This window comes from Faecalispora sporosphaeroides DSM 1294, assembly GCA_000383295.1.
Lineage (GTDB): Bacteria > Bacillota > Clostridia > Oscillospirales > Acutalibacteraceae > Faecalispora > Faecalispora sporosphaeroides.
This window is the reverse complement of the sequence record KB911068.1, coordinates 115,343-171,903: the sequence shown is the minus strand read 5'-3', so window position 1 is coordinate 171,903 and position 56,561 is coordinate 115,343. Positions and strand designations below refer to the sequence as shown.

64 protein-coding genes (2 of these 64 running past the window's edge) are annotated in these 56,561 nt (G+C 49.9%); 17 read left to right on the top strand and 47 right to left on the bottom strand.

The window, feature by feature from the left end:
• From G340_RS0107065 to G340_RS0106890, 35 genes are all read right to left on the bottom strand, one after another.
• Positions 1 to 1,631: the 5' portion of a phage tail spike protein gene (locus tag G340_RS0107065; RefSeq protein WP_020072957.1), read on the bottom strand. 895 nt of this gene lie to the left of the window's left edge; 1,631 of the gene's 2,526 nt are visible here — the first part of the coding sequence; it begins with the start codon at positions 1,629 to 1,631; its stop codon lies off the left edge, out of view.
• A gap of 6 nt (positions 1,632 to 1,637) precedes the next feature.
• Positions 1,638 to 2,417, bottom strand: a complete 780-nt coding sequence (locus G340_RS0107060) for a distal tail protein Dit (protein ID WP_020072956.1) — start codon at positions 2,415 to 2,417, stop codon at positions 1,638 to 1,640.
• Positions 2,418 to 2,430: 13 nt separating this feature from the next.
• Positions 2,431 to 5,043, bottom strand: coding sequence for a phage tail protein (locus G340_RS0107055; RefSeq protein ID WP_020072955.1), 2,613 nt, complete (start codon positions 5,041 to 5,043; stop codon positions 2,431 to 2,433).
• Positions 5,044 to 5,251: 208 nt separating this feature from the next.
• Positions 5,252 to 5,632, bottom strand: coding sequence for a hypothetical protein (locus G340_RS0107045; RefSeq protein WP_020072953.1), 381 nt, complete (start codon positions 5,630 to 5,632; stop codon positions 5,252 to 5,254).
• A gap of 14 nt (positions 5,633 to 5,646) precedes the next feature.
• Positions 5,647 to 6,237: a major tail protein gene (locus tag G340_RS0107040; protein ID WP_020072952.1), complete on the bottom strand. Its 591-nt coding sequence runs from the start codon at positions 6,235 to 6,237 to the stop codon at positions 5,647 to 5,649.
• A gap of 5 nt (positions 6,238 to 6,242) precedes the next feature.
• Positions 6,243 to 6,584, bottom strand: a complete 342-nt coding sequence (locus tag G340_RS0107035; protein ID WP_020072951.1) for a hypothetical protein — start codon at positions 6,582 to 6,584, stop codon at positions 6,243 to 6,245.
• Positions 6,581 to 7,012, bottom strand: a complete 432-nt coding sequence (locus tag G340_RS0107030) for an HK97-gp10 family putative phage morphogenesis protein (RefSeq protein ID WP_027103900.1) — start codon at positions 7,010 to 7,012, stop codon at positions 6,581 to 6,583. Before G340_RS0107030 ends, G340_RS0107035 begins: the two co-directional genes overlap by 4 nt.
• On the bottom strand, positions 7,005 to 7,337 hold the full coding sequence (locus G340_RS0107025; protein WP_020072949.1) for a phage head closure protein: 333 nt from the start codon (positions 7,335 to 7,337) through the stop codon (positions 7,005 to 7,007). Before G340_RS0107025 ends, G340_RS0107030 begins: the two co-directional genes overlap by 8 nt.
• Positions 7,338 to 7,339: 2 nt before the next feature.
• On the bottom strand, positions 7,340 to 7,651 hold the full coding sequence (locus tag G340_RS0107020) for a head-tail connector protein (RefSeq protein WP_020072948.1): 312 nt from the start codon (positions 7,649 to 7,651) through the stop codon (positions 7,340 to 7,342).
• Between the two features lie 21 nt (positions 7,652 to 7,672).
• Complete coding sequence (locus G340_RS0107015; RefSeq protein WP_154653124.1) at positions 7,673 to 8,875, bottom strand: phage major capsid protein; 1,203 nt, start codon at positions 8,873 to 8,875, stop codon at positions 7,673 to 7,675.
• 15 nt (positions 8,876 to 8,890) lie between these two features.
• Entirely contained in the window at positions 8,891 to 9,616 is a 726-nt protein-coding gene (locus tag G340_RS0107010; RefSeq protein WP_020072946.1) for a head maturation protease, ClpP-related, read from the bottom strand.
• On the bottom strand, positions 9,546 to 10,874 hold the full coding sequence (locus G340_RS0107005; protein ID WP_020072945.1) for a phage portal protein: 1,329 nt from the start codon (positions 10,872 to 10,874) through the stop codon (positions 9,546 to 9,548). Before G340_RS0107005 ends, G340_RS0107010 begins: the two co-directional genes overlap by 71 nt.
• A gap of 19 nt (positions 10,875 to 10,893) precedes the next feature.
• Entirely contained in the window at positions 10,894 to 12,495 is a 1,602-nt protein-coding gene (locus tag G340_RS0107000; protein WP_020072944.1) for a terminase large subunit, read from the bottom strand.
• A gap of 118 nt (positions 12,496 to 12,613) precedes the next feature.
• A complete protein-coding gene (locus tag G340_RS0106995; protein ID WP_020072943.1) occupies positions 12,614 to 12,889 on the bottom strand; it encodes an Nmad4 family putative nucleotide modification protein in 276 nt (91 codons plus the stop codon).
• Positions 12,890 to 13,014: 125 nt separating this feature from the next.
• Complete coding sequence (locus G340_RS0106990) at positions 13,015 to 13,215, bottom strand: hypothetical protein (protein ID WP_020072942.1); 201 nt, start codon at positions 13,213 to 13,215, stop codon at positions 13,015 to 13,017.
• Positions 13,205 to 13,678, bottom strand: a complete 474-nt coding sequence (locus tag G340_RS0106985) for a gamma-glutamylcyclotransferase family protein (protein ID WP_020072941.1) — start codon at positions 13,676 to 13,678, stop codon at positions 13,205 to 13,207. Before G340_RS0106985 ends, G340_RS0106990 begins: the two co-directional genes overlap by 11 nt.
• 88 nt (positions 13,679 to 13,766) lie before the next feature.
• Positions 13,767 to 14,717, bottom strand: coding sequence for an amidoligase family protein (locus G340_RS0106980; RefSeq protein ID WP_020072940.1), 951 nt, complete (start codon positions 14,715 to 14,717; stop codon positions 13,767 to 13,769).
• A gap of 151 nt (positions 14,718 to 14,868) precedes the next feature.
• The gene (locus G340_RS0106975) at positions 14,869 to 15,093 is read right to left on the bottom strand and encodes a DUF4314 domain-containing protein (protein WP_020072939.1); all 225 of its coding nucleotides are present in this window, start codon (positions 15,091 to 15,093) and stop codon (positions 14,869 to 14,871) included.
• Positions 15,077 to 15,793 (bottom strand): hypothetical protein, encoded by a 717-nt coding sequence (locus tag G340_RS0106970; RefSeq protein WP_020072938.1) that lies wholly within the window; start codon positions 15,791 to 15,793, stop codon positions 15,077 to 15,079. Before G340_RS0106970 ends, G340_RS0106975 begins: the two co-directional genes overlap by 17 nt.
• 116 nt (positions 15,794 to 15,909) lie before the next feature.
• Complete coding sequence (locus tag G340_RS0106965; protein ID WP_020072937.1) at positions 15,910 to 17,721, bottom strand: DNA cytosine methyltransferase; 1,812 nt, start codon at positions 17,719 to 17,721, stop codon at positions 15,910 to 15,912.
• The gene (locus G340_RS0106960; protein ID WP_020072936.1) at positions 17,714 to 18,952 is read right to left on the bottom strand and encodes a site-specific DNA-methyltransferase; all 1,239 of its coding nucleotides are present in this window, start codon (positions 18,950 to 18,952) and stop codon (positions 17,714 to 17,716) included. Before G340_RS0106960 ends, G340_RS0106965 begins: the two co-directional genes overlap by 8 nt.
• On the bottom strand, positions 18,936 to 20,111 hold the full coding sequence (metK, locus tag G340_RS0106955; RefSeq protein WP_020072935.1) for a methionine adenosyltransferase: 1,176 nt from the start codon (positions 20,109 to 20,111) through the stop codon (positions 18,936 to 18,938). Before metK ends, G340_RS0106960 begins: the two co-directional genes overlap by 17 nt.
• A 13-nt stretch (positions 20,112 to 20,124) precedes the next feature.
• Positions 20,125 to 20,676: a P27 family phage terminase small subunit gene (locus tag G340_RS0106950; protein ID WP_027103898.1), complete on the bottom strand. Its 552-nt coding sequence runs from the start codon at positions 20,674 to 20,676 to the stop codon at positions 20,125 to 20,127.
• Between the two features lie 122 nt (positions 20,677 to 20,798).
• Positions 20,799 to 21,164, bottom strand: coding sequence for an HNH endonuclease (locus tag G340_RS0106945; RefSeq protein WP_020072933.1), 366 nt, complete (start codon positions 21,162 to 21,164; stop codon positions 20,799 to 20,801).
• A 144-nt stretch (positions 21,165 to 21,308) separates the two neighbouring features.
• On the bottom strand, positions 21,309 to 21,722 hold the full coding sequence (locus G340_RS0106940) for a DUF1492 domain-containing protein (RefSeq protein WP_020072932.1): 414 nt from the start codon (positions 21,720 to 21,722) through the stop codon (positions 21,309 to 21,311).
• Positions 21,719 to 21,946: a hypothetical protein gene (locus G340_RS0106935; RefSeq protein WP_020072931.1), complete on the bottom strand. Its 228-nt coding sequence runs from the start codon at positions 21,944 to 21,946 to the stop codon at positions 21,719 to 21,721. The genes G340_RS0106940 and G340_RS0106935 overlap by 4 nt, the downstream gene beginning before the upstream one ends.
• Positions 21,947 to 22,006: 60 nt before the next feature.
• Positions 22,007 to 22,291, bottom strand: coding sequence for a VRR-NUC domain-containing protein (locus G340_RS0106930; RefSeq protein ID WP_020072930.1), 285 nt, complete (start codon positions 22,289 to 22,291; stop codon positions 22,007 to 22,009).
• A 192-nt stretch (positions 22,292 to 22,483) separates the two neighbouring features.
• On the bottom strand, positions 22,484 to 24,973 hold the full coding sequence (locus tag G340_RS0106925; protein ID WP_020072929.1) for a phage/plasmid primase, P4 family: 2,490 nt from the start codon (positions 24,971 to 24,973) through the stop codon (positions 22,484 to 22,486).
• Positions 24,970 to 25,389, bottom strand: a complete 420-nt coding sequence (locus G340_RS0106920) for a DUF7768 domain-containing protein (protein ID WP_020072928.1) — start codon at positions 25,387 to 25,389, stop codon at positions 24,970 to 24,972. Before G340_RS0106920 ends, G340_RS0106925 begins: the two co-directional genes overlap by 4 nt.
• 3 nt (positions 25,390 to 25,392) lie before the next feature.
• A complete protein-coding gene (locus G340_RS0106915; RefSeq protein ID WP_020072927.1) occupies positions 25,393 to 27,318 on the bottom strand; it encodes a bifunctional 3'-5' exonuclease/DNA polymerase in 1,926 nt (641 codons plus the stop codon).
• 63 nt (positions 27,319 to 27,381) lie between these two features.
• Positions 27,382 to 28,131, bottom strand: a complete 750-nt coding sequence (locus tag G340_RS0106910; protein WP_020072926.1) for a hypothetical protein — start codon at positions 28,129 to 28,131, stop codon at positions 27,382 to 27,384.
• A 66-nt stretch (positions 28,132 to 28,197) separates the two neighbouring features.
• The gene (locus tag G340_RS0106905; RefSeq protein WP_020072925.1) at positions 28,198 to 28,608 is read right to left on the bottom strand and encodes a gp33 family protein; all 411 of its coding nucleotides are present in this window, start codon (positions 28,606 to 28,608) and stop codon (positions 28,198 to 28,200) included.
• Positions 28,609 to 28,663: 55 nt separating this feature from the next.
• A complete protein-coding gene (locus G340_RS0106900) occupies positions 28,664 to 30,103 on the bottom strand; it encodes a DEAD/DEAH box helicase (RefSeq protein ID WP_020072924.1) in 1,440 nt (479 codons plus the stop codon).
• A complete protein-coding gene (locus tag G340_RS18425) occupies positions 30,096 to 30,437 on the bottom strand; it encodes a hypothetical protein (RefSeq protein WP_326522345.1) in 342 nt (113 codons plus the stop codon). Before G340_RS18425 ends, G340_RS0106900 begins: the two co-directional genes overlap by 8 nt.
• 3 nt (positions 30,438 to 30,440) lie before the next feature.
• Positions 30,441 to 31,217: a hypothetical protein gene (locus tag G340_RS0106890; protein ID WP_154653122.1), complete on the bottom strand. Its 777-nt coding sequence runs from the start codon at positions 31,215 to 31,217 to the stop codon at positions 30,441 to 30,443.
• Between the two features lie 279 nt (positions 31,218 to 31,496).
• On the opposite strand from G340_RS0106890, the gene G340_RS0106885 reads away from it, so the two are divergent.
• Entirely contained in the window at positions 31,497 to 32,669 is a 1,173-nt protein-coding gene (locus tag G340_RS0106885) for a hypothetical protein (RefSeq protein WP_020072921.1), read from the top strand.
• Positions 32,670 to 32,726: 57 nt separating this feature from the next.
• Here G340_RS0106885 and G340_RS0106880 read toward each other — a convergent pair whose 3' ends face one another.
• From G340_RS0106880 to G340_RS0106835, 10 genes are all read right to left on the bottom strand, one after another.
• On the bottom strand, positions 32,727 to 34,013 hold the full coding sequence (locus G340_RS0106880) for an LlaJI family restriction endonuclease (RefSeq protein WP_020072920.1): 1,287 nt from the start codon (positions 34,011 to 34,013) through the stop codon (positions 32,727 to 32,729).
• A gap of 36 nt (positions 34,014 to 34,049) precedes the next feature.
• Positions 34,050 to 35,555, bottom strand: a complete 1,506-nt coding sequence (locus G340_RS16510) for an AAA family ATPase (RefSeq protein ID WP_020072919.1) — start codon at positions 35,553 to 35,555, stop codon at positions 34,050 to 34,052.
• Positions 35,552 to 36,232, bottom strand: coding sequence for a hypothetical protein (locus G340_RS0106870; RefSeq protein WP_020072918.1), 681 nt, complete (start codon positions 36,230 to 36,232; stop codon positions 35,552 to 35,554). The genes G340_RS16510 and G340_RS0106870 overlap by 4 nt, the downstream gene beginning before the upstream one ends.
• A complete protein-coding gene (locus tag G340_RS16505; protein ID WP_020072917.1) occupies positions 36,222 to 37,760 on the bottom strand; it encodes a DNA cytosine methyltransferase in 1,539 nt (512 codons plus the stop codon). Before G340_RS16505 ends, G340_RS0106870 begins: the two co-directional genes overlap by 11 nt.
• 4 nt (positions 37,761 to 37,764) lie before the next feature.
• The gene (locus G340_RS0106860) at positions 37,765 to 39,021 is read right to left on the bottom strand and encodes a DNA cytosine methyltransferase (RefSeq protein WP_020072916.1); all 1,257 of its coding nucleotides are present in this window, start codon (positions 39,019 to 39,021) and stop codon (positions 37,765 to 37,767) included.
• A 60-nt stretch (positions 39,022 to 39,081) separates the two neighbouring features.
• Entirely contained in the window at positions 39,082 to 39,276 is a 195-nt protein-coding gene (locus tag G340_RS0106855) for a helix-turn-helix domain-containing protein (protein WP_020072915.1), read from the bottom strand.
• A gap of 355 nt (positions 39,277 to 39,631) precedes the next feature.
• A complete protein-coding gene (locus G340_RS0106850) occupies positions 39,632 to 40,210 on the bottom strand; it encodes a type I restriction-modification system subunit M N-terminal domain-containing protein (protein WP_020072914.1) in 579 nt (192 codons plus the stop codon).
• Between the two features lie 17 nt (positions 40,211 to 40,227).
• Entirely contained in the window at positions 40,228 to 42,591 is a 2,364-nt protein-coding gene (gene hsdR / locus G340_RS0106845; protein ID WP_020072913.1) for an EcoAI/FtnUII family type I restriction enzme subunit R, read from the bottom strand.
• Between the two features lie 205 nt (positions 42,592 to 42,796).
• Positions 42,797 to 43,552, bottom strand: coding sequence for a metallophosphoesterase family protein (locus G340_RS0106840; RefSeq protein ID WP_020072912.1), 756 nt, complete (start codon positions 43,550 to 43,552; stop codon positions 42,797 to 42,799).
• A 22-nt stretch (positions 43,553 to 43,574) separates the two neighbouring features.
• Entirely contained in the window at positions 43,575 to 44,675 is a 1,101-nt protein-coding gene (locus G340_RS0106835; RefSeq protein ID WP_020072911.1) for a DUF6076 domain-containing protein, read from the bottom strand.
• Positions 44,676 to 44,808: 133 nt separating this feature from the next.
• Between G340_RS0106835 and G340_RS16500 the strand changes: the two genes are divergently transcribed.
• The 3 genes from G340_RS16500 (at position 44,809) to G340_RS0106820 (ending at position 47,099) form a co-directional block, all read left to right on the top strand.
• Positions 44,809 to 45,333: an AAA family ATPase gene (locus G340_RS16500; RefSeq protein WP_020072910.1), complete on the top strand. Its 525-nt coding sequence runs from the start codon at positions 44,809 to 44,811 to the stop codon at positions 45,331 to 45,333.
• The gene (locus G340_RS0106825) at positions 45,330 to 45,977 is read left to right on the top strand and encodes a site-specific integrase (protein WP_020072909.1); all 648 of its coding nucleotides are present in this window, start codon (positions 45,330 to 45,332) and stop codon (positions 45,975 to 45,977) included. The genes G340_RS16500 and G340_RS0106825 overlap by 4 nt, the downstream gene beginning before the upstream one ends.
• A gap of 561 nt (positions 45,978 to 46,538) precedes the next feature.
• Positions 46,539 to 47,099 carry a helix-turn-helix domain-containing protein gene (locus tag G340_RS0106820; RefSeq protein WP_020072908.1) on the top strand — a complete coding sequence of 187 codons (561 nt, stop codon included), beginning with the start codon at positions 46,539 to 46,541 and terminating at the stop codon, positions 47,097 to 47,099.
• A gap of 71 nt (positions 47,100 to 47,170) precedes the next feature.
• On the opposite strand, the gene G340_RS0106815 is transcribed toward G340_RS0106820, so the two are convergent.
• Positions 47,171 to 47,485 carry a type II toxin-antitoxin system RelE/ParE family toxin gene (locus G340_RS0106815; protein ID WP_020072907.1) on the bottom strand — a complete coding sequence of 105 codons (315 nt, stop codon included), beginning with the start codon at positions 47,483 to 47,485 and terminating at the stop codon, positions 47,171 to 47,173.
• The gene (locus G340_RS0106810) at positions 47,472 to 47,744 is read right to left on the bottom strand and encodes a type II toxin-antitoxin system Phd/YefM family antitoxin (RefSeq protein WP_020072906.1); all 273 of its coding nucleotides are present in this window, start codon (positions 47,742 to 47,744) and stop codon (positions 47,472 to 47,474) included. Before G340_RS0106810 ends, G340_RS0106815 begins: the two co-directional genes overlap by 14 nt.
• Positions 47,745 to 48,167: 423 nt before the next feature.
• Between G340_RS0106810 and G340_RS0106805 the strand changes: the two genes are divergently transcribed.
• From G340_RS0106805 to G340_RS0106750, 13 genes are all read left to right on the top strand, one after another.
• Positions 48,168 to 48,521: a helix-turn-helix domain-containing protein gene (locus G340_RS0106805; RefSeq protein WP_020072905.1), complete on the top strand. Its 354-nt coding sequence runs from the start codon at positions 48,168 to 48,170 to the stop codon at positions 48,519 to 48,521.
• The gene (locus G340_RS0106800) at positions 48,514 to 49,266 is read left to right on the top strand and encodes an ImmA/IrrE family metallo-endopeptidase (protein WP_020072904.1); all 753 of its coding nucleotides are present in this window, start codon (positions 48,514 to 48,516) and stop codon (positions 49,264 to 49,266) included. The genes G340_RS0106805 and G340_RS0106800 overlap by 8 nt, the downstream gene beginning before the upstream one ends.
• Positions 49,259 to 49,795: a hypothetical protein gene (locus G340_RS0106795; protein WP_020072903.1), complete on the top strand. Its 537-nt coding sequence runs from the start codon at positions 49,259 to 49,261 to the stop codon at positions 49,793 to 49,795. The genes G340_RS0106800 and G340_RS0106795 overlap by 8 nt, the downstream gene beginning before the upstream one ends.
• 153 nt (positions 49,796 to 49,948) lie before the next feature.
• Positions 49,949 to 50,179 (top strand): hypothetical protein, encoded by a 231-nt coding sequence (locus G340_RS17470; protein WP_066644873.1) that lies wholly within the window; start codon positions 49,949 to 49,951, stop codon positions 50,177 to 50,179.
• Between the two features lie 13 nt (positions 50,180 to 50,192).
• The gene (locus tag G340_RS0106790; RefSeq protein WP_020072902.1) at positions 50,193 to 50,918 is read left to right on the top strand and encodes a DUF4314 domain-containing protein; all 726 of its coding nucleotides are present in this window, start codon (positions 50,193 to 50,195) and stop codon (positions 50,916 to 50,918) included.
• 109 nt (positions 50,919 to 51,027) lie between these two features.
• Positions 51,028 to 51,315, top strand: a complete 288-nt coding sequence (locus tag G340_RS0106785; RefSeq protein WP_020072901.1) for a hypothetical protein — start codon at positions 51,028 to 51,030, stop codon at positions 51,313 to 51,315.
• A 133-nt stretch (positions 51,316 to 51,448) separates the two neighbouring features.
• Positions 51,449 to 51,781 carry a hypothetical protein gene (locus G340_RS0106780; RefSeq protein WP_020072900.1) on the top strand — a complete coding sequence of 111 codons (333 nt, stop codon included), beginning with the start codon at positions 51,449 to 51,451 and terminating at the stop codon, positions 51,779 to 51,781.
• An 8-nt stretch (positions 51,782 to 51,789) separates the two neighbouring features.
• Positions 51,790 to 52,620 (top strand): DNA adenine methylase, encoded by an 831-nt coding sequence (locus G340_RS0106775; protein WP_020072899.1) that lies wholly within the window; start codon positions 51,790 to 51,792, stop codon positions 52,618 to 52,620.
• A gap of 62 nt (positions 52,621 to 52,682) precedes the next feature.
• Positions 52,683 to 53,255 carry a hypothetical protein gene (locus tag G340_RS0106770; RefSeq protein WP_020072898.1) on the top strand — a complete coding sequence of 191 codons (573 nt, stop codon included), beginning with the start codon at positions 52,683 to 52,685 and terminating at the stop codon, positions 53,253 to 53,255.
• Positions 53,256 to 53,296: 41 nt separating this feature from the next.
• Positions 53,297 to 53,848 carry a YodL domain-containing protein gene (locus tag G340_RS0106765; RefSeq protein WP_020072897.1) on the top strand — a complete coding sequence of 184 codons (552 nt, stop codon included), beginning with the start codon at positions 53,297 to 53,299 and terminating at the stop codon, positions 53,846 to 53,848.
• A 56-nt stretch (positions 53,849 to 53,904) separates the two neighbouring features.
• Positions 53,905 to 54,168, top strand: coding sequence for a DUF6133 family protein (locus G340_RS0106760; protein ID WP_020072896.1), 264 nt, complete (start codon positions 53,905 to 53,907; stop codon positions 54,166 to 54,168).
• Between the two features lie 33 nt (positions 54,169 to 54,201).
• Positions 54,202 to 54,561 (top strand): SpoVG family protein, encoded by a 360-nt coding sequence (locus G340_RS0106755; RefSeq protein WP_020072895.1) that lies wholly within the window; start codon positions 54,202 to 54,204, stop codon positions 54,559 to 54,561.
• A gap of 10 nt (positions 54,562 to 54,571) precedes the next feature.
• Positions 54,572 to 56,561, top strand: the 5' portion of a protein-coding gene (locus G340_RS0106750) for an S-layer homology domain-containing protein (RefSeq protein ID WP_020072894.1). 1,949 nt of this gene lie beyond the right edge of the window; the window shows 1,990 of its 3,939 coding nt (coding positions 1-1,990); it begins with the start codon at positions 54,572 to 54,574; the stop codon falls past the right edge of the window.

The following is a 56,561-nucleotide window of genomic DNA, read 5'->3' as shown; positions in this document are numbered from 1 at the left end:
CAGTCAAAGACCAGATCGCCGCCGTGCAGGTCTGCCACATTTCGGAGGATGGACAGAGCGTTTTTCTCGCTGCTTGTCCATGTCCTCTTGGTGCGCACGTTGACCGTGCCGACCGCCCATTCCGTGCCGGCAAGGGCATAAGCCATAGGCACTTCAGCAGTTTCAGCTTCAAAGCTGCGTTCCTCTTTTCTGACAGAGAAGGTAAGATCGTAAAACTCCGCCTCGGCATACACCTCTGTGATGGCGTTGCCTTCGGTATCTTTTGTATCCTTGACTGTGCGCACCTTGTAGATATCGTCCACGATCTGTATCTTTTTCTCGCTGTCGATATATGACCGCTTGCTATCCCGGTAAGGAATCTTGAAGGAAAGCGTATCCTCGCCGTTGATCTCGCCCGTTACGATGATGTCATAGGCATTTTCAAGCACCGCCTCCCACGCTCCGTTGCTGTCAAGAACAACGGGACGGGCATAGCCGATTTTCTCATAGGGAGAGCGAGGGATATCGTAAAGCCGTATATCCACGACCTTCGGTGTCAGGTTCGTCTCGGTCGTTGTGAGCGTCACCCGGAATCGGATGTACTCCCTGTTGGGAGACGCCAGTTTGCCGTCCGAAGGGACCGCCACCCAATCGCTCCATGTGATAAGATCATCACTTGTGGAAGTCTCCACCAGGGAAACAGCGGTCGTGCTTGAGACATACTCGCTCGTCACAGACACACGACCCGTGCCGGACAGGTTGCACTCTGCAGCCGCCGTGGTAAGGATACCTTCTGTGGGATAGACGCCACTCGAAGCACGGAGCGTGACCGTTCCAGGCTCGGTGATTCCGTCAACAGTTCCCGTGGTATCTCCTGCATTCGCCATAACAGCAGAGCGGAAATAATCCATAAGGTCATCAGCGGTAAGTTCCGAATCGCAGTCCAAAAACCAGTCGTCAAAGCCGCCTGCATACCAGTAGGAACTGTTCAGCATTCCCCAGATTAGGTCTGCCGTGCAGGAGCGGTTCAGTTCACCCGTGAAGGTCAGTGCGGAGGATTTCCACACCGTACCGCTGTCCTTATCGCCGACCACGTACCAGGCTTTTTTATTGTCCGGCTCGATCACCGCCGCGATGAAGTACCACTTGGCATTTTCAAGATTGAAGGACGGCGTGACCGAGGTATCCAATATCAGGGAGCCGGAGGAATTGTAGAGCATCAATCTCGGCTTTCCGCGGATGAGGGACAGATAAAAAATCGGCTGTCCCGTACCACCTCGGGTAGAGAGAATCGGCGTGTATGTGTTTCCCACGGAATAGGTGGTCGGTCGCATCCAGCCGCCCACGATGATCCGTTCCCCAAGATCGGAGAATATCGTGCCGTCATTCGTGACCTTCAGATAGGTCTGCTCCGAGGATGGATTGTTGATGTTCATGCGAAAATAGGAGCCGAACACACCGTCAGTCAGAGACGCGGTCGTTCCACTCCATTTGTTGATATATGCCTTCCTGCCGTTCCCGGAGGAATCAGTAAGGCAGGTGTCGGCATCGGGAGCATCCTCGTTGAAACGCCACAGACCGCCCTTTGCGTACTCCGCCGGGAACTCACCCGTGAAGTCCGTCTGTTTATTCAGTATCGTTTTTAAGGACATCCGCCGTCACCTCCATCTGCTCTTGGCTTCAATTTCAAGCCTTGTAAATGTGGCGTTGTTCGCCGCCACAGCGATTGTATTATTCCCGACAGAAAGCGTTGGGAAGTTCAGTTCTGAAAGATACGGCAGTCCGTTCCGCAGGACATTCCCGTTTGCGTCCTCCACCCAGGCGGTCATCATATCCGTATCGACCACCAGCGTTTCCGCTGCCGCAAGAGCAGCGTTCACCACTTTAAGCTGTGAACCGTTCGTGATAATGGTGATGTAGTTACTTACGCCGGAGGAGATCACGCCCTTGATGCGGTACACGGGATTGGACGCCACATTGCCTTTCGTCCTTCTGACCGTATGCGTTCCGGTGGAAGTAATGGAAAACTCCTCATCCTCCACAGCGTAGGCAAAGGGATCGGGACAGAAAAACTTCAAATCGAAGCTACCCGCCGAGCGAACGAGTAGCCTTTCGCAGTCCACCTTTTCGTAAAGCCGTGCCATGAAGTACCTGTCCGGCACATCATCGAAAACAAGCTGTTTCAGTCCGTCCGTGGGATCGAGCCAGAGCGATATATCGTCCAGTACCGAAACAAGAGATGCAAAGTTTCTCTTCGGAGCAATACTGCAGGAGACATTGATCTCTCTGTAGTCGAAATCCGCTCCGAAATCCGCCACACCGCTCTTGCCGGGAATGGACGCCGTATAGTTTCGCAGCCCTCCGCACACCTGCCAGGAGGTGAGCCGTGCCTTAAGCCCCATATCGGCAGATGCCGTATCGTTGTATGTAAAACCCATTCAGCGCACCTCCTTAAGCCGTTGAAAAGCGCCCCTGCGCACGGGAGCCAGTCTGTATCAGGTTATAAAGTTCCTGCGAAATCCTGCGGATATCGTCCTCGCTGCGGACGATCATCTGTCCGACCGAAACCAGCGCACCATAGGAATTGCCGCTACCCACGCCGGACATACCGCTTGCCACGGAGCGCACCGTAGCATCCGCGTCAAGGTTGAAATTGCTCGGAACGGCAGACTGCATATCATCCGCCAGTCCGTCCATTACATCCATGATGCCCTTGTTCAAATCCTGCGTGGCATTGATAGCGACCTTTGCCGAGTCATCGATACCTCCAGCAAGCCCCTGGGTAAGCATATCGCCGACCCACGCCATCTCCTTAGACGGTGAGGATATTCCGAAGAAGCCCTTGATCTTACTGAGCAGGTTCGAGCAGAAACCGCTGACCTTGCTCCACAGCCAGGAGGCCGCATCGCCGATGCCGTTCCAGATACCCTTGATAAGGTTCAGACCGATGGTTGCCATCTGGGACGCACCGCTTGCAAAGCCCTTCACGATGGCTGATATGATCTGCGGCACGGCTTTCACGATTGCCACGATGATCTGCGGCAGGTTCTTGATAAGAGCCACGAACAGCTGAACGCCCGCCATGATGATCTTGTCGATGTTTCCGATGAGCGCGTTCACGATGCTCGTGATTATCTGCGGTATCGCATTCACAATCGTGGTGATGATGGTCGGCAGATTCTGTATCAGAGCGACCAGCAGACGGACGCCCGCGTCAATCAGCTGCGGGATACTGCCGAGGATAGCGGTAAGGATACCGTCAATGATCTGCGGTATCGCCGCCACGATTGCCTGGATAATCTGTGGTAAAGCCGTAATCAGCGAAGTAAGAAGCTGAATCCCGGCATCGATGATCTGTGGAATAGCGCCCGCGATAAATTCCACGATGCTTGTAATGATTGCGGGCAGAGCTTCAATCAGCACAGGGATAGCGTCAAGGATGCCCTGTGCCAGTCCCATAATCAACTGAAGCGCCGCATCCAGTATCATTGGGAGGTTGTCAATCAAACCCTGCACGATGGTCACGATTGCCTGTACCGCCGCAGGAATGAGCGTAGGCAGTGCCTCGCCGATACCCTGCACGAGCGTAGCCACAAGTTGGACGGCCGCTTCGATAAGCAGAGGAAGATTCTCTATGATGGCATTCACAATCGTCATGACCGCCTCGACCGCTGCCGGAATCAGGCTCGGCAGGAGGTTTAGAAGTGTGGTCAAAACCTGGGAGAACAGTTCTGTCACCGTCTGAAGGAGCGTAGGGAGAAGCTCTGCCACGGCTTCAAGCAATGCGCCTGTTGCGGTGGGCAGTGCCGCCACGATGTTCTGGATGATAGGCGTGACATTCGCCACCACATCCTTGAACGAATCCACGACATTGTTGCAGAGCTGCTCCATATCCGCATCGGCATTGCCGAATCCGACCACGAGGTTCTGAAGAGCCGCCTGCATGGAATTTATGGAGCCGGAAATGGTGTGTTCCGCTTCCCGTGCGGTCGTGCCTGTGATATCCATACTCGTCTGTATCACATGGATGGCTTCGACCACATCCGCATAGGAGTCAATGTTGTATTCAATGCCGGAGATAGCCTGCGCATCGGCAAGCAGACGCTCCATTTCGGATTTCGTGCCGCCGTAGCCGAGTTTGAGGTTATCGAGCATCGTATAGTTCTGCTTGGCAAAGCCCTGGTAGGCGTTCTCAATGGACGCCATGTCGGTACCCATCTTATTGGCGTTGTCCGACATATCCGTGATGGCCATGTCAGCATATTCCACAGCCTTTTCCGTATCGCCGCCCAGGGAGGATATCAGGCTTGCAGAGAAGCTCGTGACGGTCTCCATGTAGTCGTTTGCCGACATACCCGCTGTCTTATAGGCGTTCGCCGCATACTGCTGGAGCTTCTGCGAGGAATCCTTGAAAAGGGTATCGACACCGCCGACAAGCTGTTCATAGTCCGCATAGGCGGATATGACTTCCTTGCCGAGTTTTATCGCGGCGGCACCTGCAGCAACAACGACTGCGCCCATTGCCGCACCGACAGTCTTTAAGACGGTACCGAGACCCTTGAACTTGCTCTCGGACTTTTCGGCTGCATCCCCAGCTTCATCAATTTCATCGCCCATATCGCCCGCGCTGTCGGTAACATCGTCCATCTCACGATCCATGTCCTCAAGCGCATCCTCGGCTCTGCCGTAGTTGGAGTTTGCTTCTTCCAGAGCGGCGTTGTTGTCGCTAAGTTCCCGCTCCATGTCGTTAAGGGCAGCCTCGGCGTTATTCAGCTGAATCTGCCAGCTCTGCGTCCTGCGGTCTGTCTCCCCGAAGGAATCTGACGCATTCTGGAGAGCGGAACGCAGCGTATCGATTTTCTGCCTCTGTGCTTCAATTTCCTTGTTCAGCACATTGTTCCGTGCGGACAGAGCCTGCACGGACTTGTCGTTCTTATCAAACTGCGAGGATACCAGCTTCATTTCCGAGCCGAGTACCTTGAACGACTGGTTGATGTCGGCGAGAGCCTTCTTAAATTCCTTCTCGCCTTCAACACCGATCTTCAGACCGAAATTATCAGCCATGCGTCTTTACCTCCTTCCCGTCAGATTCCATAGGGGATCACATCGTCAATCGTGAGATTCTGTTTCGGCTTTGAAATGCCGTTATACTGCTTATGGCATTCCCATAAATCCATAAACAGACCGAACGGCATCAGCCAGAACTCATCCTGCGTAAGATGAAGCTGACCGATGCCGTAATATAAAAGCCGGGTAAATAACTCTTCGTCACTTACCCGACCTGTGCGTTTTTTGAGTCTGTCTCGCTTTCGATATTGCGTTTCGTTCCTCTGTACATAGCCTCCATGATAGCGTCCTTGTAATCCGTCAGTTCCATCGGCGAGGTGAGAAGCTCAACCTCCTCCGTGGTCAGTTCCGGCTTTTTCTCATCGGGATGCTTTAAGTTGTGGACGAGGATGGTCTGGTTGCATAGTAGCGTGATGAGCCACACGATCTCATCGAGAGCCATCTCGAAGTTCTCAGACTTCATCAGCTTATCGCCCAGGTTCTCCAGCCCGCCGTAGCGTCCGGCGATTTCCTTCGTTGCCTTGGTGGTGAGGAGCATCTCATATTCCTGACCACCGATTTTTACAATTGCGCTTCTTTCATCCATTCTGCGTTACCTCCTTAACCCTCGCCCTCAAAGGTCGGTTCATAAACATTTGAGTACCAGCCTGTGATCGTTTCGGCGGTCACGCCCGTATCGTCCTCGGACACCTCCGCTTTCCAGGGATGGTTGCCCTTTGCGTCCACCTTGTTCCTGCGGTAAACCGTACCCTCGATGGTAGGCGTGGAGAACTCGATGCTCTCGCCCTTGGTGGTAAGGTTCGTTGCAGGGATGCCGAAAATGACGCGGTAGAGCCAGAAGTATCTGTACTTGCCGTTCGCTTTCTTTGCACGGAAACCAATAGCCACGGGATCGCCGCCGTCCTCGGATGCGGATACAAGCACGCCGTTATCGTCCACGGTCGCACCCGTAAGGTCTGCCGCCACGGAAAGACCGATGTTGTCCACGCCGAGGGAGAGCGTCCCGCTCTGGAACTCTTTCACGACCTCCGCCGCGCCGTCATCGGCGTAAAGAGTAGCCTCGGCAAGTTCCACGGACAGTTCCGCTGTCATTGCCTTGGCAAGGGACACGGGAGTCGCATAGGTCTCGTTGCCGTTTGCGTCCTCCGTGATCTTGGAATAGAAAAGTTTATCAAGACCGATTGTTGCCATAATGTTCAATCCTCCGTTTCATAAAGTTTCGCCACGTCAATGGCGTAGTGGTGGAAACCGGTATCGTCCTCGTGTCCGATGTACCGCCTTTCCGTGATAACAAAATCAGCGGCAAGGAGCGCCTTGCAGAGCCGCTTCTTCCGCTGCATATAATTGCCCCTGGAGAACAGGGAGAGCCTTGCCTCCTGTGTCTCGTATCCGGGAGCATCGTCCGCATGAAGCTCGTAGGTGTCCGCAAGCGGAGTCACCACCACATATTCATCCGGCGGCTCATCCGAGAATACTCCCGTCTCCACAGGAAGACCGCAGCCTGTGACCACGGTCTTTATTTCCGATAACAGGCTCATATGCCGTTCACCTCCGATTCCAGTTTTGCCTTCATCGCTTCAATGGCAGCGCTTTTGGACGAGGATTTCGCAGGCTTCAGGAACGGTTTTGCAGGCTGTCCGCTTTTGCCGTATTCGAGGATGGTAGCAATCTTGGCGTTGCTGTCACCGTCAGACCTCGGTTCGGCAAAGCCGACCTTCGCATTGAAATCGCCGTTCTTATCCTGCAGGGCAGGTGTGGTGCCAAGAGAAGACAAAAGCTCTCCCGTGGAACGGGATGGCAGTTTTGTTCCGCTGCCGATAACAGATGCCAGGTTGGAGCGCACCTTGCTTTCCACGACCTCCGCGCCTGCGTCCAGCACCTTTGGAATGATGGTGTCGGTCTTATCCGCAAGCCGTGATATCTTCATGAGGAACTCCTCCGGCATTTTCCATGTTGCTTTAGCCACTCTGTTTCACCTCCTCGACCAGCACCTCAAGGTACATACCTTTTCCGCGCACATCCTCCACGGAAGTGATCTCAAAGGTATGCCCGTTACAGAGGATTCGCATTTCCGTGGTGACCGTAACGCCTGGGATAACGCGGAAACGGAAAAGGTCGGTGGCAGTCGAGAACTGCGCCATGTTCGCCCATTTCTCGCTGCCGTGCCGACCTTCCCGGTAAGCCCGTACCTCTGCAACAGTCACATCCGATTCCGTCTTAAAGCCCTCATCGTCCGTGGTGTGCTGTTTTGCCACGATAGTGATGATGGTGTTCATTTTTCCGAAACTCATGGTCACACCTTCCAATCCCGGTCGAGCCGAAGGAGAAGGTTGACCGTGTTCCATACCTGCTGTGCGGAACTCACATGGTCGGAGAAGAAACCGCCCGTGGAGCCGTCCCGCGACTCATAGAAGTGGCTTGCCAGCATGATGACAGCCTGCTCCGTGGTCGCGGGCATTGCGTTCTCCGTGTAGTATCCTTCCGCGATATGCTGATAACTCTCCGCATAGGAAACGGCGGCAGTGATGTACTGCGAAAGCAGCTCATCATCCGCCGAATGCTCCAGTATCAGATTGGCTTTTACTTTCTCAAGCAGAGTATCCATCACCGCCGCCTCCTTTCCTTATCAAGAGCCGCTGGTAGCCTTCATCTTGAGGAGCTGGATGCCCTCCGGCAGGATGACCTTGCCGTCCACGCGCTCCGTAGCCACATAGCCGATCTGGCCGTTGGTAGCGTACAGTTCGTTCAGACGCTGAACGGTTCTGCCTGCGCGGTCACCGATCCAGTAGTTTTTGAAATCGCCGAATGCCACGGTCAGCGCCCCAGCCGCCACAGTCGGAACATACGGAGAGGTATAAAGTTCATACCCCAGGAGTCTGTCAGGCTCCCCGGCCTGAAGCGAAGGCTGCCAGAGATACGCATCGTTTTTGTCCTTCAACTTGCGGATAATGGATACCGTAGCATCGTTCATGAGGAACTTTGCGTTCCTGCGGTACGGAGACTTCAGCGCATACACGAGGCTGATAAGCTCATCCGCAGTGATGGCGTTGTTTGCCGCCGCAGTAACGCCGACCGTGCCGCCGTTCGCGGTAAAGATACCCGTAGGCTGATTGGTGCCGGTACCCACGCAGAACGCTTCCTCCTCGGCGATACCGAATGCTCTCGCAAACTCCTTCATGAGGTAGTCCTCGATATCGAAAGCGGAATCCTGGAGAAGCTCCACGCTCACGCGGGCAAGGTCGGTCAGCTTGAAAGCATCGATCTGCTTCTGACCGAAAGTAGGATTGCTCTCGGTATAAGCGGCGTTCTCCGCAGTCCACTGTGCGGTAGAGTGACCCGTGGCAACTGGAATCTTGCGCTCATGCTGCGTAGTGATGACCTTGGCGAGGGAACGGATCACGTTCTCCTCCTCAAGGGCAGTCACGATGTCGCGCTCGAAATCCTCCGGCACGAGGTAGCCGCCGTCAGCATCCACACCCTCGGAGAGGACGTTGTGGACGAGCACCTTGCCGCGAAGGTGGCGATCGAAGTCCTCCTTATAGGCATCGGACGCACGACCGACCTTGTCAGGCTTAAGGGACGCAGCCCTTTCGGGAGCCTCGGTGATCGGCTGGTTCACGGGCTTGTTCAGTTCTGCTTCGATAGCGTCCCTGCGCTCCATGCGCTTGATCTCGTTGGTGAGGCTGTCAAGGTCACGCTCCATCTTGGAGTAAGTGGCGTCATCCTCTGCGGAAAGGACGCCCATGTCGTTCCTGTGGGTATCGAGGAATCCCTCCATCGTGTTCCACAGCTTTGCTCTCTTGTTTCTCATCTCTGTAATAGTCATGATAAAAATCCTCCTTGCTTAAAGCAGTTTTTTGTAAAGAGACGCCCTCAGTTCATCGACCGGGCGTCCTTCGGGTTTCTTTTCCGGCTTGCGAGGTGCCTTGCCGGAAATCTTGTTAATGAGGGAGCGTTCCACCGCAGATGCGGAAAACTCGTAGCCCTCGGTGTCGGCTGCGGACTCACGCTTGCCATCCGTTAAAATGCCGTCAGCAAATCCAAGTTCAATGGCTTTCTTTGCGTTCATCCAGGTGGTATCGTCCATCATGTGGGAAAGCTGCGTGTGCGACAGCCCCGTCTTGATCTCATAGGCGTTGATGATGCTTTCCTTGACCTCGGAAAGCATATCGATTGCCTTTTCCATATCAACATGATCGCCGAACGCCATCGTTGCCGGGTTATGGATCATCATCAGAGCGGTAGGAGCCATCAGCACCTTCGTACCCGCCATAGCGACCACCGATGCCGCAGACGCAGCGATACCGTCAATCTTGACGGTCACATCGCCCTTGTAGTCCATCAGCATGGTGTAAATCTGACTGGCTGCGATGCAGTCCCCGCCGGGCGAGTTGATCCAGATGGTGATGGGACCGCTGCCCGCGAAAAGTTCCTCCTTGAACATTGCCGGCGTGATATCGTCATCGAACCAGCTTTCCTCGGCAATCGTGCCGTACAGTTCAAGAACTCTCTCTGCGGACGGCTCTTCGTCCGTCTGATTTTTCCAATTCCAGAACTTCCTGTCCTTCATCGGATTCGTCCTCCTTTCCGTTGTTGTCTGTATCTGCAAAAGCGCCCGCCTGTGACAGCGGGAGCATATTGCCGTTTATGAGGTAGAGATCGCCGCCGTCCTCTGTAGAAATGCGGTCGAGGTTCTCCAGTTCCCGGATATCATTTGCGCTCATCCATCCGTTCTGCCTTGCCGTAGCATAGCCGTTCATTCGGCTGGCGTAGTCTCCTCGGAGCAGACCTTCTACATTAAATTTCACGAAGTAGGTCTTTTTCTCATCAGGAGCAAGGAGCGTCCTCTGTATCGACTGCTCCCATCTGATTACCCAGGGATCGAGCGTGTACTTCACGAACTCAAGGCTCTGCTGCTCAATGTTGGAGAAGCTGCTCTTTTCCAGATCGCCCACCATGTGCGGAGGCACACGGAATATCCTCGCTATCTCGTTTATCTGGAACTTGCGCGTTTCGAGGAACTGCGCCTGCTCCGGCGATATGGAAATAGGCGTGTATTTCATGCCTTCTTCCAGCACCGCTATCTTGTTGCTGTTCGCCGAGCCGCCGAAGGTCTGTTGCCAGCTTTCTCTCACCTTGCTTGGGTCCTTGATCGTTCCCGGATGCTCCAACACACCGCTCGGAGCAGCGCCGTTTGCGAAGAACTTGCTACCGTATTCCTCGGTTGCTATCGCAAGCCCTATGGCGTTCTTTGCCATCGCAATCGGCGAGTAACCCACAAGCCCGTCAAAACCGAGTCCCGGAATATGCAGCACATCGGACGGTCGAAGGATTACCGAATCGCCCTTCATGGTGTGCGCTTCATCGGACGAACGCTGGTACTGGTAATAAAGCTGTCCGTTCACATCGCGGTTGACGGTCATCTTGTTTGGCATCAGTGGATACAGTGCCACGATCTGTCCTTTACCGTTGCGGATGATCTGCGCATAGGCGTTTCCCCATAACAAAAGATGAGTCATCAGCGTTTCTCTGAACACGAATGAACTCATCTCCGGATTCGGCTCGTCATGGAGCAGAAGGTATAACGGATGGTCGATGGCTTTCTCCTTGCCGCCGTCCTCCTTGTAGCGGTACATATGAAGCGGCAGTCCTGCGATGGCTTCCGATAGGATACGCACACAGGCGTACACCGCTGTCATCTGCATCGCGCTCCGCTCGGTCACCAGTTTGCCGGAGGAAGAACCGCCCAGGTAGAAGGCATAACTGCTGCCCGGCGTCCTGTTCTCAGGCTTGTCCATCGATTTGAACAGTCCCGAAAAAATACTCATTTCTCATCACGCTCCTTCCTCAAAAAACCAGAAGCCCTCTGGTATCGTATACGCTTTCGCCCGTGTCGTTCCCGCAACGGATGGCACGGTCAAGCCCCATGATGGTCGCAATCGCACCATCGATCTTTTCTGTAGATTTCTCCTTGTCCGCCTTGATGTTCCCGGCGGGGTCCGTGCGGATATAGATGTTGTCCATCATCCAGCGCAGGACGGGATGCCCGCCGTGTGCGATTTTCTCCTCCAAGGTCAGTTTCATCAGTTCCTTGGTCGGTGGGGACATATCCTTGAAGCCCTGTCCGAAGGGAACGACCGTAAATCCCATTCCCTCAAGGTTCTGCACCATCTGCACGGCTCCCCAGCGGTCAAAGGCAATCTCACGGATGTTGAACCGCTCTCCGAGCCGTTCGATAAACTTCTCTATATATCCGTAATGAACCACGTTTCCCTCCGTGGTCATGAGCAAACCCTGACGCTCCCACAGGTCATAGGGAACATGATCTCTTTTCACACGAAGATCGAGTGTCTCTTCCGGCACCCAAAAATAAGGAAGGATACTGTATTTGTCCTCCTCGTCCTGCGGCGGGAACACCAGCACGAACGCCGTGATGTCCGTGGTGCTTGAAAGATCAAGCCCACCATAACAGATACGGCCTTCCAGATCGTCCTCGGAAACGGGGAACGCGCAGGCATCCCATTTGTCCATTGGCATCCATCTGACCGACTGTTTCACCCATTGATTCAGACGCAGTTGCCGGAAGGCGTTCTCCTCGCCGGGATTCTGCTGTGCGGAATCACACGCCGCCTTGACCTTGTCAATGCCGACCGTGATACCGAGGGAAGGATTGGCTTTCTTCCAGACCTCCGGGTCCGTCCAGTCCTCATCCTCCGCCGCTCCGTATATAACGGAATAGAATGTCGGGTCAATCTTCCGTCCCGCCTGTATATCCAGTGCTTTCTGATGCACCTCGTAGCAGATGGAATTCGTATCATTGCCCGCCGTGGTGATCAGGAAGTAAAGCGGCTGCATCCTCGCATCGCCGGAGCCTTGTAGCATGACGTCAAACAGCTTTCTATTCGGCTGGGTATGCAGCTCATCGAAGATAACGCCGTGCGTGTTGAAACCGTGCTTGTTCGCTACGTCCGCCGAAAGCACCTGATAGGATGAATTTGTCGGCTTATACACGAGCTTCTTCTGCGATTCCAGTATCTTCACGCGCTTGGCAAGAGCCGGGCAGAAACGCACCATGTCCACGGCAACATCGAACACGATCTTTGCCTGGTTTCGGTCTGCGGCGCATCCATACACCTCGGCGCGTTCTTCGCCGTCACCGCAGAGGAGCAGGAGCGCCACTGCCGCAGCAAGTTCGCTCTTGCCTTGCTTTTTCGGTATCTCGATATACGCCGTGTTGAACTGACGGTAGCCGTTCGGTTTCAGAATCCCGAAAATGTCCCGTATGATCTGCTCCTGCCAATCGATCAGTTCGAAGGGCTTACCAGCCCATGTTCCTTTGGTATGGCAGAGCGACTCGATGAACATGACGGCATAGTCGGCGGCTTCCTTATCGTAGTGAGATGTCTTAGCCATGAACTCGGTGGGCTTGTATTTCTTCAGTTTTCGCACTCTCACCACCTCCCAAATGGCATAAAAAATAGCCGCATCTCTGCGACCTTCCAAAATGTATCTGTACGAGAGACAGAGCCTTTCGGCTCGTCCCTTTGGTTATTCTTTTCGCTGTGTTTTACTGCTGCATTGCCCAGGCGATCGCGTGGCCGTCATCTTCGAACTCGACCTCGCTTGCCGCCCTCAGTCCAATCGTCCCTTCGCAGGTATGGTCATCGTCAAGGAACTCGTAGGTTGCGCCGAAGTAGCAGGGCTTGTTCTGCCCGTTGTAGTAGTATCCCGCGATGACCACCTTGTCTCCGAAGGTCAGCAGCTTGCTCCATCGGCATTCCAAATCCTCCGGCGTGGTGGGATTCGGCAGTCTGTATTTTCTCATTGCATCGTTGATCGTCATTTTCGTGTCCTCCGTTTGCTTTGTTTTCCCTTTCGGTATGTACATATATCACTCTGAACCACATTATTATCAAGTCATTTTCGAGAAATATATGTACCAGATATCCGCTGCAGGAATTGTGTATTTTACTCCTGTGTGTGACGGTGGATCGTCTCGATGATTTTCTCCTGCTCCTCGGCATCCACGCCGATGGACTGGAGTGCCTGCCTCGTTCCGCAGTCCGGGCAGATGAGCGTTTTGTTGTCCGTCCTCGATAGAGCCGGAACACCGTGGTAGGTCTTTCCGCACAGCGGGCAGACCGCCATCCTTATCACGTTATCCTTCATAGCCGCATACCTCCCTGCATTTATCATAAGCATCGAGCAGAATGTTCTTGTCAAAATAAAAGGTATCGTACCCCTCAAGGCAAGTCCTCATATAGAAATTGCTCGGTACTCCAATCGGCCTGTCCTCATGCATGATGTATGCGAATGCCGTCACCGACCTGCGCTTTCCCGTGCGGATGCCCTTGTACTTCAGCTTGATGTCCTTTTTGTAGTAGAAGGTGGGGAATCCCTCGTAGCGGTCAAGAGCCGCCTCATCCGAATCCGTGACTTCCCAGATCACTACGGGAACCGTGCCGCTTTCGCATTCCTCAATCGTGAGGTAGGAGCCTGTCTTGCTTCCTTTAAAAAGCAGCTCCCAGCCCGTGAGGTTCGCCGTTCCGAGGATTGTGGCGCGTGGACAACGCATCCGCATCTGCGGAACATTGAGGTTGCTGCCGTAAGCGATGTAGTATCTCTTTGCCATAGTCTTTACCGTCCTTTCCGAAGGAAATGTCCTTCTACCACCTTAAGCCCGCCGTGGCGGGTTAAGATGTGCCTCTGGGCTGCGTCCTTCAAGCGGCGGCTCTGCCGTGTCTGAATGCCGTATCCCCGGAAAGGTTGCGGGTAAGGAAGTCCCTCGCCGTTGCGAATTCCTCTCCAATGAATCCGAGGCGGAGGAGCCAAGTCCTCATGGCGTATTTCGGATTCTCGTTCTGCTGCGGTTTCGGGCTTGCCGTTCTCACGTCCTTTGCCATCTGGCTGAGTGCGAGGCAAAGCTGAATGTAGCTTTTCAACTGCCCTGCATGGATGCCGCCCTTGCGCTCCGCTGTCGGCTCATCGAACTGGAAAAGCCTGAACTCGATGGTGCCCTTCGTGAAGGTAGCATGGTAGTTAAGCATATGGTAGCGGCTGTCGTTGTAGTGTTGGCTTCTGCCGTAGTCGGCGTTCTGTGAGCCGTACCAAATGTCTGCAAGCGCCGCCATCGTCTTTGGCTTCCGTGCATTGACCTTCTTAAGGAAGTTCGGGTCCACCGTGCGGCAGTATCTGTCCATGCGGTATCGGTCGAGCTTCAAAGCCTCGGCGATCAGGCTCTCATGGCTTGCCATGATGTTGGCGAGGTTGCGGAGCGTCTGCGGCGTGTGGCCGTTCGCTCCGATGTGGATGTGGACTCCGCATCCCCGGCCTGCATCGCTCTTTGCTCCTGCGTGGCGAAGCTGTCTGCAAAGTTCCTGCAAGGTTTCAATATCGCTGTAGGTAAGAATCGGCGTGACCAGTTCACATTTTTCATCGTCCGGTCCGCTGATGGAAACGTCCCTCTGGAATTTCCACTCGCGTCCTTCGCCGTCCCAAGCCGACCAGGTGTAGTACCCGTTGCGGCTTGCCGTGTTCTCGTACCTGCCTGTTCCGAAGAAGTCGGCGGCAATCTTCGCAGCCTTGCTCCTCTTGATGCTGTTCATCTCGACCTCGACCCCGATGGTCTGGTTCTTCATCTCGGTAATCTGTCTCTCTGTCCTTGCGTTCATGGTGTGTGCCTCCTTGAAAATCCTTTGTTTTCCGCGGGGTTCGTTCCCTTCGGTGTGTCTATATATCACTCTGAAGCACACTTATATCAAGTTAATTCTCGCCATAATGTACACGAATATCAGCCTTATATTTCGGCTTGAATTGTGTAGATCAGCCCGTGATTTTTCGGACGATATCCTTGCCATAAACCACGTTCAGACCGCTGCCTGTGTCCCACCGCATGAGGAGTGAGCCGGTATCGTCCACGCCGAGAACGGTTCCTTTCGTTCCGGCAGGCGGAGCCTGCGCATCGTCCATCTGCACAAGCTCTACTCGTGTGCCTGCAGGGTACTCCATACGGATGCGGTCGACCGTTTCCTTATTCGGAAATCTCATGCTCGGCACCTCCGTTTTTGAAAGCCGATGAGCCTGTGAGGTTCTTCAGCAGGATTTTTCGCTCGACCTTGTACTCCGCGCCGATGAAGCCCAGCCGCAGGAGGAAGCAGCGGAATGCATACTTCTCGTTGTCTACTTCCTTTTCCGTGGCGGTCACCCGCTTGGCGTTCCTTGCCATCTCGCAGAGTGCGGAGACAAGGTGCATATAGGCTTTTGCGGAATCACCGTCCATCTGCGTGAACCAGGGGAAGGATACCTTCTCGTCCGTCACCTCAATAGGAAGGCTGTCCGCGCCGAGCGCCTTTTTCATAAGCGCCGCTTTGGAATTCACGATCCTCTGCAGGTTCTCAATGGCTGCATCCGAAAGGCTGTCCCTCGGAACCGCCACCGTAAGCCCGTCTATGGCCTCCTGTGCCGCATTTTCCTCAGTCTCGGATACTTCCTGGACCTCAGAATCCGCGCCGTCCTGCGGCTCACATTCAAAGCCTGCGGCGGCGATGGCTTCAAGCACCTGCTCGACCTCCTCGCTGTCGGCGCGGTCATCGAAGAGGAGCGTCCCGTCCTTGGTGACCGTGAAGTAGTCGATCTCGTAGTTGCAGGTCGGCATGAATTTGTATTCTGCCTTTGCTCCCGTGGTGTCGGCGATGACCTTTACCAGTTCCTTGCGCCTTGCGCCTGTTACGTTGTACTTTACTTGCATTGTGTTTACCTCCGTTTTCGCTTGTTTTCTGTGCCTTCCGGCGTGTATATACATCACTCTAAAGCCCCGAAATAGCAAGCGAATATCGGATTTTTCTCTGTAGAATTACCGCCGGATCATTCGCCTTCAAACTGTGAGTAATACACAATGCCCGAAAGCACGAAAACCACGCACGGCAGAGCCACGCCGTTGCCCCACATCTTATACTCCGCAGAATCGGAATACGGATCGGCAAGCCACTTTTTTATCTGCTTCGATGTCTTGGGCTTGCTGCCGGGAGCGGTTGCCATCCGCCAGGTCTCGAACACCTTGTACCAATAGTACAGTTCCTCATCGGACGGCTTTACCGTGCCGAGATCATCGCACCACCAGTCCGGGAAGCCCTGCAGCCTTGCGCACTCGGTTGGCGTGAGCCTACGGACGATATAATACGGTTCTTCCGATATGGTCGGCGGATCCTTGTAGTCCGTAGCGACCAGCGTGTTCGCCACATCCTCCTCGGCTTCCGTATGATAGGAATTCTTGCTCGTGGTATAGACGGGATGCGCCACCGCACCCGGTCCCTTCGCCACCATCGTAGGCTCGACTTCTTCCTCGACCGCGATCCCGAACTGCGCATTCTGCCCCATGTTATAGGTAGCTCTGTCGATGCCGTAAGCCACGCTGTGCTGCTCCGTTGCGTTCAGCGTAAAGCTGACGTTGTCCTCGGAGTATCCGCTGCCCTTATGGGACGGCCTTGCGCCGTTGCCCTCAAGAGCCACGACAGCCATGCCGCCCTGGTTGCAGGACGGATTGCCGCCGTTCGCATCCAGCGTCCGTGAAGTCTCCGCTTTGTATATCCCGCTGTGGGGATTGGAGGACTTCATGGCGTTGCTGTCCTTGGAGCAGATGCCGAACACGGACGGCACGAAAAGCGTCTGATCGTTGTTGCATCCGAGCGTTGCGGACTTATCGTCCTGGATGAGCGGTCCCTTGCCGCCGCCCTCGCAGCCGGAACGAATCTTCAGCGTTTTCGGCGTCTCCACCACGAAGGGCTGGTTATTGCCGCCCGTGCCGAAGGTGGAAAGGACGGTCTGCGCCACATCGAGCGGTCCCGTGTACCTGGAATCCTGCGAGTGGTTCTCAAATACAAGCGGAGGATGATGGCTTTCCGCACGGAGCGTGTTCGTCACATCCTCGGTCAAGTCCATCCGCTGCCCGCCCTGGTCGTTCAGGCAGAAAGTGCCTGTCTCTCCAAAGCCCTCGCCAGCATCAGCGGCAGCTCCTTGCCACGCGCGGAAGCCCTCCGCAGAATACCCAGACACGCCTTCTGACTCAAATAGTATTTTTCCGGCACTCCCGCCTGCAAAATCTGCGACAAGGTAGATGCGCTTTCTTCTCTGGGGAACTCCCCAATACTGAGCGTCAAGCACTCTCCAGGCAACGGAGTAACCGTCTCCCACGATGCTTCCCGCGCTCTGCCACTTCTTAGGCGAAGGGACAGATACGGTTTCGTCTGCGATGCGGCAGACGCTTTCGAGGACGCATTGGAAGTCCTCTCCTTTGTTTGAGGAGAATGCTCCGGGGACGTTCTCCCACACGATGTATCTTGGATATTTGCCATTGGTGGCGCACCTCATTTCCTTGATGATTCGGACGGCTTCATAAAAAAGGCCGGAGCGGTTGCCGTCCAGCCCTTCGCGCTTGCCCGCGATGCTCATGTCCTGGCAAGGCGAACCGAAAGTGATGATATCCACAGGCTCGATGCTCCCGCCGTCCATCCTGGAAACATCGCCGTAATGTTTCATAAAAGGCAGCCGTTTGGTGGTCACCCGAATAGGAAACGGCTCGATCTCCGATGCCCACACGGGAGCAATGCCGGAAATCAAGCCGCCCAAAGGAAAACCGCCGGAGCCGTCAAACAGGCTGCCGAGCGTCAGTTTATTCATCGGACACCTCCAGATCTGCGAAGGTGTATGTCTTGCCGTCCCTCTCCACGGAAACGCCGTCCGCAGAGCCGGCCTGCTCGATGTACCGCTTCACGATGACATCGCAGTATTTCTCGTCCAGTTCTATGGTGTAGCAGTCCCTGTCAGTCTGCTCACAGGCGATCAGCGTGGAGCCGCTGCCGCCGAACGGATCGAGGACGAGCGTGTTGCTCATAGAAGAATTCTGTATCGGGTACGCCAGGAGCGGTATGGGCTTCATGGTCGGATGATCCGTGTTCTTCTTGGTCTTTTCAAATTCCCATATCGTGGTCTGCTTGCGGTCGGCGTACCATTGGTGCTTGCCGCTTTTCTTCCATCCGTACAGACAAGGCTCATGCTGCCATTGGTACGGGCTTCTCCCAAGCACCAGGCTCGGCTTCTTCCAGATGCAGCAGCCGGAAAGATAGAATCCCGCATCTGCGAACGCCTTTCTGAAGTTCAGCCCCTCGGTATCCGCATGGAACACATAAATGGACGCATCGTCCGCCATGACCTTTTCGATATTGGAAAATGCATCGAAGAGGAACTGATAAAACTTCTCATCCGCAAGGTTGTCGTTCTTGATCTTCCCGGCAGTCCCTTCGTAGTTCACGTTATACGGAGGATCGGTCACCACAAGGTTTGCCTTCCGTCCCTGCATGAGCGTGTCGAAGGTTTCCGCTTTCGTGGAATCGCCGCATACAAGCCTGTGCCTTCCGAGCGTCCATACATCGCCGCTCTTGGAGAATGTGGGCTTTTCCAGTTCCGCATCCACATCAAAATCGTCCTCCTGCACATCCCCGTCTCTCTTGAACAGGTCGGACAGTTCCTTTTCGTCAAAGCCCGTGAGGGACAGGTCGAACGCCTCCGCCTGCAGAGCTTCGATCTCCACGCGCAGAAGTTCCTCGTCCCATCCGGCATCCATCGCCATTCGGTTGTCGGCGATGATATACGCTTTCTTCTGCGCTTCCGTCAGATGGTCGGCAAAGACACACGGTACTTCCGTTATGCCTTCCTCTTTCGCCGCAAGAATACGACCGTGGCCGGCGATAACGCCAAAGTCACGGTCGATGATGACGGGATTGATGAAGCCGAATTCCCGGAGGGAGGATCGCAGCTTGTTTATCTGTTCCGGGGAGTGGGTACGCGCGTTATTCACATACGGTACGAGTTTTCCAATCGGAACGAGTTGCATTTCACTCGTTGTCTTCATAACGCTTCACCGCCTCCCTCAATTCTCTGTATTTGTCGGTATGTTCCCAGGTGGGATAGCCATTTCCGAAATGCCCATATGCGGAGTAGTCCGCAAAGGAGCAGTTCCGCAGGCAGAACTCGTTGATGATCGCCGCCGGACGCATATTGAATACATCGTTCACAGCCTTGGCAATTACCTCATCGCTGACCTTTCCCGTTCCGAACGTATCGATCTGCACAGCCACAGGATCGGCTTTTCCGATGGCGTAGCTGATAGCGACCTGGCACTCCTTTGCCAAATCAGCGGACACGATGTTCTTTGCGATACACCTTGCCATGTACGCGCCGGAGCGGTCGACCTTCGTGGGGTCCTTGCCGGAGAACGCGCCGCCGCCATGAGCGCCGAGTCCGCCGTAGGTATCCACCATCAGTTTCCTGCCCGTCAGTCCCGTGTCAGCCTTGGGACCGCCCTCCACAAATCTGCCGGAGGGATTGACGAGAATTTCTGTATCGGCATCAAACGGGAACTTGGTAAATACGGGATGCAGCACCTCGGCGATGATTTCGCTCTTTAACACATCCAGGTCCTTATCCTTGTCGTGCTGAACGGATACCACGATGGTCTTTATGCGCTTCGGCTTTCCGTCCTCATACTCCACCGTGACCTGCGCCTTGCCGTCCGGCTTAATGCCGTGGATGAGGTTGTCGCGCCTTACCGTGTCCAGTCTTTTACATATTTTGTGTGAAAGAAGGAGCGGCAGGGGAATATACTCATTCGTCTCATTCGTGGCATAGCCGTAAACGGTACCCTGATCGCCCGCGCCCAGGTTGGCATAGCAGGAGGTATCGCCGTTCCTTGCTTCGATACTCATATCCACACCGCCAGCGATATCGCAGCTCTGCTTTCGGATAAACACATAGATGAGAAAGCCGTAAGGATTGTATCCGACCTTCTCCAATGCCCTGCGAACGATGTAACGGATATCCACGGGCTTCGAGCAGGTGATCTCACCCGCAACGATGATACGCCTTCCCGCCGCCATGACCTCGCAGGCTACGCGGGAGGACTTGTCTTTGTAAAGGCAGGTGTCCAGGATGCTGTCGGCGATGAAGTCACACAGCTTGTCGGGATGTCCTGCGCATACGCTTTCTGCTGTCTTATAAGTTTTCATGTCCATATCTCCATTCCTTTTATTTTCTGTTCCTTGCGCGGAGCAGCCGCTCCATCAGATCGTCCTGTGGGCTTGCGCCGTCATATTCCACGGAGCAGTTCTCACGCACGATTTGATAGATTTGGAACCAGTCCGCATTGACCTGTTTCTTGTAGTCGCGGCTCATGGACACATAAGGCGATGCGATGGCGTTCCCCGTGGTGGGATGCTTGGCGAGGTAACCAAACTCGGATATGGCCTCCTCACATTGAATCCACCGCGCCACGCTCATCGCATACTGCTCTATAAGCTGGTTGTTTACTAACATTTCACAGCCGCGGGCTTTGAGCCACAGCCACGTCTCTCTGAAAATCTCCTCGGCACACAGGTCGCTGCCGTTTTTCTGCTTTGCTTTGAGATAGTCCCTGACGGGAGGAACATCCTCGCCCTGGATATCCGCAGGTTCCGGCAGATCATCCGGCATCACCAGCGTTCCCTTTGCCGTGCCGTCCTGTATTTTGTCCACGAGCGGTTTCCTTTTCGGACCCGTTCCCGGTCTGGGACCGCCCCTGTTGGTACCGTCTTTTGCCACATTCTCACCTCCGATCTGCATTCGCCGGGTTAATACCCCGTTTGAATACGAAAATTTGCACACGAAGCCCCAGGCCGCTGTCCGCATAAAGGACCCGTAGAGATTTTGACCGCCCCTCCCGGTCAGCTTCTGATCTGCCTGTCGCCCATCTCAAGATGAATCTTGGTGTGGCAGGACTGACAAAGGCTCATCAGATTGCTTTCCCGATGATCGCCGCCCTGTGAGATTGGAAGGATGTGGTGTACCTCCTCCACGGGAGTCAGCCGTCCTTCCTTAAGGCACATCTCACACAAGGGATGCGCCGCAGCATAGCGGTCGCGGATTCTCTTCCAAGCCCTGCCGTACTTCTTGTTCGTGTCGGGACTGCGCGTGTGTTTGTTGTACTGCTGTGCGGCGAGTCTCTGATGTTCCTCGCAGTATTGACCGCCCTCGACAGCCAGCCGTGGACAGCCGCTTGCTGCGCAACCGCGCTGTGGTCTCCTCGGCATACAAATCACCTCGCTTTCCGGGCATAAGAAAAGCCCCGGAAGGATTACTCCTCCGAGGCTCATCTTGCTCTATTTTGCTATTGTAATCATACCATAGGTCAAGTATGCCAAACACCGGCATTTACTGCCAAAGACTGCCAACTTTCAATCCGGCACAGGAAAATGAGCGAGTGCGTTGCCGTGGATACGGAACGCAGTCCTTTCCGACACGTTCATCATGCTTTCGATCTCTTCCCAGGTGAATCCATCGATGTAACGGTAGCGGAGAAGAACCTGCTCCTCGTGGTTATCCAGCATATCAATCCGTGCGTTTATCTCGTCACGCAGCCTGATAAGGTATGCCACCTTTTCCTCCACGCTCCGCTGAATCTCGTCTATCTTTTCGAGACACCTGACGAAGGGAGCGTCTGTCGGACGGTTGGGACTGTGCGGCATTCCGTCAAATCTCGTGCCTGAGACGCTGCTCGATAAATCTCTCCAGTAGTCAATCTCACGCAGGCGGCAGTTAATGAGTGCGTCCAGGTGCCGCGCCTGGTTCAGATATTCTTTTGCGGTCATGCGTCCACCTCCATTTGCAGGGAGCGGATCAGCATCTCGCCGTCAACACTCGTTAATACGGAGAACCATCCGGAACGGAAAAACCTCTCGATTTCTTCCTTATCCGCAAAAGCCGTTTTATTTCTCGGATTGACCTTAAGGCACTTAAGCGCCACACGGTAATCCTTCACAGCCTGCAGAATGATGGCATTTGCAAGGTTCTCGTAATTTGTGATGTCGCTCATATGCGATACCTCCCTTTGTCGGAATCAGGCATCGATGCAATGGAGCGATGTATCTTTGTATCAGTGCAGGGAGCCGTTTACCACGGTTCGCACCTCATCCACCGAGCGCACCACCAAGGCAGTGCCGCCGGCTGCGAGGATTTTTCGGATTGTCGCTTCCTGGAGCTTCGTAGGCTTGCCGCTATCGGTCTTTACCTCAAATCCGAAGAAGTGTCCTCCAATGCAGGCAATGATATCGGGAATGCCCGCCGTCCCGTACATACCGCCGTGTTCTTTCCAGCAGAAGCACCCCGGCACGGTCTTAAGGTACTTCATGATTGCTTTTACAATGTCCGCTTCTTTCATCTGTTCCTAAAACCTCCGTATTTTCAACGCTTGGAACACATGGAACACGAGAAATCCTATTTTCATATATTTTTTGTGGTGGAAATTAAAGGTATATAAAAATATGTGTATTATATATGGGGAGATAGCATTTTGGTGTTCCTACGTGTTCTCGTGTTCCGAAGATGCTCGTGGAAAGGCTGCCGGGATTCATCATCCCAGCACCTCTCCGAGCCTTATCCCCATTAAAATGCGTCTTTTCGCCATGCGGTCGATGTCCCGTGTCACATCGGGGAACGCCGCCGTGATCTGCTGCACGAAGTTCTTCTGCGAGTACGGTTTCAGGCCGCATTCCTCGCAGTACCCCTTATATGCGTTGAACAGTTCCGTGGACCCGGCGCTATATTCAGCGTCCAGTTCACAGTAGTCCTTCACAAACGACAGCACGGAATCCGACTCCTCGCGGTACTGCTGCAGCTCGTCCGCATTGACCTGCGTTTCGGAGAACACATAGTGATTGTTCATCAGCCTGCGCAGCCCTTCTAAAGCAAACAGGAAAATGCCGTCCGCTTCCATGCGGAACTTCTCCAGCAGTTCAGGATCGCGCTTGTCCTGCGGCACGGTATGATTGAACCGTATGATGATGAGCCTGCGGTAAAAGCCCTCCGACTTATCGCCGTAGTTCTTCGGGATACTGTTGCAGGAGAACAGGAGTCTTGCGCTCGACTGGAACGAGAACGGATTCTTGTTCTTTTTCTCCACGGTCAGATAGTCCTCGCCTACAAGAGCCTTGAATATGCCGTTATCGTCAATGTTCTTCGTAGGCAGGTCGGCGAAGATGTTAGCCAGCTTGCCGAAAAGCTCCGCCGTCTTGAACCGCTCGTTCAGAGCCTGCCAGGATACATTGGACACGTTCTGCTTGCCGAGAAGCACATCGTTCAATACGCGCAGCAGCACCGACTTCCCGGCTGATGCCACTCCCACAATAACAAAGCACTTCTGCGCCGAGTTGACCGGGATGAGGAAATAGCCAAGCATCTCTTGAATCAGACCGACCTGTGCCATATCGCCGCCCATCGACTCCATGAGGAATTTCTTAAACAGCGGGCAGTCCGCTTTTTTGTCGTAGGTCACGTTCAGCTGCACCGTAGAGTAGTAATCCGGCGTGTGTTCCGTCAGCGTATCCTCCAACACGTTATATAAGCCGTTGCGGACGTTGATGATATAGGGATTTGCGTTCAGTTCACGGATGTCCCTCTGCACAAGGAGCCGCCACTGCTTCTCAGCGTCAACGATCTGCGACATCTTAGTCTCACGGATCAGCATCTTCTCCTGCACGAGTCTCTGCGCTTCCATCTCGGACATCTCGACATACACGCCTCCGCGGTAGCTGAAGTGCTGCTCCGCTGCATAGAACACCTGCTGCCCGTCCGACATATCCTTCGCAAGCACACCGGGCAGGAAACGCAGCCCCTTGTCGGTCGGCTCGTACCAGTCAGGGATCGCCGTACCCGCCTTGGCTCTCTTTGCATTCTTGCTTGCCTGGTACGCCTTGCTTGCATCCTTAAACACCTGGTTCAGTGATTTTAAGAACGATGCCTTCAGCTTGAAATGGTCGCGGATTTCGGAATTGATGATAACGTCAGCGGTCACCACGTCCTGGTTATACAGATAATCCGACACGAACTGCTTTGCGGCCTGCAGGTCTTTTATCGCCTCGCCCGTCACGGGGATGCCGTGCAGGATGTCGAGAAGATCGTCAGCGGACAACGGCTGATAGCACCACGCCGCAGGGGATTTCACCGGGCATTCGCCGGCCGCGAACTTCGGACACTTGAAGCCCTTTTCGCAGATGGTCTTGCAGGTGATGGGATTCGTCCCGCTCTCAAGGAAATGGTTAATCTTTTTCTGCGTATTGCCCTCGCTATATCCGGGATACGGAGCGGACAGGTCATGGATCATCTTCGTGCCGCCCTCAAAGGGAGCAAGATTCGTTATCATGGCATACCAGTCATGCTCCGAAAGGGACGCGGCGTCATCGCGGCAATGCTGCATGAAAACACACGATCGCATGACCTGATCGATGCCCTTTTCCGTGCCACTCTTTCGCTCCACGGGTACAAGGTCGACCTCCGGCAGTACGTCCGACAGCTGATCCTGCGTGTATTTGCGTTCGGGATGGAAACTGACGCAGGTCACCTCCACGGGAGTGTCCTTCTTGCAGTGCATGAAACCGGGAAGGCGCATGACCCTCGACTCATTCACGCACATCGGATCACCGTCAAAATGCTTTACAAGCTGCGTCTGTATCATGCGGAAACGCTCCACCTTGGCGGTCGAATCCATGAACCAGTACACATGGTAGGATTTCTGTGTTTTCATAATCATGGACGGAGGGAGCGGGAACGCATCGATCTTTTTTTGCTGCTCGTCAAAGCTGTCGTTGTCCATTTCCACGAACTGCGCATTGATCCTCGTAATGGAATCATCGTCCTGCCCGCCGTAGTTGACCACAAAGAAGATGCCGCGGTTCATGGCATTGTGGTTCTTGAGCGTTTCTTCTATGCTTTTGTACTTCCCGCATTCGCAGGAAAGCTTCGAACCCTGGAACACGCCGCCCTTCTTATCGTCAAAGACGCGGAAGCAGACGGTATCGGTCGGATTAAAGAGAGAACCGAGTACATCGGTCACCGTTACGTTCATGCGCCCACCTCCTCAAAATATCTGATCTGCTTCTTCAGCCGTTTTGCCTCCTCGATCTCCTGTGCGACACCCGGCGATATAGCGCCGAACACCCACACCTCATCGCACATCCGAAGGAGCGCAAGTCCGAACAGAAGGCCAAGATCCCGTTCATTGGGATCGTTATCGTTAAGTATCTGCGGATACAGAAGATGGCTCGCCACCGGCATATAGCCCTCGTCTATCACACGGCGGCAGTATGTGATCGCCGCCGCGACATTCGTATCCACATCGCCCGCGTATCTGGAAGCCACATATATCTTCCTGCGGTTCTTGTCGGCATAGCGTTTTTTCTGCTTTTGCCGGTATTCCTTCATTATCTGGCTCATCGCCGACCCTGCGGTCGGATCGGCGTAGCCTTCGCTGTTTTTATACATACATCAGTCCTCCAGTTCTTCCATCATTCCAAAGGTCGGTCCCGCGGACGCTTCCGCAATCAGCGGAAGGTCAAACTCCGGGAAGGGCTTTTCTTCCATGCAGGCACGGATAAAAGCCACCGCTTCCGACAGCCTGTCCTCCGGGATAATGAAAGTCAGTTCATCGTGTATCTGAAGGATGGGCTTGAGCCATTCCCGCTCCGGCAGTCCGGCAAGTATCCTCGTGATGGCAAGCTTCAGAATATCCGCAGCCGTCCCCTGAATAGGCGTGTTTAGAGCGCACCGCTCCGCAAACGACTTCTGTCCCCAATTATCCGAGGTGATGCCGGGGAGGTACCTGCGCCGTCCGAGCCAGGTTTCGGAATACATACGCCTTGCGGCTTCTGCCTTCGTCTCTTCCTGCCACGCGGTCAGGCCCTTGTATCCGTGCTTGAGGTTGAAAAGTATCTCCTCACACTCACTCACGGATTTTTCAACCCCCGCCTTGAACTTCAGCGTCTTTTGCAGCCCTCGCGGGAACAGCCCGTAGAATGTGCCGAAGTTCACGTTCTTGGCAATCGTCCTATGTTCCTTATAATTTTCCGAATGCTTGTCCTGGGCGTCCTCGTAGCTCACGCCGAAAATGACACTGGTCGTGGCGGCGTGGATATCGCCGTTTTTGCGGTAGGTGTCCATCATCACCTCATCACGGCAGTAGAACGCGCCCACGCGCAGTTCGATCTGCGAAAAGTCAAGCGAGAGGATAAGGCATCCCTCCGGCGCTTTTATAAAATTGCGGACGCCGATAGGATCGTTAGTCTTCCTGGGCATATTCTGTGCGTTCGGATTGCGGCAGTTCATCCTGCCCGTATCCGTTGAAAGAGCGAACAGTTCCGGATGGATGCAGCCTGTCACGGGATTTAAGTATTTCAAGTACCCGTCGATATAGGTTGACTTGATCTTGCCCCACTTGCGGTACTCCTGCACCAGCGTGAATAGCCCCGACAGTTCCGGACGGTTCTCATCGCACCACTCCTTGAGGAGCGTCATCGTCATATCGTCAGCCGCCTCGCGGTTGGTTTCCGTGGTCTTCAAAATGGGCAGCCCCAGGTCTTTATACAGATAGTTCTTGAACGCCTGCGTGGAGCAGTTCGCGCCGATGTTCACATCGCCGATGATGAACTCAATCTCCCTGCGGATGCGTTCCATCTCGTTTTCAGCCTCTGCCTTGCGCTCCCGCATGAGCGGGAGGTTGACCGGGATGCCGTTTGTTTTCATGATGCCGAGGTACACGGCGGTCGGGCTTTCGATCTCCTCCACGATGTACCTGTGTTTCGGAAGGAAGCGGTCGAACCAGTCGTTGAACTTGTGATAGAGCCGAAGAGCAAAATCGGAGTCAGCGGAACCGTAGCGGACGGTCTCCTCGTCCTGCGCGTCCAGTTCATCAAAGTGCTTTCCGTCCGTGACGCTCGAAAACGAAGGGAGCGGTTCTCCAAACAGTTCCTCCGCCAGCCGTTTCAGACCGCTCTCGTTCAGCTTGCGGAACTCGTATATGCTTTTAAGGCTCATCTGTGACGCGCATATCGTGTCATACACGGGAGCCTGGATCACAATGCCTCTCGCATACGCCATCGAAGATTCAAAGGCGATGTTGTGGGCAATCTTTATGGTTGTCGTATTCATGAGGAACGCCGTAAGAAATGCGAAAAAGGCATCCCTGTCTATATTGGTGCCGACACGATGGGCAATCGGAACATAGATGCCCGTACCTTCCTTGACGGAGAAGGAACATCCGACAATATGCGCCCTTGCGGGATCGAGAGCCGCCTTGTCCTCCTCGCGGTACGGATCATCGGGAGCAGTCTCGAAGTCGAAAGCGACAATACGGCTGCCTCCGATGTAATCCTCTATCCCGTCCACCGTGGTCACACATTTATATTCTGTATTCATGCGTAATCACTCCTATGGGAAATACCCGGAGGAGCGTTACACCCCTCCGGGCTTTCGTGTGTTTTACTTCAAAGGTTCGATGATTTCTCCCGTTTCGGGATCGACAAGTGGCTCATCGTCAATGAGGGACGCCGGAGTAAGGTTCGCGGCATACGCCTTGACCGTTTCCGATACGCCCGCGACAGCCGTACGCTCCTCGGCGGTCAGCATACGCTCGAAAGCAAATACCGCCTGTGAGAACGCGATACCAGATGCGTTGGTGGCCTTCTTCAGCGTGATCTTCGTTACCACCTGGTTCAGCTTGCGCCCGCGGGAAAGCTGGCTCTTCACATAGTTCGTGAAGGACTTGAGCGACCCGGTCGGCAGGGAAAGCGTGATGGGGAACAGTTCTCCCTCACGCAGAATGTAGAGCATACGCTTGTTCTTGCACAGCTTGCTCTGACCCTCGCCGCTGCCGAACTTGTTATACGGACAGTTCTGGCAGTTCCCGCCGGGAGTGCCGATGCCTGTTACGCCGTCAAAAGAGCCGCAATCGGGAGGATTGTTCCCGCCTGTGTACTTGTCGTGGTAGTAGGCGTAAGCCGGATGGTTGTAAACGATGACGCCGGTGATGTCTTTCGCCATCTCGGACTCATCGCTCTCAGCGGATGGAATCTCAAATGCCGTGCCGCCGCCAGCAGGCAGCTTCACACGGTCAAAGGAAAACTCAAGCCCCTGGCAATCGTCTGCCATAGCCTCGTTCAGTACGTCTCTGTTCGCAAGTGCAGCGAAACCCTCGTTCACTGCGATTTCAGTGTTCTTCTTATCTGACATGATCTATGTCCTCCTATGAAATGAAATAAGTTGTGGTTTTTGCATTGGTGCAGTGAATCGGTGTTCCTACGACTTGCGGATGCCGACCGACACTTTTTCGTAAGTACTGACGGTATCGCCGAGCCATGCCGGGACGTCCTCGCCCGTGGCTTCCCGCTGCTCCTTGATGAAGGATGCGAGTGTGTTTGCGTTGACCGTCTCCACGACCAGGCTGCCGTATCCGTTTTCTTTCAGAGCCTGCATCATCTCGTCCTTGCGGCCGGATGCCGGGGACGCGAACAATCTGCTCTTCAGATAGAACGTGCTGCCGTTACGGGAGAAGCGGTCAAGTTCGGCTTCTGTCATTGCATCGGAGAGCTGCTCGTCCAACTCGGCGATCTCCGCAGCCAGAGCCTTGGTCTGTGCTTCGAGGTCCTTCTTCTGTTCCTGCAGAGTCTTGAGCCTGTCAGCCATTTCAAAGATTTGTGTGTTCTCCATCGGTGACTACCTCCTTTCACTTACTACCGAGGAATTCAACCCCCTGTGTGAAAGGTCAGTTCTTAAAGGGATTCCTGCCCTTGCGGTAATCGTCCACGAGCATTTTTGCGAGGTTCATTTTCTGCCGGAGCGCGTATAAGACCTTGCGGTCGACCGTACCCCTGCACACGAGGTAGATGTAGTGGCAGTTCTCTTTCTGACCCGCCCTGTGGATGCGCGCCTTCGCCTGTTCAAAATTGCTCATACTGTAATCGAGGGAATAAAAGACCATTGTGGATGCCGCCGTGAGCGTGATGCCGAGTCCGGCAGCCGCAATCTGTCCCACAAATACACGGCACCTATCGTCATACTGAAAACGGTGGATTTCATTGTCTCGGTCCTTCACGCCGCCGCGAACCACGGCATAGCCGATTTTTTTCTTTTCAAGAAGCTCCTGGATATCGTCCAGTTCGGGCACGAAACGAGCCATGATGACGAGCTTCTTATCCTCTGCCATAGCGGAATCGATAATATCGGAAAGAGCGTCCAGCTTAGCTCGGCTCACGGTATTGACCACGCCATCGTCATCGGTAAGGTGTCCGCCCGTGATCTGCGACAGGCGCAGAAGCCTTGTGAGAATGTTCGCCGTGGTCACCTCCGACTCGTCCAGTTCGGCATAGCTTTCATCCTCGATGCTGTCGTACAGTTTTATGGCGTCCTTCTCCAAGTCCACGGTGCGGACTTCCTCGGTGATCGCCGGAAGGTCGAGGCACTCCGCTTTCGTCACGCGGTACGCAACGGAATGGAGCCGTTTCAAAAAATCGTCCGTCATCCATTTGCGGAAGATCGGCGTGTGGTTGCCGTAGCCGCCCATGTCAAAATACTGGTTGCGGAATGCGTAAAACGATGTGCCGAATATCTGCGGATTAAGGAAACGGTACTGCGAGAACACGTCCAGTTCGCGGTTCGTGATGACCGTACCCGTGAGGAGCAGCTTGAACCTTGCCTTGTCTCCAAGGGTATGGAGTCCCTTGCTCTGCTTGCTGCGGTTCTCTTTTAGTTTGTGTGCCTCGTCCGCTATGATCAGGTCGGCGTTATATGCCAGCAGTTCCTTTTCGAGACGCCATGCCGATTCGTAATTTACGACCACGACCTGCAAGCCCTCGTCCGGCAGCTTTGTCAGCTGCTCCTTCTTCTTTGCGACAGTTCCCTTGAGAATCGTCAGCGAATACGGGAAATCAGCGAACTTATCAAATTCCTCCTCCCATACGCCGAGGATGGAAAGCGGCGCTACCACCAGCACACGGTTGACCTTCCCGTACTGGTACATACATCCCGCCACGGCGATGCTCACTATCGTCTTGCCGGTACCCATCTCCATCAAAAGCGCCGTGCCTCGGCTTTTAAGACGCTCGTCAAATACACCGAACTTATCGCAGGCGAATGCAAACGCCTTTTTCTGATGGTCATACGGAGCCGCCTTGATCGGCATCATCAGTTCGATGTTCTCATTCATTGCCGTCACCTCGCATTTCCTTGATCTCGATGCCTTGCACGGTTTCACCTGGCGTCAGCACGAGAACCTCGCAAAATTCTCCGAAGAGAAAGGTGAGCAGCCTTTTCGGAATGCTCCTGTGTTCGCTCTGCAGGACTTCCTGCTTTTTGCCGCTTTTGTCAGCGATATTGATTCGTACTTTGTGTTTTAATCTCATAGGTTCGTCCTCCTGTTCCTGATCTGCATTGCTGCGGAGGATGGATGTATTTCCTTCCTCACTCACTACCGGGAAATTCAACCCTCCGAAGAGGTGCGGCCGGGGAGGACTCCGACCGCCATATCTGCCGCCGCTCATGGCTCAGTCCTTCTTCGGGTACTTGTGGCGTTTCACGCGCTCGACCCCGAAGGACTTAGCGACCTTATCGATGATCTTGTTCTTGCGGTTCGTCATCGCCGCGGAGGACGGCAGCTTTCCCGTCTGCTCGGCTTCAGCCTGGCGCATCTCCTCAAGCGGAGTACCCTTGCCGAAATGCTCGAAGAAGAAGTCCTGCTGCGACTCCGTGCATTCCTCATCAATGACGCGGCGCGCCTGCTCCGCCTGGGGATTCTCTGGCTCCGGCTCGGCAAACAAAGTGTCTTCCGGACTGCCGCTCTTGTCGGCAAGCGTGTCCCAGGGATCGACCGCATCCTCGTTGTCGGGATCGGCCTTGTAACTGTTGACCTTGGCATCAAACAGGGGATCGCGCAGTTCGCCCTCGTAGCGATCCTGCAAATCCATGTCGTGGTCGGACTCATCAAGCATGATGGTCAGTTCGAGCGACAGGTCTTTGCCGACCTCAAGTCTCTGCGTAACCACACACTTTGCGTCATCGTCCCAGCGTTCGTAGCAGTAATACTTGCCGTCTGCCGTCAGATAACAGGTACGGTTGGGATTGAACCCACTCTTGCGTTTCTTTGTTTCGTTGCTCTTCATTGCAGTGTCCTTTCCGTCCGAGCGGTACGGAGGGACACAAAAGAGCCTGTGGTTGAAGATGACCACAGGCTCCGATAGCCGAAAAAAGGCGCACGAAACTACGGTGGGAGCATCTTCGTTCCAAACACAGCCGTCATCGCTGTGTTCCGAACTCTTATGCATCCCTCCGTCCTTATAGCGCTATTCGGACTAAGAGATTGATTTTGCCGCCACCATCGGCAGCATCTTTATTGTACTCTGCAAGAAAGAGTAAGAAAATTTCACAAGAAAGCCCATTATTTTTTACATCTAATGTAATGAGTACATCTTGTTTTTCCCATTATTTTTGTGTATAATAAGAGAAAAGGGCTCCCAAACGGGAACCCTAACGCTGTCAAAAATAATGGTTTCTGTAAATACTGAGTCTGTTTTAGATAGCCCCACGGAAAGGAAAATGTCGTTATGGACGAAAAAATATCTGGAATTTCAATAAAAACAATGTTTCAGCACGAGGGATACGGCTGTCTATGTGCAAAAGATACGGTAAATACTTCTCCCGATGAGGCTCCGACTGTTACCCTCAAGGTTTGCCCCGATACAAGTACACAGCTATTGTTCTCCTATGCGCCGAAAGACGGTTTGAATATGACAGGTGTTGCCGGCGGCATTCATGAGAAAAACATTCTGGGTAAGCTGCTCGCCCTTCCAAAGGGAGACATAGACAAGCATATCGAGTTTATTGAAAAATATGGTTTCTTATATCCATTGCCGGAAAATGAGTACACGGCCATTGAAGCAAGCGACCTCATGGAGATAATCAACAGAATTAAATCCACCATAAGGCTATACAGTTACATCAACAAAAAAGACTACCGTGGAGTCCTCATTCATGTGGTTTATCTGCTTTACGCTCCCGTGACTGAACTACGCATAGGTGATGATGTTTTTTCAACTTGTACCCATCGTTTCAAAAGTCTGCTTGACTCCTATAACCTTTTCCCGGATTTGAGTAGGGAGCCGGAGGTGGCAGCAAACGGAACGTACTCTGTAGACGATGCATTTCTCGGAAAGAAAAATGCTGTCGACATCAGTTTTTATAACGCTGTGAGAAGTAGCTCAGATACGAATCTGCAAGGCAGCAAAGACCCATGGTTTAAGAACTTAATGGCAATGTACATAGGATGTAAGGACGTGGACGAAGAGACCCGCTTCCTTATAGATTTCTTTTATCATCTCCAAACGGAAGTATCTGTTATAAAAGAAGTCCATTTCGGTGGTTTCAAGTCATATACGACATTCAGCGAGGACGCGCTTGACGATTCTTTCAAGAATGCTCTGCTGAAGATTGCAAGAATTGTCGTGGCAGAGGAGATCAACCACAACATTCGCGGCATTCATCCGAAGTATAACGGTGGGAAGCTGACCGCTACATGGCAGGTCGATACGCTTATCGAAGCTCTTTATTTTTCAATTTTCTATATGAGAAATGGAGAAATGTATAAAGAATGCGAAAATCCGAATTGTAAGAGAGATAGGTTTTTCCTGGTAGAAGCGACCAGAACGAATAAACACTACTGTTGCGAACAGTGCAGAAATGCAGCCGGTGCGCAACGATACCGAAATCGCCAGTTATAAACGGGCAAAAAAATAAGGCTCTACCTCTCATTAGTTGAAAGGTAGAGCCTTCATCTCTTATGTTGCAGGTCTCGGGACAGGAGCCCTGGTTTCCACTTTTTCTATTGCTTCCGCAAGCTGCCGTTTCTGCTGATCCGGCATACCGATGTAGTTGTACATAAGAAATCGAGTATCAATCACGATGCCCTGGACACGTTCGTAGTTCTTCGGATCGGGCTTCCAGTCGCCGACCGCTTCACCAATGTTTCCAATATTGTCCGTTACACGAGATATCGGATTACCATCCGCCCCCATCTCAAAGAACGTATTGTCCTCCCGATTGAACGGCATAATGAATGCGTTATAAAGATTTTCACTTGGCACACCCTTGGCGCGCTCAATGTACTCTCCGTATGTAATCTGCTTGTTGATGTCGGGCCCATTTGGCAGATGATCGGGATTGCCGCTATATCCGTATCGGTATAGTTTTGCATCAAGCACATACACCTTACCGTTATAAATCATTATGGTATCCGGCTGGAGCGGAGTCTTAGACCTGTTGGGACCGTAATCAAGCAACCACCTGGTGCGCGGGAAATATCGATCCTTGTCCTCAATCCCGAACGCCTTGTCTATCATCTTCTCCCAAATACGCTCAAAGAAATCCGTACCGAAGAAGTATTGCTTTTCGGAAGACTTCTCGTCCATGTATTTGAGCATAGATACCATTGCCGAAAACAGTTCTTGCTCCACATCGTTGTGAGTAGATGCCAGCTTCTTTTCCAAGATGTAAATGGCTTCTCTGTTGTCAGGATGCGGACCAGGCTTTTCCGGCATATAGGGTACATAGAGCCAGCCCATTTTATCGAATGCCTCGTACACGCAGTACCGATGAATCTGTGTGATTTTCTTATCGGCATTCGGCGTTACGGAACGCACGGTCATGTTCGTAAAGATAAGGGAGCCGTTCTTCTGTACCAATGCCCGCTGCTCTCGAACAGTGCGCGGCCACGATGCATTCCCCTTGGTATCCGTCTTGAACCGAGGGTCCGTTTCAATGTAGTAACGACCTGTCCTCAGAAAATCCCGAATCACCTTAAGGTAGGCGTGCATAGGAAAGTCGACTGTTCTCGGCGCAGCAAACTTTGACTCCTCTATCAGCTTGTCCTCTTTCATGAATGCAGCAAGCACATAGAACAGATTATTTATGTCCGCACGGAGATCATCGTCATTCGGTGGAAGCTGATAGCCTATCGGGAAATAGATAACGGCATCATCCGTATCCGCTTTTACTCCGACAAAGCTGTCTCCTTCGTCATTCTTGTTGACGTGGCAGCGTTCTCTAATATTCTTTTGTAAATCCATAGCCACTGACCACCTCGCTTTCCATTCGGCACGTTATCATGCCTGCGTATCAGGATAGAGAGATGCTCGAACAGTCGGCTTGAAAATCTTAAATCTCTCACGTCCCTGTGAATACACAAAGGTACGGATGACTTGCTCCAGACTCTCCATATTGTCAGTATCAAAAAGTGCCTCTGGATTAAACTTAAATGCATCATCCCACAAATACTTGATAACCTTCTCAGGGAACATACGGTTGTGCATAAGAGCTTCTCTGATGATAGCCAGCCTTTGCTTTTTATCTTCTGGCATATCACCGGTTGCTTCAGTACGCAGAAGGTCATTGTATTCTGTAAGAAGTGAAGGATATCCTTCCGAAGGCACTGCACGCTGATCAAAGGTCACATCACTTTCATGCACGAAATAAACGCCCAGCCTCTTGTCCTCGGCAGATGCCATTTTCGCCTTATTGCCTACGATGATGGCATTGATCTTTTCGCAGAATGTCTTCCAAGTGACCTCTGTATCAAGAATCTGTGCGTTGGCAAGGGATGCACGAACATTGTCAAAATTGTTCTCAATCAGGCGCATTCTCCATCTGCGCTGGAACGCCGTATCGAGTGTGAACACATTCTGATCGGAAGTATTCATCGTACCTACGATAGACAAATTTGAAGGAATACGCACCTTGTGAGTAGGATCGCCGTATATCTTCTCTGCCATATATTTGTGTGTGATGCCATATTCACTTGTACCTGTTGGATAGGTGATTCCATCCACTGTTTTCGGTTCAACCGTTCTATCCAGCAACTGGAACACTTCACCAAAAATTGCCGGAGCGTTTCCGCGATTCACTTCTTCGATAATGAGGATATACTCCTGCATAGGATGCCTATACGCATCTCTTAAGATAGTCGTGAAAGGTCCAGCCGTGAACTCATATGTAACCTGTTTTTCAGCATCAACTACCGGAAGAATCTGTCCGATAAAGTCCGCGTTGGTATAGTCCGGATGGAATACCAAGCGTTCTACAACACTATCTTTGTGGCAATATTCGTGTTCTATTGTCCAGCTCTTACCAGAACCAGGCACACCATATAGTAGTATATTAGTGCCGCCATCTATGCGTTTCTCTTCATCAATCTCACGTTCCTCACTTTTTTCAATGGCTGCATTTCCCCAGGAAGAAACCATATTCATCATCAAGGACATAATCTGCCTATATTGTTCTCCAGTTATGTTTATGAATGATTCTGTTTGTTCCCTTGCATTGATGATTTCTTGAAGATCAGTAGGAACAGCCGTAAGTTTTGCTCCCATTTTTGTTTCAAAGATCTTTTCAAAGTACAACTGCTGATTACTCTGATCAAATCCCACATCGAAAAGGTAGCAAAATGTCTTTGTTGCCCCGGCAACATACCCAACGACTTTATCTCCCTCCGCAAGGGTTTCTAAAGGATTAGCGTATCCTTTGAGCATAAGCGAAACAGCACACTTTTCACCATGTCCAACCAGCGAAAAGGATTTCACTTTTTCTTCAAGAATCAGAATATAGTAATTCATTTTTTGTCTCCTCCTGCATTCATTGTGTCTATCAGCGAAAGCATATATGTTTTCATTCTTGCGAGTCTTCTATCTGCATCCCCATTACTAATTTCTATATAATCCAAATATTCGTAATTGGGCAAAATGCTTTTACTATCGATCAGCAAGTCATACGCTGCCGTATCTGCAGGAGATGTCTTTTTCTTCATTTTTTGACCGAGATACTTTACATACAACTTCACTCGCTCATTCTGATAAATTACATCCATTGAATAGTCGTTACCCGTCTTATAAGGTTCCATGCGTTGAGGTGTTAATATCTCAACCCAATCCTTGTTCTTTTGAAACACTATTACATCCCTATGGTTAAAATCCAAGTACAAGATGCAATTATCGCCATCCTCGACTTTTTCGATGAGTATTTCATCGCCAACGTTAGCACTCACACGGCGAAAATACTGTCCCAAACCAGATATTCTCTCCTGATTATTCTGCCCCGTTTGAACATACTTGATATTTGAGTTTTCAGGGGTATAAAGGACGCCTTCGACTCGATCAAATATAGTCATTGCCTGCTGATTCTCTAACATCTGTGACAAATCAACATCTCTTGGGATAGCTATGTAAGTATCATTTGTAACACCTTCGCCAAGTTCTGTTGCATTAAGCCTTTTAATAAAGCTCTCAATTTTCATTCTCATCACCGCCTAACAGTTTTATCAATTCATGTGCTATTCCTTTTGCCATAAGCGGAGGTACCGCATTTCCTATTTGAATATATGTTTTTAGGTAAGGACCAAGGAAGAGATAGTCATCTGGAAAAGACTGTACCCTGGCGGCTTCCCTTGGCGTTAAAGTTCTCGCCTCTGTTGGATGTATATGCGAATGACAATCCGAACGTAAATGAGCCGTTATAGTTCGACAAGGTCTATCAGCATGAAGTTTAAAGTATTTATCCTTAAACTTATCGTTTCTGTGTGCGTAGGGCATTATATCGGCAATTTTAGGATCAGTAGCATCATCCCCAGGATTTAGTCTACGATATATCTCATGATTAATTGGACTGCAGTATCGTGCCTTGTGATTAAACACAAGCGGAACAGCCCTGTCATCATTTATCAGACGGAGATATGCGTTTTCTCGACCATCAAATGGATTCACATCAATTTTTCTTCCTGCCTCTTCGGTATCTACTTCTCCCACACCCATAACCTCTGGCGGTTCCAACGGGCGTACACCTTCCAATGCAGCCGAAAGATTAAACACTGTAGCATTTTTTCCGTTAGTCTCAATAGCTTGGAAAACGCTATCAGGATTTGTGCCTGTCCTTTCTACAATGTCATCTCGGATAGCAATGTATATTAGGCGTTCTCTGCTTTGCGCCACCGAGAAATCAGCAGAGTTAAGAAGTCTATACGAGATTTTGTAGTGATATTCTTGACCGCCTTTTTTCGCACAGATAGATTCATAGTCTTCTACTACTTGGTCTGCAACTTTCAACATTCCGCGGACATTCTCCATGACCACAATCTTCGGCGCAAGTTTCTCAATAGCTTTGATGTAATACTTATACAGTTCATTTCGAGGATCATTGATTACCCTATGATGCTTATTGGCAGAACTGAAGCCTTGGCACGGCGGTCCCCCTATGACAATGTCTATATCTTCGTCAATATAGTCTTCGATCCTGTCCACTATTTTTCTTATGTCACCACAAATAACATCATCCTCCAAAATTTCGGGATGGTTATACTTATATGTTTCGATACAAAGGTCGTCTATATCGTTTGCAAAAACCACACGACAGCCTTCTCTAATGAATCCTAAACTCAATCCGCCTGCTCCACAAAACAGATCAACCAGGCGAAACTTAGTGGATTCCGCTTCTTTACGCTGCAATTCCTTACGAGTCGATTCATTCAGTTTGAGAAGATAAGGATCATAGATTTTACGGTTTCCAGCCACAACTGTACCGCATTTTATGAACTCCTTATAAGTTCCTCCTTTAATAAGCGCTTTTACAGATTCAAGATCATCTGCCTGCTTAATAAAGCCCATTTCTATAAAAAGGTCAACAGCACCCTCGTCATCAGTTACATCCAAAGAAACATTCTCTTTCATGGATACAGCCATCACGGTTTTTATAAAGATTTCGATTTTCTCTTTATAATAACGTTTGGTCGCATTGTCCCATTTATCTATATCCGCAATTGGCTGATACATACATTTATTGCTCCTGTTCTATTTTTTCAAATTGTAACCGAACGGCTTTAGCAATTGCCTCTGCCAACATCGGTGGCACAGCATTCCCGATTTGCTTGAACTGTTCTGATCGTGAACCCTCAAAGACAAAATCGTCAGGAAATGACTGTAGCCTTGCAGCTTCTCTAACTGTTATGCTTCGTCCTTGGTCGGGATCGGGATGGATAAACTGATTTCCATCTTTATGCAGATGGGCGATTATTGTTCTTGCCGGCATATCCCACCACTGCACCTTGTAGCTGTTGAAGAATACACGCTTTTTTTCATGTCCTAAGTCAGGCCTATATTCTAACAGTTCCAAAAAGTTCCAGTGGTTTTCTGCCATCACCCTATATCGTTCAACATCTTTTTCGTTGTTCATGCGGGCAACATGATCCCGGAGTTTCTTGTCACTCCTCTTTCTGATTTTCTTAACATAGGTATTGCATGAATCATACTCATTAGGATAATCCATGATTTTTTCACCCTGTCCCTGTTGCAGTTTTGGAAGATCGCCAATCGCATCCTTCACTGTCACATATTTTTTCAACCCTTTTTTCGCATCACTTGGCGCTCCTGGCAAGTAGTGCGTTTTTTCAATCGCTTTATAGACATCCTCCGCAGCAATATCAATATCTTTCCGCACCCCAATCAAGATGACACGTTTCCGTTCCTGTGGGACTCCATAGTTTGTCGCATTAAGTACAATCGTGTCCTCATCGCTTAAAACACGATAATTTCTTCTGAGGCGGCGAAGAATCATTTTGAATATACTTTTTCCTTTAACTTCCGTATCCAACAAACCCGTTACATTCTCGAACACAAAGAACTTAGGTTTGAAATGGTTCAACACCTTAACATAGTTCTCAAACAAGTAGTTTCTCGGATCATCTTGCATATTATTTTCGTCTTTTGCCTTTCCTAAAGGAGAAAAGGACTGACAAGGAGGACCGCCTATGATAATGTCAACTGACTGTTCTCCTACAACCTTCTTTATTTTTGCAAGAATGTCCTTTGAAGTGATGTCTTCCTCTAAAACAGCGGTATCAGCATCATCATAGCCATAATACTTCATTCTTGTTTTAAGGGTTTCACACGCAAAATGATCAATCTCTACATGAGCCAGTGCATTAAACCCTTGTGCATAGAATCCTTCGCTCAACCCGCCACATCCAGCAAACAAATCGATAAAATTATATTTTCTACCCAGCTCAACTGGTTTCTTTTTATTTAATTCGCTCATATCAGATTCCTACCGTTCCTTCCTCGCACGGACGCTAATATCTTATATGTAAGGCTGTACTCACTCCATTGCGCTCTTTCCACTCGCAACCCAGTTATCTAATTCAGAGCATTTGAATTTCCATTGCTTTCCAATTTTATGAGCTGGTACGTCTTTTCCTTTTCTAATCCAGTCACGAATAGTACCCGGCTTTACGCCAAGATACTCTGCGGCCTCATCAATGTTTATCCATTTATCGGTGTTGACTTCTGCCATTTCAATACCTCCGAACTAAACCTCACAGTAAATCATTTTATATTATAACTCATCCAGGCGCGATTTTCAATAGGTTTTCTGTAATTTGTTGTTGTTTTCTATCATTTGTTCTTGCCCATTCTCGTTGCACACCCTCGTAACGATATTTCCTATAAATCGTTACGGGACAAGGCTTTTCGTTATGTGCGTGTGTAATTCCGAACAGTCTGCGCACCCCGCACCGCCGGATGAGAGGTGTCTCCGCTACTGGCAAGCAAAAAATAAGCCTTCTGCACACCCCTCGGTGTGAAAAAGGCGGTAATTCCTATGTATTCTCAAACGCCCTAACGAAAACGGGCAGAAATCCTTGTATCAATCACGCAACTGCTTCATCTAGAACAGTATCTCCCAGCTTTGGGTCAACTTTTTCTACAATAAAATGTGTGACAGGGCGGGGAGTATAAAACTCGCCAGACTTACCCGCACTTTGCAAATCTTTAAGCATACTCTCATAAATACCGTTAAACAAGTGACCGGACGGCATATTATAAAAGTCTATGTCGGCATTGATTTTATTGATGACTTGGCGCAGCAGTGTGCCGGATTTCATAAAATTGTTGACACCTTCCATGATACTGCGAATCAGCCATTTGCGATGCTTGGGATCTTCGGAAATATCCAGCTTACGCAAGCTGGAAAACATTTCGTTTATATGTGAAATTAATCCTTCGCCTGTAACACCCTCTGGGTCCTCTGCCCATGTACGCCAGCGATATTTTTCAGGAACGATCTCATAATAATCATCCTCGGTTGTTTCCCACTCTTGTTCCTTAAAATCAAATGCTTTTAAAAACAGCATCCATGTAATCTGTTCGATATACTGCGCATCGCCATTGATTCCCGCATCAATGCGCATAATGTCTTTGAGTGCCTTTGTTGTACCGGATACTGCCATAGTAAGTTCCTCCTAAATTACGCTGCGTAAAGCTCTTTTTCTAATTCACGCACCGCTTCTTCAAAATTCTTTTTGCCCTTAAAAATACGGTTTATAATATACATTGGGTTGCCAAACTGACAGATGGGGTTAACCTTTAATACATCCATACTCTCTAAGTTTGAAACGCCGGTATCGGTATATTTGTCCAGCAGAGCATTGAGTACTGCTTGTGCTTGTTCCCCGTATTTAGCAAAATAATTCCGCTTTTTAACATTGTTTGCCCGCTCACGACGTGTAAGCGGAGGCATATCAAATGCCACATGGCACAAAAGGTCAAATGGATCAAACTCTTGACCAATTTGCTCTTGCAACTCCTCTATTAAAATGCCTTGCTGTGCAAGTTCATCTAGAATAGCCTGTTTTCGTTCAGAGGTATTCCATGCAGCTAGAAAATCGTCTAGCGTAGCATACTGGTTCAACACATTGCGGCGCGTGTAATCCGTCAAGGATTCAGTAATCAGCTTTCCGTCTTTATCAATGTATTGAACACGCTGTTTGAGAACCGTGACCTCCACATCGTCTACATAATACTTTGTGCGCCTCTCATGCGTTGGAAATTCTCCGTCATTGCCGCCATCATCGCCAGAACCCATTTTGCCAGAATCTTCTGGTGAGTCAATTGGTTGATCGCCGGGCAAGTCAGGGATTTCCCCATTCTCCCCCGGTGTAAAAGAATCATCCTGTTCGCTTGGTCCATCAAAATCGGGGTCTGCAAATAAACGAGTAGCATCCCTAAAGTCAAAGATGGTAAAAAACATTTTACCCAAATCTTCTCTAACACGAGTGCCACGGCCTATGATCTGTTTAAATTCCGTCATGCTATTGATATTGGCATCTAACACAATAAACTTGACCATCTGCACATCAACGCCTGTTGTTAGAAGCTTAGAGGTGGTTACTAAAACAGGATAACGACTGGAAACATCACGAAAGGCATCAATCTGTTTTTTTCCAATATCATCATCACCCGTAATACGCATAACATATCGCTCATCATCATTTACAAGGTCAATATTTTCATTCACGAGAGCTTGACGCATTCTGTCAGCGTGCTCAGTATCAACGCAGAAAAAAATCGCTTTATCGTAGCGAATATTATGCTTTTTTAAATAGTTGGATACGACCCTTGCAACCAATTTGGTTCGCATTTCTAGTACCAATTCTCGGTCGTAATCTCTGGTGTTATACTCTCTGTCTGCTATCTCGTTACCAAAGCGATCAGTTTGTCCTTTGTAAGGACGGTAACCCTCTGCATCCTTATCTAGGAGAACCCTAATCACACGATAAGGAGCAAGGAAACCGTCCTCAATCCCTTGCTTAAGAGAATATGTATATATAGGATCACCAAAATAGTCAATGTTTGAAATGTCTTTGGTTTCTTTTGGAGTAGCTGTCAGACCAATTTGTGTTGCTGCTGTAAAATAGTCCAGTACAGTGCGCCATTCACTATTTTCATTTGCGCTGCCACGGTGACATTCATCAATAATAATAAGGTCAAAGAACCCTGGACTAAACTGTCGAAAAATTTCTTTATCACCTTCGCCAGTAAGACCTTGGTATAGTGCAAGATAAATTTCATAGGAAGGATCAGCTTTTCGATTTCGAATAATGGTCATTTTGTCTTTGAACGGTGAAAAATCGTTGCTGTATGTTTGGTCAATCAGAGCATTACGGTCTGCAAGAAAAAGAATACGTTTTTTAACACCCGATTTCCAGAGCCGCCAGATAATCTGGAACGCAGTGTATGTTTTTCCTGTTCCTGTGGCCATAACCAGAAGCACACGGTTTTGACCTCGCACGACTGCATCAACTGTTAGGTTAATAGCATTCATTTGATAATAACGTGGCGTTCTGTCATCACGTTCGGAATAATATGGCTCTATGATAACTGTTTCCTGCTCGTTGGTAATACCCGTGTTGGTTTTATACATATTCCAGAGCATCGCTGGGGAAGGAAATTGGGTCAGTGTCAGTTGCTGTTCTTTTGCTCCATTGACTACCATTCTATTACGAAAAGTAAATCCATCACCATTTGAAGTAAAGACAAATGGGATAAGTAACCGTTCTGCATAATCGAGCGCTTGCTGCATTCCATCTGAAATAGTATGATTATTGTCCTTTGCTTCTACAATGGCAAGTGGGATATGTGGTTTATAAAACAGCACATAGTCAGCAAATTTTGCTTTATCGCGCTTATATGTTCCACCACGTGCAACAATACGCCCTTTAGTAATAGCGTACTCTTCACGAATTTGGCCGTTTGACCATCCAGCCTTTTGAATGGCGGGAGTAATGAATTGCGTTCGGATTTCCTGCTCGCTTAACTGTTTTTTATTCATATCAGCACTTGCCACCACCAATCTTCAGAGTAGAAAAAAATATAAAGTGTACTTGGTTCCCTTTATATAGCAAAAGATAAAATATTCTTTTAACATGTTGTAACTTACAAAATCAAGGCCTAGCTAACACCTTTGTTTTGACATAACTATACAAAATAAATTATATCATAAAACGCATACAAAACAAATAATTTATTTCATATTTCTATAATTGTGCTGGAAGTTCTATAATCTGCTCATACAGTAGAACATATTTTCTCCCTATATGCCTATTTTCATGGTAATGTCCAAAGAACCAATAATCAAATTTGCACCTTTGACAGATTTCCTCGTGGAAGTCTGTCAAAGCATCAGGCTGGTACATTCCATCACCAAGAAGCTCTATTACGCTGCTAGGAGCACAATGAGTAAAAATGTAATCGACTCGCCAACCGCAAGATTCCAGAGTAGAACGTGCAGTAGCATACTCCGCTTCGCTTGGCAGTTCTTCCCGCCACCAAGAACGATGGTTGATACGATACATAGATTTCCCCTGTTTATCCAGCCGGGCTTTTTTCTTTTTAAAATTAGAATCATCAGGCTCTAATATACCATCGTTGATATCGTGAGAAGAAGCACCACCCATTGTAAAAATGCGTTTCCCTGCAATCTCAAAAAGCTGTCCCCGCATTAAATGAATGATAGAAGGACGAATAAAATGTACATTTCCTCCTTTCCATTTTTCTATTGGGTAATTGTTTAAGATATCATAGTTCTCATGGTTTCCATCAACAAAAAGTGTAGTAAATGATTTCTTCTCCAGCCAGTCAAACCAATATTTGCTGTGGTTAGAAGTATCCCAGATACCGAAATCTCCACAGATTACTACAAAATCAGCTTTTGTCATTTCTTTTTGTTCTGGGAAAATATCGGTTTTAAATCGGGTATAGTCTCCATGTGTATCACCAGTTACAAAAATCATGAAATCCTCCTTCTTTAATTATTTAACAAAGGGCAATGTTTTTAATCCCAGTCAAAAATTCATCTTCCTCAATTATTCCAGCAATAAACCTTTCTCTCAAGGCTATTGCTGGAATAGACCACTTATCAAACTTTGCCTGAGCCTGCCCCATGGTTTCTTCTGTTTCCTTATTTCGGTCACGCTCCAGTTGCTGTTGTTTCATTCGTCGGATACGCTCATACTCCCTGAGAGCAGCATTCTCCGGTTTTTCCAGTTCTGCATTAAATACCAGCTTCGGCCCCACTTGCTTGCAGGTGCGGCCGTTTTCTGTTTTTCGGCTACAATATTCTGCATGATGCTTATTTTTTAACACGAAGTAACGATTGCATAGCTTGCACCGTTTGACCCTTAGTCCAAGGCTGACAAGTTCCATAAAATCGTAAACAATCAAATCTTCAAAAGAAAGAATCCATGTAAACGGCAGTAAACTGACACCGTCCCTATCCCCGTGGATTATATCAAGCTGTTCATCCAAATTCATCTCGCTGTCATTCATTTGACGAATTGAAGCATAATCCAGATTTCCATGCCTGTCTACCGGTGCCATACCGTAACCTGTCTGGAATTTATAGTTACGAAGTCGCTTGGAAGATTGTATAAAACCAGAGAATTTTCTTGGCATAGAAATGTTCGGATATAAGCTGTCATCCAAGCAAAATGCCATGCCGGTAGAAAACTGCCGGTGCATCTGAATAATATACACCAACTCCAAGTAAGCACTTTTCATCTGATCAATGACCCTCAATTTTTCATCTTCAAAGAATTGTGTCATAACACCTACTAAAAAGCGGTGCAGATGCAAATTTCCACTAAGTAAATCAGCAGCATTCAACATCTGGGTTTTGAGTTCTGCGTAACCTAGCTTGATTAGGAGTTCGGGTTCAAAATCCGTCCCGCTGGCGAATTGCCAAACTGCTGCTTCATACTCGGTCAAATCCATCTCCAGAAACTGAATCAGAAAGTCACCTACACATTCCTGCTTAAAATGTCCCATGCTCGATTCATTTTCAAACCAAACAATCCGCAGGGCATGTGCGGACTCTTTATATATTTTGTAGCATGGCAACTGTGGTACATAGAACATAATGGCCTCCCTATGGAATGGATTTTTCAAGAAAAAATTATTTCCGGTTCTTTATTTCAAATCCGTCTTACTCTTGTTACCATTATATCACAGGGAATGACTTTTTGAAAATACAATTCCCGTAGGAGGAAGTATGAGTGAATTACAGCTGATTAATATGTCTGACGTGGAAGCTACCGCTGTGCAGTGGCTGTGGTATCCCTACATACCTTTCGGAAAGCTGACTATTATGCAGGGTGATCCGGGTGAAGGAAAAACGCATCTCATTCTGGCAATTGCTGCACTTCTCACCAAAGGAGAAGCCCTGCCGGGCGCGGAGCCGATACAGCCTGCAAATGTGATTTATCAAACCGCAGAGGATGGCCTTTCCGATACCATTAAGCCACGACTGGAGCTGGTGGGTGCAGACTGTAACCGAATATTAGTAATTGATGAGAGTAAGGAGATGCTGTCTCTCAGCGATGAGCGTATTCGGGAAGCGATTCAGAAGACGGATGCCAAAATGCTTATCCTGGACCCCTTGCAGGCTTATCTGGGCGCTAACGTAGATATGCACCGTGCAAATGAGATACGTCCGGTTTTTCATAAACTGGGACAGGTGGCGGAGGAAAGAAGAATGTATATCAGGCACAGTTTTATTCCGCAGAAGAAATTATGACATTATTTGATGCGGTATCAGACGATCCCTTGGAGATATGCGTAAAGCTGGCGGCTTACTATGGGCTACGGAGAAGTGAAGTTCTTGGTCTGAAATGGGATGCGATTAACCTCGAACAAAAAACGATCTCCATCAGGCACAAGGTAATTGAGGACGAGGTGGATGGCAAGTTTGTACCTGTCGGTGAGGATGTGCTCAAAACCAAATCCAGCTTCCGTACACTCCCACTGCTGCCCTCTGTCGAGAAACTGCTACTTGCAGAGAAAGAGAAACAGGAAATGTACCGCAGGCTATTCAAACGCTCTTATTGCCGGGAATATCTCGATTACATTTGCCTCGATCAAACCGGTAAGCTCATCCGCCCTAATTATGTCACTGAGCATTTCAGCTGGCTGCTTGAAAAATTCGGACTCAAAAAGATTCGCTTCCACGATCTCAGACATAGCTGCGCCAGCCTGCTGCTGGCAAGCGGCATATCCATGAAGCAAATCCAGATACGGCTGGGACACAGCACCTTCTCAACCACAGCGGATATTTACTCGCATCTGGACTTCCATGCGCAGATCGAATCCGGACTTGTCATGGATGGGATGTTTGAAAGAAACCGAGTGGTCGAACCGAGCGGACTTGAACTGAGCGAATGATTTTCTACGGATTGCTTCATGAAAATACTGCAAAGCCTTATATACAAAAGGTTCAGGCGCATCGGGTTTCTACGAAAATAGAAAAAACGCCCTCAAAAGAGAGCGTAGAAAAGATCAAAAAAGGAAGAGCCTGCTGCGGACATTGACCGCAAACAGGCTCATGGCGGAGACGGTGAGATTCGAACTCACGTGCCCTTGCGGACAACCTGATTTCGAGTTATTTGAAGGCAAGTTCTTATGAGTTTACGAGAGTAACTTTAGGAGAAGATAAAATCCCGCAGACCCGCATAAATAAAGGCTTTTCAGGCACAAACGCTGATATTTCCGCGCATGAACACACCGCCCTGATTTAGCGGTTTTCAGGGCAAAGTGTAGAAAAAGTGTAGAAAAACCGTAGAAAAACAACCGGCGAAATAACCTTAAGATACTTTAGTTTCCCGGCAATTTGAAAAATCAAAACCAAGCGTATCCTACCATTGACATTGATTTTTAACAGAACATCCTGCAGCAGACAGAGCATAATTCTCTGTCCTAAGGATCAATGTGATGGGAGGAACGATGATGGCAACCGACTACTCTTACCTTCTGGCTGAATATCCGGAGAAGATAAGTCAAGACCAGCTTTACAGAATTTGCCGCATAAGCAAACGAAAAGCCACATGGCTTTTGGAGAACGGATATATCCCCTGCGAGGATACCGACAAAAAGACCCGCAGGTTTAAAATCCAAATAACCGACGTTATTGCATACCTTACTCGCTTGGAAGAATCTCCTGAAACTCTGCTGACACCACCGGGGATATTTTCAAGCGGAATAAAATATAAACCGAAGCGCCAAACGGCGAAGGCAATCAACTCCGAGAAGTTTATGGCAATGCTTAAGAACAAGTGGCACACCTTTCCGGATGCCCTCACGGTAAATGATGTCACAAAGCTAACGGGATACTGCCAAACCACAGTATCTGAATGGATCAAGGCAGAAAAGATAACGGGGGTATGGTATTATACCAAGTATTTAGTGCCAAAGGACAGCTTGATAAACTATATGGCAACAGAAGCTTGCCGCATCCATCAGAAGTCCAAAAAGCATATAGAGCTGCTGGAGCAGTATCGAAATCCCTAAATGCTCGGCGCATCCATTTACATGAAAACAGGGTGACTACTTTGCATAGTGTCACCCTGTTCTTGTATCGATTATAAAAATCTGATCCAGTCGCGTCTGCCGTACAGAATTCTTTCAACGTCAACCACCTTGTTCTTCTCGTCTATGGAAAAAAACACAACGTAATTTTTTACAATTAGTTTCCTGTATCCCATTTGAGATAGACGATCGTCTGAAACAAGCGGACAGCGCTGCGGCATATCGGACAGACTTAGCATTGTCTCTTCAAAAAGCTCCATCATACGAGTTGCCGATATGGGAGCTGACAGCTGAGAAGCAATATACCGAACAATGTCCCTAAGATCGTTTTCGGCTGGTTCAGATACATCTACCCTATATTTCGCCATCGGCGATGCCTCGCTTAATATCCTTCATGACATCTTGAAACGGACGCTTTTTACCCGCTTTAACGGCCGATCGTCCTTCGTCAAGCAGGTGATACAGTTCAAGCTTGCCGCTGAGTGCCTCATAGGTTTCAATGCTCATAACCGCCAAATCTCCCTGCCCGTTTTTTGTGATAAAAACAGGTTCACGGCTTTCATGACAGAAGGTGGATATCTCATTATAGTTATTCCGCAGGTCAGTGCTGGACTTTATATTTGGCATAGCGTTTACCTCCTTACACAATTCTAAAGATATTATACACGAATTTCTTTAGAATATCAATTGAATTTCGCTGACTGCAACTGGCATCGAAAATAAGACACCGGATGCCGGTTAAAATCTTAATGAGATCGTTTCCTATGAAGGGACGAATATGACTCATATGTAACTCTCGTTTAATCATAAACAAAACACCTCTTTATCTCTTTCCATAACAATACAACATCAAAGATATATCTTATAAAAATTGAACACATTGAACTTGTTGTTTCAAACAAAATCCCATTAAATTCAGTATCAATGTATAGAAGCAGAATAATCAGAGAATAATAAATGCCTAAAGCACTGTCATAAAATAAGTTTTAAATTTGATTGACAATATGACAAATGCGGCATATACTATAAATATAGAAGGGAGGCATTATCATGAATAACTCTCTGGAGATCATCGGAGCAAGGATAAAATCTCTGCGCGAAAATAGCGGCCTTACACAAAGCAATGTGGCTAATTATCTTCATGTCGATCAAAGCCTTGTGTCTATGGTCGAGAAAGGCAAACGGGCACTGACGGCGGATATGCTGGATAAGCTTGCAGCCTTGTTTGGTACGCGGGTATCTGCACTCATGGAGCCGGAAATGAAGGTTAAACCGCTGTCCTTTGCGCTTCGTGCAAGCGAAATCGGAGAAGATGACTTGGACGCAATTAGCGCCATAAACAGGATTGCTTTAAATAGCCACTTTATGACTCAATTGCTTGAGGGTGAGCATGCCAATGGATAGAATAGAGTTATGGAAAAAAGCTCTCAGTTTACGGAAAGAGCTTGGAGAAGATGCGACTTCTCCGATCGATATATTGGCATTGGTTCATACAATCGATAAATTATCCATCGTATACTATCCGATGGGGAATCACATTAGCGGTATTTGTATTAAGGGAACCGGCAGCAATGTCATCGCCATTAATTCAGCCATGACCCTTGGAAGGCAGCGCTTTTCCATGGCTCATGAACTATATCACCTGTATTTTGATGATGACGAACTCACTGCGGTGTGTGCAAAAACAATCGGCGAGGGAAATGAAAAGGAAAAGCAAGCAGATCAGTTTGCATCGTATTTGCTTATGCCCCCGGATGCCCTTTCGGATAAAATTGACCAGCTGAAAAAGTCGAGCTCCGCCAAGCTTTCCATTCATGATGTTGTGCGTTTGGAGCAATACTTTCGTATTAGCCGCAAAGCTATCCTTTACCGGCTGCTCAGCGAAAATGAATTAACCCGTGAAGAAGCTGATTCAATGCGCCAAAACGTAATTTTATCTGCTCTTAATCTTGGCTACGATGATACACTCTATAGACCGACACCCGAAGATAAGCGATACAGGACATACGGCTACTATATTCAGCAGGCGGAAAAAGCTTTGGAACAAGGGCTAATATCCAGCGGCAAATATGATGAATTGCTGCTATCTGCTTTCCGTTCCGACCTCGTCTATGGGGAGGAAATCGAAGGGGGCGAATTGCTTGACTGATTCGCTCTTTTTTGATAGCGACTGTATCTCGGCTTTTTTGTGGGTTGGGAATGAAAATTTATTGGTTAAGTTATATCCCGGTAGGATCGTTATTCCTAAAACTGTTTATGACGAACTGTCCTATCCCGGGATTGCGCACCTAAAGGCAAGAGTAGATGCACTCCTTTCGGTGGGACAAGCACAGGTAATGTCCATTGATGTGGCTACGGAAGCCTATGATATATATTATCAGCTTACCGAAAAACCAAAAGCCGGGCATATGGTTATCGGCAAAGGAGAAGCCGCATCCATCGCATTAGCAAAACAGTATGACGGCATTGTAGCAAGTAATAATTTGAAGGATATTTCTTTATATATCGCTCAAATGGATCTTAAGCATCTAACAACTGGCGATATATTACTTGCGGCACTGGAAAGAGGATACATCACCGAAGCACAGGGAAATACTATTTGGACTAAAATGCTATCTAAACGAAGAAAACTGGGGGCGGCAAACTTTACTGCTTACATACAGGCAAAGCAAAAATAAAAACGCCTATCGCTCATTTCATAATTTATAACGCAAAATTAGAACTAAAGACTCCAATATTGCAAATTGGAGCCTTATTTATTGGCCGGGGAATCGAAGTGCAGAAATGCACTTCGATTCCCCGGCTTTTCTTTTTTGGAAGGGAGGAAAAATATGTTGGTACGCTATAAGAAAAACAAGAAACCTGCCTGTTATGATTCTGATGTCCTTGTAACAACAGGTCCGATACCGGCAGCTGAACAGCCTAAGGGACCATTTAAAAGCTGCGGAAACTGCCCCTACCCCTCTCATGGTTTTATCTGCTACAGTTCCGAGGGAGATTGCCTTAGAACCGATATGCAGAAAATAAACAAAAAACCCAATGCAAAACAAAAGCCCATATGAAGGAGGAACAAATATGAGATATGACAGTGAATTTCTGAGATTGCTCAAGGAGAAGTATCCGCCCGGTACACGAATCCGTCTCACAAAAATGAACGATCCCTATGCCCCCGTACCACCCGGTACAGAAGGTACGGTGGATTTTATTGACGATGCGTGCGGAATTCACATGCAATGGGACAACGGGCGCTCCCTTGCCCTCATTCCTGGGGAGGACTCGTTCTCAAAAATATCTCCTCCGCTCCAGACTCTCAAGCTATATATGCCGCTTACCGTTAAGAAATACGAGCGCAACGAATGGGGCGATTGGGAGGATTATCCCTCGGAGCTGGATCAAGATACTATCCTCTCCTATCACGATTCTATCCTTGCAGCCATTGTGAAAGAGCGAAGGCCGGAAGAAACGGAACGAGGACTCATGAAATACTATCCTAAAAATGACAGCGTCAATCAGAAGGTTCATTCCTTCTTTTTCACAGTGGAACAGATTGGCGCCAAGCTGATGGGTGTGGCCGAATGCCGCATACAAGGGAGCTTGAGTGAGGCAGAGCTTGAGCAGCTTAAGGATTATGTTTCCGGTCAGGCATCGGACGGCTTTGGTGAAGGCTTTGAGCAGCATCCCTTAAAAACAGGCAATGGCGAAATCTATGTCAGCCTATGGAGCAGTGATAAAGACTGGAGCATCATGACGCCGGATGAGTTGGCGCAAAGCCAGCAGATGGGAGGAATGCAGCTTGGATAATATCTTGACCGTTCTGACCGGAGATGAATAGCAGAATTTCTTTTGGTATTTGGTATAGCTTTCCTATGAAAAGTGTGGCATTGTGTTGTAATTGAAGGAGGTGGACAGAATGGAGTTATGGAAAGAGTCCTTACAAACTGCATTGGACGAACGTCTTGACGCAGCGTTTGCGGAATTGGCAGAATCCAACCCTGCTGTCAGGGAGGCTGTCAAACAGCAGCGGGATGCATCGGTGCTGGTAAAGGATCATCCGAAATACGATAACGAATTGAAACAGATAGTGGACTCATATTTTGAAGCTATGCAGCTTTTGCTCGGTGAATACAGCCGACATCTGTACATCCAAGGCGCTAAAGACTGTGTGGCGGTTTTGAGAGAGCTTGGCGTAATCAAGTAGCGCAGGCAATGATGCCTGTGCTTTTTTAGATTCAAAATCAAAACAGGGCCGTTTCCCCAAACAGGAGGCGGCCCTGTTTTTTATTATTTGTCCTGCCTTTCTTTCCGGGGAAGCGGTCGGAAAGGAGGTAAACATGTTGAAAAAACAGCTTGCGGAATATCTGCACCGCTATCATCACGGTGCGGAAAATGCCGTCACCAGCAAAGAACTGGAACACACCTTTTGTGTTTCCGGTAAGGAACTGCGCGATATTGTCAACAGCCTGCGTCGCGAAGGCATCCCTATCGCCAGCGATCAAAGCGGATATTTTTACGCAAGAACCGAAGCGGAAGTCCGGCTGACCATCCGTCATATGAGAAGCCGCGTCAGCGGAATCAGAGCCGCCATCGGAGGGCTCAGGCATTCCCTCACGGCATTTGACGATACGCAGATACGCCTGCCGCTGGAGGGAGGTGATGATTTCTGAACAGCTTTATGTCATGGATCGGCGGCAAGAAATCCCTGCGTGAGCTGATCGTCACACTGTTTCCCCTCTACTACGAAAGATACATTGAAGTGTTCGGCGGAGGCGGCTGGATACTGTTTCACAAGCCGCCCGGTAACGACTTTGAGGTGTATAACGATTTCAACGGACTGCTGGTCAACCTGTACCGCTGTGTGCGGGAAAAGCCGGAGGAACTTATAGACGCACTGCGTTATGTCCTCAATGCCCGCGCAGACTTTGACCTTGTTAAAAATACCCTCGCCCGTGACAGTCCTGCTTCCGATGTACAGAAGGCAGCCTGGTTTTACCAGCTTATCCGCTACAGCTACGCATCGGGACTTACCAGCTATGGCAGTCAGCCCCATGATATGTGGTCCAATTTTCCACTGATTGAACAGGCTCACAGACGGCTTGCCAAAGTGGTGATCGAAAACAAGGATTTCGAGAAGTTGATTGGGCAATACGACCGCCCCGTCAGCTTTTTCTACTGTGACCCGCCGTACTTTGAAACCGAGGGCTACTACAAAAACGTGGGTGAGGACGGCTTTACAGAAAAAGATCACATCCGCCTGCGGGATGCTCTGCTGCGAATTGAGGGCAAATTCCTGCTGTCCTACAATGACTGCGATTTTATCCGCAATTTGTATGATGCGCCGGGTATCCAAATTGATTCCTATACCCGCATCAATAACATCAAGCAGCGGTATGACAATGGGGCGCAGTTCCCCGAAATCCTCATTGCCAATTACGATATGGGGGAACGGACGAGGGAGGCCCCGGCGCAACTCAATTTATTTGACAACGGCGGGATTGAGCTCTGACCGAAAAACCAAAAAGGAACACCGTCCCTATCGGGGCAAATATTTAAAGGAGGACAGACCCCATGAAAAACAATCAGAAGAAAAATGAGCAGACCCTGCAAATCCCCATAGATGTTCAGCAGCGTTGCAGCTTTGCCGATGCGGAAACCCTTGTGGTGACAGCCGCCGAATGCGTATGCGTCATCCACAAGGGTGAAATGACGGCGCTGGAGCTTATTCGCGTTATTGCCGCACTCAGCGAGCTGGCAAGCGATATGACGGTTCACCTTGCCGGAGCTTGCGGTCTCTGCAACAACTGCGAGGATGAAAATCCGGAAGCAAGTGAAAAAGGCGGCTGCAATCACAACCCCGCTGAATGGGTAGCAGACTGCTCCCTTTGCCGTGATCTGCTGGACGAAAACCAGGACATCCGCATTCCAGACTATCTGCTGGAGGAAGCGGGTATCCCCAAGGGTACCCGGTTAGAAGGCTATACCGATGAGGACAGCGGCGAATTTACAGTCGTAAAGGCAGATATCCAGCAAGATATTCGCGATGTACCGGCCTGCATTCTTTCGGTGCTGGCGCAAAACGGTATCTGCCTTGCAGCATTGGATGAATTGATCATGCAGGAAAGCATCATCTATGGCAAATAACCTGCCCTCATTCTTTAAGACATTATCTGGGAGGTGGGAAGATGTTAGGGATTACCCTGAAAAACGGCCTCATTTCCTACTATGGAAACCCGGCCGGTTATACTGATAAAGAAAAAGCCATTGTGGACAGCATTTTTCAAAATGATGAGCTGACCATCTGGCTCCAAAGCCGCTCCTTAACGCCGAAGTGGACAGATGGCGTGATGGAGCGGCTTCTTGCTGGCGAACGTGCGGATGGCATGGAAGGCGTACTGCTGAAAAATGTTCGCATCTGGCAGTTAAAGCCGGACGTGGACGTGCACATGAAATTTATACCCTATGAAGAAATGGTGCGGCGATTTGGAGAGCCATCTCTCGAAAATTACAACATCGTCTATGACGGTCAGCTCGACACCAACGACCTCGAAGCCATCTACACAAGGTGCAATGCAAATCACCCGGCAGGCTTTTCGGGACACTCTCTTTCCATGTCTGATGTGGTGGAGCTGTATGACGCCCAAGGCAGCGAATATCACTACTGCGACCGTTTTGGATTCCAGAAAATCAGCTTCGGGGGCTCAGAGCAGACCCAAGCTATGGAAATGAGTATGTAGGCAGCCTGGGGCTGCCTTTTCTCGACCAAAGAAACAATAGAACAGAGGAAAACTACATGTTTCAGGTTATCAAAAAAATGAAAAGTACAGCTTCACACAAGATTACAGCGGCAAAGGATGCCGCAGCCAATCTCGCTTTCCGTGGCAGGAACCTTCTCTCAGGTAATGCCGGAGAAGGTTATATTGACACAGCCATCAAAATCTTGCTGGCGGTTGTCATTGGCGCCCTGCTCCTTGCGGGGCTCTATGCCCTGTTCGGGGAAACGGTGCTCCCGACCCTGACCCAGCGCATTAAGGAAATGTTCAACTACGCCGGTTAGAAATACCGGAAATTTTGAGAAGGAGGAATAAACATGCCTAAGAATACAACATCGCCCGTTCCAAAGTACGATGTGAAAATTCATTCCATCCGTCCGGCTGGAAGCTGCAAGGCCACCGCCTCGGTCAATATTTACGGTGTTTTCGCCGTTCGGGGCATCAAGATTATGGAGGGCTCCAAGGGGCTGTTCATTTCCATGCCCAGCTACAAGGCCGGAAACGGCGAGTACAAGGATATCTGCTTTCCTTGTACCAAGGAGTCCAAAGCGGAATTTGACAAGGCGGTTATCGGGGCTTACCAGCAGACGCTCACTCAAGGACAGGCCGCCGCACAGAAACAGGAATCTTCCGAACTCCAGCAGGAGCAAAGTCAGCCTGTCATGGGCGGGATGTAGGAGGTAGCCAATGAACGAGAAAATGAAAAAGCCTCTCGGCATTCTTCTTGTGGTTTGCTTGGTGGTTTCCCTGCTTGCGGGCAGCGCCTATGCGGTAAACCGATATTTTGAGGATGCCAAAGGCCATTGGGCGGAGGAAGCTATTCAAATTCTTACAGATAAAGGCGTCATCAGCGGTTATCCCGATGGCTTGGTACACCCTGATGCCATCATCACCAGAGGCGAGTTTGCAGCCTTGATCGCAAGAACCATGGAATTGCCGGAACCGAATGAAAGCCAAATTACCATTCATTTTACCGATATTGCCGGCCACTGGTCAGAGAAGCATGTGGAAGCACTCATTATTGCGGGAATCATCCAAAAGGATGATTTCGGCACAAAGTTTCTGCCAGACGAGCCCATCACCCGCATAGAGATGATCCGTATGCTGGTGAGAGCCATCGGCAAAGGCGACCATGACGCATCCTGCTCCTGCGCAACCGGCTTTTCAGATGACAGCGAACTTGGTGACGCAGACAAAGCCTGTATCTGCGCCGGTAAAAAATATGGTATTGTAGACGGCTATCCGGACGGAACGGTTAAACCGAACAGCAATGCCACCCGCGGAGAAGCCTTTGAAATGCTGGTGGACGCTGATAAGGCAAAGGAGCAGATCAATAAAGAGGAAACAGCGAAGCCGCCAGCAAACACCAAACCGAAGGATAAGTACTCAAACTCCGACAGTAGCGGCGGATCTTCCTATGTTCCTGCCCCGCAGTTCAGCTTTACGCTGCCCAAAACCGCTTATACTGCCGAGGAAATTGAGATCAAGCCGGAAAGCCGCTATGTAAGCGGCGTGACATGGTCGGCTCTTAAAAACGGGCTCCCTGCAGAGCTTTCCGAGCTGGCAGAGGGTACGTTGGACGCAAACGGCGGCAAAGTCAAATTTACGAAAGCAGGCAGCATTACCCTGATTGCCACAGCAAAAAACAGCCGGGGCATTACGGTAATCCATGAGCAGACAATCAGCATCTATCCGGTGGTAAAGGCTGCTTTTTCATTGCCTGAAACCGCCCACACCGACACGGCCGTTTCGGTGGAACTTGCTACTGAAAACCTCGGCGCTAATTCGGTAGTGTGGTCCCTTCAAAAAGATGGAGCTGCCGCGGATCTGGAAAAAGCTCTCTCTGGTGAGTTAAACTCTGCTGGCGGTACGGTTTTGTTTAAGGAAAAAGGCAGATATACGCTGACCGCCTCCATTACAGACGAGCTGGGCAAAACCGTTACTGCACAAAGCAACATCGCCATCTACCCTGTGGCGGAGGTAAAGCTTACCCTGCCGGCGGTTTCCCATACGGATAAAACCATCACTCTACAGACAGAAACAAAAGAAACGGATGGTCTCGCTTTAACCTATACCCTGACCAGAAACGGTGAACCTGCCGACATCGGCACATTTATCGAAGGCAATCCATCCGATGGCAGCATCCGCTTTAAGGAAAAAGGCGTGTATGTGCTGACCGCTTCTGTCACAGACGCTACAGGCAGAGTGTTTGCCGATACAGCGGATATCACCGTCTATCCGGTGGGATCAGCGGGATTTTATCTGCCTGAAATCTTCCATACCGATAAAACCGTTACGGTGGAAGCGGTGTTCGGGGAGATCGGAAGCCATACCGCCAAGTGGTCGCTGCTGCATGACAGCAAGGAGGTATCCCTCACCGACGCGGCGGAGGGCACGCTGGGCAACAGTGGCGGCAAGCTGAAGTTTCACTCCAAGGGCAGCTATGTCCTGAAAGCGGAATTCACCGATGATGGCGGCAGAACCTACCGCTATGAACAGAGATTCAAGGTTTATCCTGTGCCGGCCGTAAGCTACAGCCTGTCAAAGTACGCTCATACCGATACCGATGTCGTAGTCAAAACTGAAACCGCCAATCTGGACGGCCTTACCATCGAATGGCTGGTGGACAATACCTTCGGTTTTCAGGACTGGTCGACCTATGTCAGCGGTAAGCTCA

Coding starts and splice junctions, on each gene's coding strand:
- G340_RS0106930 (WP_020072930.1), bottom strand. CDS start 22,291: ATGAAAGAAGCGGACATTGTAAAAGCAATCATGAAGTACCTTAAGACC.
- G340_RS0107055 (WP_020072955.1), bottom strand. CDS start 5,043: ATGGCTGATAATTTCGGTCTGAAGATCGGTGTTGAAGGCGAGAAGGAA.
- G340_RS0106815 (WP_020072907.1), bottom strand. CDS start 47,485: ATGGCGAAATATAGGGTAGATGTATCTGAACCAGCCGAAAACGATCTT.
- G340_RS0106870 (WP_020072918.1), bottom strand. CDS start 36,232: ATGAAAATTGAGAGCTTTATTAAAAGGCTTAATGCAACAGAACTTGGC.
- G340_RS0106980 (WP_020072940.1), bottom strand. CDS start 14,717: ATGAACGCAAGGACAGAGAGACAGATTACCGAGATGAAGAACCAGACC.
- G340_RS0106885 (WP_020072921.1), top strand. CDS start 31,497: ATGGACGAAAAAATATCTGGAATTTCAATAAAAACAATGTTTCAGCAC.
- G340_RS0107035 (WP_020072951.1), bottom strand. CDS start 6,584: ATGAGCCTGTTATCGGAAATAAAGACCGTGGTCACAGGCTGCGGTCTT.
- G340_RS0106900 (WP_020072924.1), bottom strand. CDS start 30,103: ATGAATGAGAACATCGAACTGATGATGCCGATCAAGGCGGCTCCGTAT.
- G340_RS0107040 (WP_020072952.1), bottom strand. CDS start 6,237: ATGGCAACAATCGGTCTTGATAAACTTTTCTATTCCAAGATCACGGAG.
- G340_RS0106855 (WP_020072915.1), bottom strand. CDS start 39,276: ATGGCAGAAGTCAACACCGATAAATGGATAAACATTGATGAGGCCGCA.
- G340_RS0106800 (WP_020072904.1), top strand. CDS start 48,514: ATGGATAGAATAGAGTTATGGAAAAAAGCTCTCAGTTTACGGAAAGAG.
- G340_RS0107045 (WP_020072953.1), bottom strand. CDS start 5,632: ATGGATGAAAGAAGCGCAATTGTAAAAATCGGTGGTCAGGAATATGAG.
- G340_RS0106760 (WP_020072896.1), top strand. CDS start 53,905: ATGTTTCAGGTTATCAAAAAAATGAAAAGTACAGCTTCACACAAGATT.
- G340_RS0106905 (WP_020072925.1), bottom strand. CDS start 28,608: ATGGAGAACACACAAATCTTTGAAATGGCTGACAGGCTCAAGACTCTG.
- G340_RS0106945 (WP_020072933.1), bottom strand. CDS start 21,164: ATGCCGAGGAGACCACAGCGCGGTTGCGCAGCAAGCGGCTGTCCACGG.
- G340_RS0106765 (WP_020072897.1), top strand. CDS start 53,297: ATGTTAGGGATTACCCTGAAAAACGGCCTCATTTCCTACTATGGAAAC.
- G340_RS0106965 (WP_020072937.1), bottom strand. CDS start 17,721: ATGAATAAACTGACGCTCGGCAGCCTGTTTGACGGCTCCGGCGGTTTT.
- G340_RS0106850 (WP_020072914.1), bottom strand. CDS start 40,210: ATGGCAGTATCCGGTACAACAAAGGCACTCAAAGACATTATGCGCATT.
- G340_RS0106840 (WP_020072912.1), bottom strand. CDS start 43,552: ATGATTTTTGTAACTGGTGATACACATGGAGACTATACCCGATTTAAA.
- G340_RS16500 (WP_020072910.1), top strand. CDS start 44,809: ATGAGTGAATTACAGCTGATTAATATGTCTGACGTGGAAGCTACCGCT.
- G340_RS0106880 (WP_020072920.1), bottom strand. CDS start 34,013: ATGGATTTACAAAAGAATATTAGAGAACGCTGCCACGTCAACAAGAAT.
- G340_RS18425 (WP_326522345.1), bottom strand. CDS start 30,437: ATGAGCGGCGGCAGATATGGCGGTCGGAGTCCTCCCCGGCCGCACCTC.
- G340_RS0106820 (WP_020072908.1), top strand. CDS start 46,539: ATGGCAACCGACTACTCTTACCTTCTGGCTGAATATCCGGAGAAGATA.
- G340_RS0106920 (WP_020072928.1), bottom strand. CDS start 25,389: ATGTATAAAAACAGCGAAGGCTACGCCGATCCGACCGCAGGGTCGGCG.
- G340_RS0106835 (WP_020072911.1), bottom strand. CDS start 44,675: ATGTTCTATGTACCACAGTTGCCATGCTACAAAATATATAAAGAGTCC.
- G340_RS17470 (WP_066644873.1), top strand. CDS start 49,949: ATGTTGGTACGCTATAAGAAAAACAAGAAACCTGCCTGTTATGATTCT.
- G340_RS0106805 (WP_020072905.1), top strand. CDS start 48,168: ATGAATAACTCTCTGGAGATCATCGGAGCAAGGATAAAATCTCTGCGC.
- G340_RS0106985 (WP_020072941.1), bottom strand. CDS start 13,678: ATGGCAAAGAGATACTACATCGCTTACGGCAGCAACCTCAATGTTCCG.
- G340_RS0106940 (WP_020072932.1), bottom strand. CDS start 21,722: ATGACCGCAAAAGAATATCTGAACCAGGCGCGGCACCTGGACGCACTC.
- G340_RS0107010 (WP_020072946.1), bottom strand. CDS start 9,616: ATGAAGGACAGGAAGTTCTGGAATTGGAAAAATCAGACGGACGAAGAG.
- G340_RS0106990 (WP_020072942.1), bottom strand. CDS start 13,215: ATGAAGGATAACGTGATAAGGATGGCGGTCTGCCCGCTGTGCGGAAAG.
- G340_RS0106970 (WP_020072938.1), bottom strand. CDS start 15,793: ATGCAAGTAAAGTACAACGTAACAGGCGCAAGGCGCAAGGAACTGGTA.
- G340_RS0106775 (WP_020072899.1), top strand. CDS start 51,790: ATGTCATGGATCGGCGGCAAGAAATCCCTGCGTGAGCTGATCGTCACA.
- G340_RS0106780 (WP_020072900.1), top strand. CDS start 51,449: ATGTTGAAAAAACAGCTTGCGGAATATCTGCACCGCTATCATCACGGT.
- G340_RS0106860 (WP_020072916.1), bottom strand. CDS start 39,021: ATGAGCGAATTAAATAAAAAGAAACCAGTTGAGCTGGGTAGAAAATAT.
- G340_RS0107060 (WP_020072956.1), bottom strand. CDS start 2,417: ATGGGTTTTACATACAACGATACGGCATCTGCCGATATGGGGCTTAAG.
- G340_RS0106975 (WP_020072939.1), bottom strand. CDS start 15,093: ATGAGATTTCCGAATAAGGAAACGGTCGACCGCATCCGTATGGAGTAC.
- G340_RS0106960 (WP_020072936.1), bottom strand. CDS start 18,952: ATGAAGACAACGAGTGAAATGCAACTCGTTCCGATTGGAAAACTCGTA.
- G340_RS0106790 (WP_020072902.1), top strand. CDS start 50,193: ATGAGATATGACAGTGAATTTCTGAGATTGCTCAAGGAGAAGTATCCG.
- G340_RS16510 (WP_020072919.1), bottom strand. CDS start 35,555: ATGAATTACTATATTCTGATTCTTGAAGAAAAAGTGAAATCCTTTTCG.
- G340_RS0106755 (WP_020072895.1), top strand. CDS start 54,202: ATGCCTAAGAATACAACATCGCCCGTTCCAAAGTACGATGTGAAAATT.
- G340_RS0106910 (WP_020072926.1), bottom strand. CDS start 28,131: ATGTCAGATAAGAAGAACACTGAAATCGCAGTGAACGAGGGTTTCGCT.
- G340_RS0106995 (WP_020072943.1), bottom strand. CDS start 12,889: ATGACGATCAACGATGCAATGAGAAAATACAGACTGCCGAATCCCACC.
- G340_RS0106915 (WP_020072927.1), bottom strand. CDS start 27,318: ATGAATACAGAATATAAATGTGTGACCACGGTGGACGGGATAGAGGAT.
- hsdR (WP_020072913.1), bottom strand. CDS start 42,591: ATGAATAAAAAACAGTTAAGCGAGCAGGAAATCCGAACGCAATTCATT.
- G340_RS0107025 (WP_020072949.1), bottom strand. CDS start 7,337: ATGAGTTTCGGAAAAATGAACACCATCATCACTATCGTGGCAAAACAG.
- metK (WP_020072935.1), bottom strand. CDS start 20,111: ATGGACATGAAAACTTATAAGACAGCAGAAAGCGTATGCGCAGGACAT.
- G340_RS16505 (WP_020072917.1), bottom strand. CDS start 37,760: ATGTATCAGCCAATTGCGGATATAGATAAATGGGACAATGCGACCAAA.
- G340_RS0107020 (WP_020072948.1), bottom strand. CDS start 7,651: ATGGATACTCTGCTTGAGAAAGTAAAAGCCAATCTGATACTGGAGCAT.
- G340_RS0106770 (WP_020072898.1), top strand. CDS start 52,683: ATGAAAAACAATCAGAAGAAAAATGAGCAGACCCTGCAAATCCCCATA.
- G340_RS0107005 (WP_020072945.1), bottom strand. CDS start 10,874: ATGAGTATTTTTTCGGGACTGTTCAAATCGATGGACAAGCCTGAGAAC.
- G340_RS0106810 (WP_020072906.1), bottom strand. CDS start 47,744: ATGCCAAATATAAAGTCCAGCACTGACCTGCGGAATAACTATAATGAG.
- G340_RS0106785 (WP_020072901.1), top strand. CDS start 51,028: ATGGAGTTATGGAAAGAGTCCTTACAAACTGCATTGGACGAACGTCTT.
- G340_RS0106935 (WP_020072931.1), bottom strand. CDS start 21,946: ATGAGCGACATCACAAATTACGAGAACCTTGCAAATGCCATCATTCTG.
- G340_RS0106890 (WP_154653122.1), bottom strand. CDS start 31,217: ATGCATAAGAGTTCGGAACACAGCGATGACGGCTGTGTTTGGAACGAA.
- G340_RS0106925 (WP_020072929.1), bottom strand. CDS start 24,973: ATGAACGTAACGGTGACCGATGTACTCGGTTCTCTCTTTAATCCGACC.
- G340_RS0106825 (WP_020072909.1), top strand. CDS start 45,330: ATGACATTATTTGATGCGGTATCAGACGATCCCTTGGAGATATGCGTA.